Raw genomic sequence first — 57360 nt, forward strand, 5'->3', positions numbered from 1 at the left:
TGTTGGCCGTGCATTCGGCCGGTGCCTATGGCTTCGTCATGAGCTCGAACTACAACACACGCGGCCGTTGCGCCGAGGTGCTGGTCGATGGTGACACTGCGTTTGAAGTGCGTCGCCGCGAGACGGTAGCCGAGTTGTTCGCCGGCGAAAGCCTGCTACCGGAGTAAAACCATGCTGCTGCGTTTTACCAAGATGCACGGCCTGGGCAACGACTTCATGGTCCTCGACCTGGTCAGCCAGCACGCGCACATCCTGCCCAAGCACGCCAAGCAATGGGGCGACCGCCACACCGGCGTGGGCTTCGATCAACTGCTACTGGTCGAAGCACCGAGCAACCCCGAGGTGGATTTCCGCTACCGGATCTTCAACTCCGACGGCTCGGAAGTGGAGCAGTGCGGCAACGGCGCGCGCTGCTTCGCCCGTTTCGTGCTGGACAAGCGCCTGACCACCAAGCGCCAGATCCGCGTCGAAACCAAAAGCGGCATCATCGAGCTCGACATCCGCAGCGACGGCCAGATCAGCGTTGATATGGGCCCGCCGCGCCTGGTGCCGGCCGACATCCCGTTCCAGGCCCCGGAGCAAGCCCTGAGCTACCCGCTGGAAGTAGACGACCAAACGCTGGACATCGCCGCCGTGTCCATGGGCAACCCCCATGCGGTACTGCGGGTCAATGACATCAACAACGCGCCGGTGCATGAACTGGGGCCGAAGATCGAACATCACCCGCGCTTCCCGGCGCGGGTCAATGTCGGCTTCCTCCAGGTTATCGACCGCCAACGCGCGCAACTGCGCGTATGGGAACGCGGCGCCGGGGAAACCCAAGCCTGCGGCACCGGCGCCTGCGCGGCTGCGGTAGCTGCCATCAGCCAGGGGTGGATGGATTCGCCGCTGTTGATCGACTTGCCCGGCGGGCGCCTGTCCATTGCCTGGGCAGGCCCCGGCGAGCCGGTGCTGATGACTGGCCCCGCGGTACGGGTATACGAAGGACAAGTGCGTCTTTGAACGAGCCAAACCCATGACCGACCGACCTCAGGTTCCAGCCCCGCAGCCCGGCCCAACGCCGGGCGACAGCCTCGAAACGGCAGCGATTGCCGCGTATCTGGAAGCCCACCCGGATTTCTTCGTCGAACACGAAGACCTGCTGGCCACCTTGCGCCTGCCCCACCAACGCGGCGACACCGTGTCTCTGGTGGAACGGCAGATGAAGATCCTGCGCGAACGCAACATCGAGATGCGCCATCGCCTCTCGCAGTTGATGGACGTGGCCCGGGACAATGATCGGCTGTTCGAGAAAACCCGGCGCCTGATCCTCGCGCTGATGGACGCTGCCAGCCTGGAAGAGGTGGTCATCAGCGTCGAAGACAGCCTGCGCCAGGATTTCCAGGTGCCCTTCGTCAGCCTGATCCTGTTCAGCGACAACCCTTTACCGGTGGGCCGCTGGGTGCCAACCGCCGACGCCCAGGCAGCCATCGGCGGCCTGTTGGCCGAAGGCAAGACCGTCAGCGGCAGCCTGCGCGAGCATGAGCTGGACTTCCTGTTCGGCGAAGAGCAGCGCAAGCAGATCGGCTCCACCGCCGTGGTCGCCCTCAGCCACTTGGGCCTGCACGGCGTGCTGGCCATCGCCAGCCGCGATCCGCAGCACTATAAAAGCTCAGTGGGCACGTTGTTCCTCAGCTACATCGCCGAAGTCCTGGGCCGCGTCGTGCCCCGTCTGAACAACGCCTTGCGCTCGGTACGCTAAACATGGAACGACAACTGGACGCCTACTGCGCGCACCTGCGCAGTGAGCGCCAGGTGTCACCCCACACGCTTGAGGCCTACCGGCGCGATCTCGATAAAGTCCTGGCCCACTGCCAAAAGCAAGGCATCGGCAGTTGGGCGGCACTGGACATCCAGCGCCTGCGGGGCGTGATCGCCCGCCTGCATGCCCAGGGCCAGTCTTCGCGCAGCCTGGCGCGCCTGCTGTCAGCGGTGCGCGGGCTCTATCGCTACCTCAACCGCGAAGGCCTGTGTGACCACGACCCCGCCACGGGCCTGACGCCGCCCAAGGGCGAACGACGCCTGCCCAAGACCCTCGACACCGACCGCACCCTGCAACTGCTCGAAGGGGCGGTGGAGGATGACTTCCTGGCCCATCGCGACCAGGCCATCCTGGAGCTGTTCTACAGCTCGGGCCTGCGCCTGAGTGAACTGACCGGGCTCAACCTGGCCCAGCTCGACCTCGCCGATGGCCTGGTGCAAGTGCTTGGCAAAGGCAGTAAAACCCGCGTACTGCCGGTAGGGCGCAAGGCCCGGGAAGCCTTGCAACTGTGGCTGGCGCTGCGGGCCCTGAGCAACCCGGTGGACGATGCCGTGTTCGTCAGCCAGAAGGGCCGGCGCCTGGGGCCACGGGCCATTCAGTTGCGGGTCAAAGCCGCGGGCGAGCGGGAGCTGGGGCAGAACCTGCACCCGCACATGCTGCGCCACTCCTTCGCCAGCCACTTGCTGGAGTCGTCCCAAGACCTGCGTGCGGTGCAGGAGCTGCTTGGCCACTCGGACATCAAGACCACGCAGATCTACACCCACCTGGACTTCCAGCACCTGGCGGCGGTCTACGACAGCGCCCACCCCCGGGCCAAACGCAACAAGAGTGAAGAGCCATGACCATTCAACTCATCACGTTCGACCTGGACGACACCCTCTGGGAAACCGCACCCGTGATCGTCAACGCCGAGGCGGTACTGCGTCAGTGGCTGAGCGAGCATGCGCCGCACTTGGGCGGCGTGCCGGTGGAGCATCTGTGGGCAATTCGCGAGCGCGTGCTGAACGCCGAGCCCGGGCTCAAGCACCGCATCAGCGCACTGCGCCGCAAGGTGCTGTTCCACGCGTTGCATGAGGTGGGCTACGCCGAAGCTCAGGCGGCGCAACTGGCCGAGGCGGCGTTCGAGGTGTTCCTCCACGCGCGCCATCAGTTGCAGGTGTTCCCCGAGGTGCAACCGACCCTGGAGCGGCTGTCCAACCACTTCGCCCTGGGTGTGGTCACTAACGGCAACGCCGACGTGCGACGCCTGGGCCTGGCGGACTACTTCAAGTTCGCCCTGTGCGCCGAGGACATCGGCATCGCCAAGCCCGACGTGCGCTTGTTTCACGAAGCCCTGGAGCGTGGCGAAACCCGCGCCGAACACGCCGTGCACATCGGCGATCACCCGGGTGACGACATCGCCGGGGCGCAGCAGGCTGGGTTGCGGGCCATTTGGTACAACCCGGCGGGCAAAGCCTGGGAGGCCGAGCAACTGCCCGATGCCCAAGTGCGCAGCCTGACCGAATTGCCGGCCCTGCTGGCTCGCTGGAACGCCGTGCGCTAAAACCGCCCGCCCCGACGAGCGCCCATGAAAAAGCCCGCAGCGACGGCGGGCTTTTTCAGCAAGTACGCAGCAAACGCTTAGATAGGTCGGCTGCCGTACTTGTTATCAGGCTTCTTGGGTGGGTCTGCCACCACATTGGCCTCTACTTCCTGCACCTTGCCGCCTTTGGCAAGGAACTCCTCCATGGCGCGTGCCAGAGCATCACGCTCTTTGTTCTTGGCTTCGACGCTGGGCAGCTCATCGACGGAAACGGCCGCCTTGGACTTGCCTTTTGCGGTCGGGACCGGAGCATCACCGCCATCGTCCTCGGCAACGTCTTCAGCCGCCGCTTCCAGGCCTTCTTCGGCCTCGTCTTCGTCACCTACTTCGAGGTCGTCGTTTTCCAGATCATCGTCGCTCATGTTCTACCTCATGACTTGCGAAAAGCAGATTAGTTATAGCCCAGCCTGGCCATCTGTCGAAGGCGGCCGGAAAAAAATCAAGACCCACTGGTAGCCAGGGGTTGCGCCTCGTCACCGTGCTTCACGACGAAGGCTTTGCACGCACCACCGTGGCGATGCCGCTCAAGAGAAACACCGTACCAGCCGCCCAGCGCCTGTCGGTCAACCTGCTCTGGCACCACGACCGACCGCCTAGACGTTACCGCTCGCCACCGTTACACACAGGTTCGGCGCGCATTCTAGCGCGCCCACGAAAAAAACAAAGCGCCTAATCTTCCTGCAAAGCTGTAAGCCTTCGGCCGTCTGAAAGCATGCGGTCTGAAAGATATTCGGCCCACCTGGCAATCGACAAACCCCAGACAAAAAAATGCCCGGGCAAGCCGGGCATTTTTTACGCCTTACACAGGCTGCCTATAAGTTGTAGCCACGCTCGTTGTGTTGCGCCAGATCGAGGCCGACAGCCTCTTCCTCTTCGCTCACCCGCAGGCCCATCACCGCATCCAGCACCTTGAGGATCACGTAGGTGACAATACCGGTGTAGACCACGGTAAAGCCCACGCCCTTGCACTGGATCCAGACTTGCGCCGCGATATCCGTCACCGTACCAAAGCCGCCCAGGGCCGGAGCAGCGAATACGCCCGTGAGGATCGCACCGACGATACCGCCGATGCCGTGCACGCCAAAGGCGTCCAGAGAGTCGTCGTAGCCCAGCTTGCGCTTGAGACTGGTGGCGCAGAAGAAGCAGATCACACCGGCCACCAGGCCGATCACCAGGGCGCCCATCGGGCCTACGGTGCCCGCGGCCGGAGTGATGGCCACCAGGCCCGCCACCACACCGGAGGCAATGCCCAGGGCGCTTGGCTTACCGTGGGTGATCCACTCGGCGAACATCCAGCCCAGCGCAGCGGCGGCGGTAGCGATTTGCGTCACCAGCATCGCCATGCCAGCCGTGCCGTTGGCGGCGGCGGCGGAGCCGGCATTGAAGCCGAACCAACCGACCCAGAGCATCGCCGCGCCCATCAGGGTGTAGCCCAGGTTGTGCGGGGCCATGGGTGTGGTCGGGAAGCCTTTGCGCTTGCCCAGTACGATGCACGCCACCAACCCTGCCACACCGGCGTTGATATGCACCACGGTGCCGCCAGCGAAGTCCAGCACGCCCCAGTCCCACATCAAGCCGCCGTTGCCGGACCAGACCATGTGCGCAATCGGCGCGTAGACCAGGGTGAACCAGATGGCCATGAAGATCAGCATCGCAGAGAACTTCATGCGCTCGGCGAAGGCACCGACAATCAGCGCCGGGGTGATGATGGCGAACGTCATTTGGAAGGTGATGAACACCGCTTCCGGGAACAAGGCCGCCGGCCCAGTGATACTGGCTGGCGTAACGCCCGCCAGGAACGCCTTGCCCAGGCCGCCGAAGAAGGAGTTGAAGTTGACGACGCCCGCTTCCATGCCGGTGGTGTCGAAGGCAATGCTGTAGCCGTAGACAACCCACAGGATGCTAATCAGGCCGGTAATGGCGAAGCACTGCATCAGTACGGACAGGATGTTTTTCGAGCGGACCATACCGCCGTAGAACAGCGCCAGGCCGGGAATGGTCATGAACAGCACCAGGGCTGTGGAGGTCAGCATCCAGGCGGTATCGCCGGAGTTGAGGACTGGAGCCGCCACTTCGTCTGCCGCCATAGCCAGGCTGGGCATTACGAGGGACAACAGGGCTCCAAGCCCTGCGAATGTGCGCAGAGTCATAGTGTTTCTCCTGGGGCGTTGGGTTTGGCGGCTTAGATTGCGTCGGTATCGGTTTCGCCGGTACGGATGCGAATAGCCTGTTCCAGATTGACCACGAAGATCTTGCCGTCACCGATCTTGCCGGTGTTGGCTGCCTTGGTTATCGCCTCGATAACCCGATCAAGATCCTTGTCGTCAATGGCGACATCAATCTTCACCTTAGGCAGGAAATCGACCACGTATTCCGCGCCGCGATACAGCTCGGTGTGGCCTTTCTGCCGACCGAAGCCTTTGACCTCAGTAACGGTAATGCCCTGCACGCCGATCTCGGACAGCGACTCGCGTACGTCGTCCAACTTGAACGGCTTGATGATGGCAGTGACTAGCTTCATGAAAACTCTCTCCCGAATTGGTGGACTTGCCCCAGGAAAACAAACCCGGCTCAAGTCTAAGCGCAGTGCCTGGCTTTGTAACGCATCGTCGGCCCGACTCAGCCATCCCGGCGCACTGCGTTCGTCACAGCGACTGCATCAGTGCATGGGTCATCAGGCACTAAGCAGAAACCTTGCCATCTCTAGAAAAACCCACCATATCAATCGCTTGCCAACGGCCATTGGCCTTTTGCCGCCATCGCCCGCCGGGTTACGCACAAAAACGGTGCAGCCGTGGCGCAACCGATGCGCGATAACCGTGCGGCCGCCCCTGCCCTGGCGGGCAGACACCCCGTGATACACTGCCGGCCATCTGTTCCCAGGACTTTTCCCATGCTCGCGCCCAAAGACCTCCTCGACGCCCTGAGCGGCCACGCTTCCCGTTTGTTCAGCGGCGACACCGCGCTGCCGCGCAATGAAATCGAAAGCCAGTTCAAGGCCCTGCTGCAAAGCGGCTTCAGCAAACTGGACCTGGTCAGCCGGGAAGAATTCGACAGCCAAATGGTCGTCCTGGCCCGCACCCGCGCACGCCTGGAAAGCCTTGAGGCGAAAGTCGCGGAGTTGGAAGCCAAGCTCAACCCGCCCCCGCAGTAACCTCGCCACCACGCCCGTCGCCACCGATGGGCGTGGCCGCCCGATACGTCTTGCAACCCTGTCACCCCCGCCTCGCCTTCACACCTCGACTACCCTTCCCGGACCCGCAGGATGCGGTTCTCTGTGCCCATCAAGGAAGGTTCCATGTCGCTGGCCATCGTCCACAGCCGCGCCCAGGTGGGCGTTGAAGCCCCCGCCGTCACCGTCGAAGTACACCTCGCCAACGGCCTGCCCGCGCTCACCCTGGTGGGCCTGCCGGAAGCCGCCGTGAAGGAAAGCAAGGACCGGGTGCGCAGCGCCATCATCAACTCGGGTTTTCAGTTTCCGGCACGGCGCATCACCTTGAACCTCGCCCCTGCGGACCTGCCCAAGGACGGCGGGCGCTTCGACCTGGCCATCGCCCTGGGCCTGCTGGCCGCCAGCGTGCAGGTGCCCATGCTGGCCATCGAAGAAGTCGAGTTCCTCGGTGAACTGGCCTTGTCCGGTGCCGTGCGCCCCGTGCGCGGTGTACTCCCGGCAGCGTTGGCGGCGCGCCAGGCCGGGCGCGTGCTGGTGGTGCCCCGGGCCAATGCCGAAGAGGCCTGCCTGGCCTCGGGCTTGAAGGTGATCGCGGTAGAACACCTGCTCGAAGTGGTCGCCCACTTCAACGGCCACACGCCCCTGGAGCCGTTCACGTCCAACGGCCTGCTGTTGGCCAACAAACCCTACCCCGACTTGAGCGAAGTGCAGGGCCAAGTGGCCGCCAAGCGGGCCCTGCTGATCGCCGCGGCCGGGGCCCACAACCTACTTTTAAGTGGCCCGCCAGGCACCGGTAAAACCCTATTGGCCAGCCGTTTACCCGGCCTGCTGCCGCCATTGAGCGAGGCCGAAGCCCTGGAAGTCGCAGCCATTCAATCGGTGGCCAGCCTGATGCCGCTGCGCCACTGGCCGCAGCGGCCATTCCGCCAGCCCCACCACTCGGCCTCCGGCCCGGCGCTGGTGGGCGGCAGTTCCAAACCCCAGCCCGGGGAAATCACCCTAGCCCACCACGGCGTGTTGTTTCTCGACGAGTTGCCGGAGTTTGACCGCAAGGTCCTGGAGGTTCTACGCGAGCCCCTGGAATCAGGCCATATCGTGATCGCCCGGGCCCGCGACCGGGTGCGTTTCCCGGCGCGGTTCCAACTGGTGGCGGCGATGAACCCTTGCCCTTGCGGCTACCTGGGGGAACCCAGCGGGCGGTGCCGCTGCACGCCGGAGCAGGTCCAGCGTTACCGCAACAAGCTCTCGGGGCCGCTGCTCGACCGTATCGACCTGCACCTGACCGTCGCCCGCGAAGCCACCGCCCTCAACCCCACCGCCCAACCCGGCGGCGACACCGCCAGCGCGGCACGCCTTGTCGCCCAAGCCCGCGAGCGCCAGCAACAGCGCCAGGGTTGCGCCAATGCCTTCCTCGACCTGCCGGGGCTGCGCCAGCATTGCCGCTTGGCCCCGGCCGATGAAGCCTGGCTGGAAACCGCGTGCGAACGCCTGACCCTGTCCCTGCGCGCCGCCCACCGTTTGCTCAAGGTTGCCCGCACCTTGGCCGACCTGGAGCAAGCCCCTGGCATTACCCGCGAACACCTGGCCGAGGCCCTGCAATACCGCCCCAGCAACGCCTGAAGGCGTCAGCTCAAATGCTCGACATCCGGTAGCACCATGGCCTGGGCTTCACCCTGTAGAAAGTCGCTCAAGCGCCGCAAACGCTCACCGCCGGGGCGGGTCTTGGGCCACACTAGGTAATAGCCATCGCCGCTGGCGACTGCAGTGGGCCACGGCAGGCTCAAGCGCCCCTGAGCCACGTCCTCGGCCACCATCAGCAGGTCGCCCATGGACACGCCATAACCGCGGGCGGCGGCAATCATGCCCAGCTCCAGGGTATCGAACACCTGCCCGCCCTTGAGCGACACCTGCCCCGCCAACCCCATGCGTTCCAGCCAGTTGCGCCAGTCGCGGCGGTCGGGCGTGGGGTGAAGCAACTCGGTGTTGGCCAGGCGCTGCACATCCCAGGGCTGGTCGTTGAGCAGGTTCGGCGCGCCCACCGGGATCAGCTCTTCGGGGAACAGAAAACTCACCTCCCAATCCGGGGGGAAGCTACCGCTGCCCAGCAGCACCGCGCAATCGAACGGTTCGTGGTTGAAGTCCACCGCGTCGATGTCCATCCAGGCGCTGGTCAACTGCACTTCATTGCCGGCCTGCAAGTGGCGAAAACGACTCAAACGCGCCAGCAACCAGCGCATGGTCAGTGTGGACGGCGCCTTCATGCGCAGGATGTCGTCCTCGGCGCGCAGCACGTTGCACGCCCGCTCCAGGGCGCTGAAACCTTCGCGCACGCCGGGCAGGAGCAGGCGCGCCGCTTCGGTCAGTTGCAGGTTGCGCCCGTTGCGCAAAAACAATCGGCAGGCGAAGTGCTCTTCGAGGGTGCGCACATGGCGGCTGACCGCACTTTGGGTAATGGACAATTCCTGCGCGGCGCGGGTGAACGAACTGTGCCGCGCGGCCGCTTCAAAGGCGCGCAAGGCATAAAGGGGCGGTAGGCGGCGGGGCATCGGGCGGGCTCCAAGTAATGAACGGCCAACAGTAGCAAACAAACTCTCAGCATGAGTTTTAATCATGCCACCAATCGTTTTTATCCCTTTGTGCAAATGCCCGTAAGCGCCGAGAATCCTTGGTTTTCTGTCATTGCGAGCAAAAGGGCCAGATGACCATGCAGCATCCAGCACGCACCGAACTCTGGGCCATCCTACGGCTGGCCGGGCCGCTGATTGCCTCGCAGTTGGCGCACATGCTGATGGTGCTCACCGACACCCTGATGATGGCCAAGATCAGCCCCGAAGCATTGGCCGGCGGTGGTTTGGGGGCGGCCACCTATTCCTTCGTGTCGATTTTCTGCATCGGTGTGATCGCTGCCGTCGGCACCCTGGTGGCGATCCGCAAAGGCGCGGGGGACATCGAAGGCGCCGCACGCCTGACCCAGGCCGGCCTGTGGCTGGCGTGGCTGATGGCGCTGGTCGCCGGCCTGGCACTATGGAACCTCAAACCGCTGTTGCTGCTGTTCGGCCAGACCGAAACCAACGTGCTGGCCGCCGGCCAATTTCTGCTGATCCTGCCCTTCGCCCTGCCCGGCTACCTGAGCTTCATGGCCCTGCGCGGCTTTACCAGCGCCATCGGCCGCGCCACCCCGGTAATGGTCATCAGCTTGATCGGCACCGTGGCCAACTTCCTGCTCAATTACGCCCTCATCACCGGCATGTTCGGCCTGCCGAAACTGGGCCTGATGGGCATCGGCCTGGTGACTGCGATCGTCGCCAACTGCATGGCCCTGGCGCTGGCCTGGCACATTCGCCGCCACCCAGCGTATGACGCCTACCCGCTGCGCCGGGGCCTGTCGCGACCCAACCGCCAGTACCTGCGCGAACTCTGGCGCCTGGGCCTGCCGATTGGCGGCACCTACGCGGTGGAAGTCGGTTTGTTCGCCTTCGCCGCGCTGTGCATGGGCAGCATGGGCAGTACGCAACTGGGCGCTCACCAGATCGCCATCCAGATCGTCTCCGTGGCGTTCATGGTGCCGGCGGGGCTGTCGTACGCGATCACCATGCGCATCGGCCAGCATTACGGCGCCGGGCAATTGCTGGACGCACGGCTGGCCGGGCGCGTGGGGATCTTGTTCGGCGGCGCGGCGATGCTCGGCTTTGCCATGGTGTTCTGGCTGCTGCCTAACCAACTGGTCGGGTTGTTCCTGGACCACAACGACCCGGCGTTCGCCGAGGTCATTCAACTGGCCGTGAGCCTGCTGGCGGTGGCGGCGTGGTTCGAGCTGTTCGACGGCACGCAAACCATCGCCATGGGCGCCATTCGCGGGCTCAAGGACGCCAAAACCACCTTCCTGGTAGGCCTGGGTTGCTATTGGTTGATTGGCGCACCGGCCGCGTGGTGGATGGCGTTCACCCTCGACTGGGGCCCGACCGGCGTCTGGTGGGGCCTGGCATTGGGGCTGGCGTGCGCGGCGGTGAGCCTGACCCTGGCGTTTGAATGGAAAATGAAACGCATGATCCGCCGCGAGTCGCAGGAAGGGGCGGGGTTGCCAGCGACCTAGTGGAGCGGGCCGGGCGGCGCTCCGCTCGCCCGCGATAGCGGTATTCCTGCCGATAAATATCTAACGACTGTACCGGCCTCATCGCGGGCCTGCTCGCGAGGGCGGCCCTGAGTGGCGGTGACGAATTGGTAGGAGTAAGGCCGTTGCCCCCGCAGAGGTGAATTGTCGGGGGGTTAGCCCCTCAACACCGTTTGCCGGTCATGGCCGAGGGTGAGGTAGTCCACCAATTGCGCCAGCGGTACGGGTTTGCTTATCAGGTAGCCCTGCACCTGGTCGCAGCCGTAACCGCGCAGCAGTGCCAGTTGCTGGGGGGTTTCCACGCCTTCGGCGACCACTTCCAGGTGGAGGTTGTGAGCCAAGTTAATCATCGCGTGCACCAGTTTGCGGTTTTCTTCGCGCTCTTCCATGCCGCCGACAAAGCTCTTGTCGATCTTGAGCAGGGCGATGGGCAGGCTGTTGAGATGTACGAACGAGGAAAACCCGGTACCGAAATCATCCAGCGAAAAGCGCACGCCCAGGCGCCCGAGGGCGTCCATGGTTTGCTTGACCAGGTCGCTGCGGCGCATCACGGCCGTCTCGGTCAGCTCGAACTCCAACCATTGCGCGTCCACGCCCCGCTCGGCGATCAAGCGGCTGAGGGTCGGCAGCAACTGGCTGTCCTGGAACTGGCGGAACGACAGGTTGATCGCCATGTGCAGCGGCGCCAGGCCGCGTTCGCGCAGGTCCTGCATGTCCCGCAGGGCGCGGGAGATCACCCAGTAACCCAGGGGCACGATCAAGCCGCTTTGCTCGGCCAGCGGCACGAACTCGCTGGGCGGCAGCAGCCCGCGTTCACTGTGGCGCCAGCGCACCAGGGCTTCGAGGCCGACGATCTGCCCGTCTGCCAGGTTCATCCGTGGCTGGTAATGCAGCTCCAGCTCATCGCGGCGCAAGGCGCGGCGCAGTTCGCTTTCCAGATCGGCGAGGCTGCGGGCGTTGCGGTTGATGCGCTCGTTGAAGATATGAAAGGTGCAACCCTGGGTGCTCTTGGCCTGCTGCATGGCGATATGGGCGTGCCACATCAGCGGGTCGGCGCCAGCCTGGGCGCGGGCATGGGCCATGCCCAGGCTGCACCCGATCAGCAGGCTTTCGCCATCGACCCAATAGGGCTCGGACATCGCCTCGACAATGCGCTCGGCCATCCATTCGGCCCGTTGCGGCGCGCGACGGGTGTCGATCAGCAGGGCGAATTCGTCGCTGCCCAGGCGCGCCACTTGATCGCCCGCCTCCAGCTGGCTCTTGAGCCGCGCCACCACTTGCAGAATCAAGCGGTCGCCGGCCTGGTGGCCGAGGGCATCGTTGGCGTGGCGGAAGTTGTCCAGGTCCAGGTGCCCGAGGGCCAGGCCGCGGCCTTCGTTTTCCGCCAGGCGCGCGGCCAGCAGGGTGTGGAAGCCCTGGCGGTTGGCAATGCCGGTCAACGGGTCTTGTTCGGCCAGGCGTTGCAGGGTGTTTTCCAGCAGGCCGCGCTCGCGCACGTGGCGCAGGCAGCGGCGCAGGGTCTCGGCGTCCAGCGCTACGCGGGTCAGCCAGTCGCTGACGCCATCGGGGATGGTCAGGGGCTCTTGCTCCAGCAGCAGCACGGTGGGCAGATGGCAACTGCCCGGCGCCGGTTGCAAAGCAGGAACGGTCAGTAAGACCGCGGTGCGATCATCCTCGAACAGGCGGCTGACCGATTCCCAGTCCGGCGCGCTGATAAGCACCGCCGCGTCCCCCAGAGGCACCAGACACTCGCGCAACAACGCCGCCCACGTTGGCTCCGGGGCCAATAGCAGCAAACGCACGGGTTCGACAGGCGTGGACAAGCTGGCTCCCTAGACTCTGCATAAAAATGGTGGCGGGGGGCATTATGACGCGCCGATAAACAATGACCAATGGTATTGATTATCAACCGCTATCTTGTACCGCTCTAACTCGCACGTTGTCGCCGTACATTCAGCGCGCATCCTGCGGCAAAGTAGCAAAAGCGGCAAATTTAGATCGAGTGCTACGTCACAAGTCGCACAGAGGCCGCAGAATCTTTCCAGCCTGTTAAAATGCCCGCCCATTTCGCAAGCGACCCCCCTTTTCGTCATGTCCCGACTCAATCCCCGGCAGCAAGAAGCCGTGAACTACGTCGGCGGCCCTCTTTTGGTGCTCGCCGGCGCAGGCTCCGGCAAAACCAGCGTTATCACGCGCAAAATCGCCCACCTGATCCAGAACTGCGGCATCCGTGCCCAGTACATCGTCGCCATGACCTTCACCAACAAGGCCGCGCGGGAGATGAAAGAGCGGGTCGGCACCCTGCTCAAGGGCGGCGAGGGCCGTGGCCTGACCGTGTGCACCTTCCACAACCTGGGCCTGAACATCATCCGCAAGGAACACGCGCGGCTGGGCTACAAACCCGGTTTCTCGATTTTCGACGAAACCGACGTCAAGTCCCTGATGACCGACATCATGCAAAAGGAATACTCGGGCGACGACGGCGTCGACGAGATCAAGAACATGATCGGCTCCTGGAAAAACGACTTGATCCTGCCCCCCGAGGCCCTGGAAAACGCGCGCAACCCCAAGGAACAGACCGCCGCCATCGTCTACACCCACTACCAGCGCACGCTCAAGGCGTTCAACGCGGTGGACTTCGACGACTTGATCCTGCTGCCGGTCAAGCTGTTCCAGGAACACGCCGACATCCTCGAAAAGTGGCAGAACAAGGTGCGCTACCTGCTGGTGGACGAGTACCAGGACACCAACGCCAGCCAATACCTGCTGGTGAAACTGCTGATCGGCAAGCGCAACCAGTTCACCGTGGTCGGCGACGACGACCAGTCGATCTACGCCTGGCGCGGCGCCCGCCCGGAAAACCTGATGTTGCTCAAGGACGACTACCCGTCCCTGAAAGTGGTGATGCTGGAGCAGAACTACCGCTCCACTAGCCGCATCCTGCGCTGCGCCAACGTGCTGATCTCGAACAACCCCCACGAGTTTGAAAAACAACTGTGGAGCGACATGGGCCACGGCGACGAAATCCGCGTGATCCGCTGCCGCAACGAAGACGCCGAAGCCGAGCGCGTGGCCGTCGAGCTGCTGACCCTGCACCTGCGCACCGACCGCCCCTACAGCGATTTCGCCATCCTGTACCGCGGCAACTACCAGGCCAAGCTGATCGAGCTGAAGTTGCAGCACCACCAGATCCCGTACCGTCTGTCGGGGGGCAACAGCTTTTTCGGACGCCAGGAAGTGAAAGACCTGATGGCGTACTTCCGCCTATTGGTCAATCCGGACGACGACAACGCCTTTTTGCGGGTGATTAACGTGCCGCGCCGGGAAATCGGCTCGACCACCCTGGAAAAACTCGGCAACTACGCCACCGAACGCAAAATCTCGATGTACGCCGCCACCGACGAAATCGGCCTGGGCGAGCACCTGGACTCGCGCTTCACCGATCGCCTGGGACGCTTCAAGCGTTTTATGGACAAGGTGCGCGAGCAGTGCGCTGGCGAAGACCCCATCTCGGCCCTGCGCAGCATGGTCATGGACATCGACTACGAGAACTGGCTACGCACCAACAGCTCCAGCGACAAAGCCGCGGACTACCGCATGAGCAACGTCTGGTTCCTGATCGAAGCCCTGAAGAACACCCTGGAAAAACACGAAGATGGCGAAATGACCATCGAAGAAGCCATCGGCAAACTGGTGTTGCGCGATATGCTCGAACGTCAGCAGGAAGAAGAAGAAAACGCCGAAGGCGTGCAGATGATGACCTTGCATGCCTCCAAAGGCCTGGAGTTTCCCTACGTCTTCATCATGGGCATGGAGGAGGAAATCCTCCCCCACCGCTCCAGCATCGAAGCCGACACCATCGAAGAGGAACGCCGCCTGGCCTACGTGGGCATTACCCGCGCGCGCCAGACCCTGGCATTCACCTTCGCCGCCAAGCGTAAGCAGTACGGCGAGATCATCGATTGCGCGCCCAGCCGCTTCCTCGATGAACTGCCGCCGGACGACCTGGCCTGGGAAGGCAACGACGACACCCCCACCGAAGTCAAAGCCGTTCGCGGCAATACCGCATTGGCGGATATACGCGCGATGTTAAAGCGCTAGAATCGCCCACTTTTTCACCAGCCCTGGACGCACACGGCGTCATTAGAGGAAAGCTTCATGGAAGCACTGCACAAGAAAATCCGCGAAGAAGGCATCGTGCTTTCCGATCAGGTCCTGAAGGTGGATGCCTTTTTGAACCACCAGATCGACCCGGCGCTGATGAAGTTGATCGGCGACGAATTCGCCGCGTTGTTCAAGGATTCAGGCATCACCAAGATCGTCACCATCGAAGCCTCGGGCATCGCACCGGCGATCATGACCGGCCTGAACCTGGGCGTGCCGGTGATTTTCGCCCGCAAGCACCAGTCCCTGACCCTAACCGAAAACCTGCTGTCGGCGACCGTGTACTCGTTCACCAAGCAAGTGGAAAGCACCGTGGCGATCTCCCCGCGCCACCTGACCAGCAGCGACCGCGTGCTGGTCATCGATGACTTCCTGGCCAACGGCAAGGCGTCCCAGGCGCTGATTTCCATCATCAAACAGGCCGGCGCCACCGTGGCCGGCCTGGGCATCGTGATCGAAAAATCGTTCCAGGGCGGCCGCGCCGAACTGGACGCCCAAGGCTACCGCGTGGAATCCCTGGCCCGGGTCAAATCCCTGGCCGGTGGTGTGGTGACCTTTCTCTAAGCAGCGGTAGCAACAACGTCGCTGCGGTGTACAAGACGCCTGTGGGGCTCGCCCGCGATTGCGGTGTATCAGCCACCCGATGTGCCGGCTGACAAACCGCTTCGCGGGCAAGCCTGCTCCCACAGGCTTGAGGTCAGGGCTGCGCGGTGCCCCGCGCCGTCGCCTGCAACCCCGCCAGCAGCAAGCGCTGGTACAGCTCTTCCTTGAAGCCCTGGGGCTTGAGCAGTTCCATGCGTTCCAAGTGGCGCGGGAAACGCTCCGGCTCCGGTGCATCCAGGGCAGCCTTGCCCAACTCCAGCATCTCGCTGAGCTTGAACTTGCTCTTGAGCCAGTTCAGCGCCCGCAGCAAATCCTGCTCCTCGCCAGTGAAATCCGTCCCCAAGGGGTACTCGGGAAACAGCCGTGCGTGGCGTGCGCCGATCGCTTCCAGGCGTTGCGGGCTGTTGTCGGTGAACCTGGGGTTGAGGCGAAAACCCTTCTGCAGCTTGCCAGCCTGTTGCGCCTGCTCGATCAAATCCTGCTGGAACCGCGAATCGGTGATGTTGAGCAGCGCTTCGATCACCTGGGCGTCGGTTTTGCCGCGCAGGTCGGCGATGCCGTACTCGGTCACCACCACGTCGCGCAAGTGCCGTGGAATGGTGCAATGGCCGTACTCCCAGAGGATGTTGGAACTGACCTCGCCGCCCGCCTCGCGCCAACTGCGCAGGATCAAGATTGAGCGCGCGCCTTCCAGCGCATGGCCCTGGGCCACGAAGTTGTATTGCCCGCCTACGCCGCTGAGCACCCGGCCGTCCTCCAACTGATCGGCCACCCCGGCGCCCAGCAGGGTCACGGTGAACGCGCTGTTGATAAACCGCGCATCCAGGCGCTGCAAGCGCTTAAGTGGCTCCTGGCCATACAACTCGTTGATGTAGCTGATGGCGGTCATGTTGAATTCGCCGCGCTTGGCCTGGGGCAACTCGCGCACGCGCTCGTAGAAAGTGCGCGGGCCGAGGAAGAACCCGCCGTGCACCGAGACGCCATCGGCCTGCGCCGCTTCGTCCAGGGTGCCGGCGTTGGCCTGGGCTTGGCGGGCCTCGTCCGGGTAGACCTTGCGCCGCACGATGCCGGCGTCCACCAGCACCAGCAAGCCGTTGACGAACATTTCGCTGCAACCGTAAAGGCCCTTGGCGAAGGGTTCGACGCCGCCTTCGCGGTCGATCAGCGCCTGCCACGGCGCCAGGTCCATCTCTGCCAACAAGGCGCGATAACCCGCGCTGTCGGCCTGGCGCGCCAACAACGCGGCGGTCAGCGCATCGCCCATGGAGCCGATGCCGATCTGCAAGGTGCCGCCGTCGCGCACCAGGGTGCTGGCATGCAGGCCAATGAAGTGATCCTGCAAAACCACTGGCATGTTCGGCGTGGAAAACAGCGTGGTGCGGTCATCGCTGTCGATCAGGAAATCGAACGCCTGGGCGTCGATTTCCGAGTCCCCTGGCATGAACGGCAGGTCAGCGTGAACCTGGCCGAGCATGAGGATGGTTTCCCCCGCGGCACGGCGCTTGGCGATCATCGGCAGCAAGTCGAGGGTGATGTCCGGGTTGCAGCTCAAACTCAAGCGCTCCGGCTGCCCCGGGTCGCGGGCCACCATTTGGGCCACCAGGTTGAGCCCGGCCGCGTTGATGTCCCGCGCGGCGTGGCTGTAGTTGCTGCTGACGTAGTCGCGCTGGGCCGGGGCGCTGTGGAGCAGGCTGCCGGGCTGCATGAAAAATTGCTGCACGCGGATATTGGCGGGCAGGCTGTCGCGGCGCAGGTCGGCAAGGTAGTCCAGTTCCGGATAGTCGCCGAACACCCGCTCCACAAACGGCTCCAGAAAGCGCCGTTGCAAGCCATCGCCCAGGGCCGGGCGGCCGAGGCTCAGGGCGGTGTAGATCGTCAAGCGGCGCTCAGGCAACTGGGCGATGCGCCGGTACAGGGCGTTGACGAACCCGTTGGGCTTGCCCAACCCGAGGGGTAAGCCCAGGTGGATATGCGCGGGCAAACGGGCGAGTACATCGTCGACCCCGCGCTCGATTGAACAGGACTGCACCATCTACTCCTCCCGACCATTCCATGAATTGAGGTGAGCCCGAGCTTGCCGGGTCTTGGCGCCGATGACCAGCCTCCTGGCCAAATCGCAGGCACAAAAAAGCCGCTCGTAAGCGGCTTTTTCGCGGTAGATGGCTGCCTGTTAGAGGCCAGACATCTTCTTGATGGCGCCCTTGAGCTCGTCATCGGAGCAATCGGAGCAGGTGCCTTTAGGTGGCATCGCGTTGATCCCGGTGATGGCCTTGGCCAGGATGCCGTCGAGGCCGCCCTGGTGATCGGCACGTTCTTTCCAGGCTGCGGTGTCACCCACTTTCGGTGCGCCCAACAGGCCCGTGCCGTGGCACGCGTTGCAGTGCTTGGCAACGATGTCATCGGCTGTTCTTGCACCACCGCCGCCAGCCGAGGCTGCGACTTCCATCCCTTTGCACTCTTTGCCCTGGACGCAGACCTGGCCAACCGGCTCAAGGCGCTTGGCAATATCGTCATTGGTCGCAGCTTGAGCGCTGACTGCCCAAAGGGCCAATACGGTTGCTGGTACAGCCAGCATTTTCATAATTAGGTTCACACGTACACCCTCAATGGTGGCTAGTCACGCCCACGGCCACGGTTTCGCGGGCGGGCGAAAGTATAACGGTTGTCCCGCCACACTGAAACAACCCTAAAGTCGAAGGGGAGATTAAGCGCAGCGATGTACAGCTTCGGGCACCTCTGCAAGCCTTGCAGGACGCCTCTTTTCTTAGAAGTTCGCGGGCGTGGCTGCGCTGATTAGTCGCGCCGGCGCATCGAACGGGTTGCGAAAACGATGGGGTTTGGTGCTTTCAAAGTAGTAGCTGTCGCCGGCTTCGAGGATAAAAGTCTCAAGCCCCACCACCAGTTCAAGCCGTCCTTCGAGCAGAATCCCGGTTTCCTCGCCTTCGTGGACGAGCATTTCTTCACCCGTATCGGCACCCGGGGGGTAAATCTCACTGAGAAACGCGATGGCACGGCTCGGATGGGCCTTGCCCACCAGCTTCATGGTCACGGCGCCATCGGAAATATCGATCAGTTCGTTGGCTTTATAAACAACCTGGGTCGGTTTCTCCTGCAGGATTTCTTCGGAGAAGAACTCGACCATGGACATGGGAATGCCGCCCAGCACCTTGCGCAAGGAGCTGATGGAGGGGCTGACACTGTTTTTCTCGATCATCGAAATGGTGCTATTGGTGACGCCCGCCCGTTTGGCGAGCTCACGCTGCGAAAGACCTTTCAGTTTACGGATGGATTGCAGTCGTTCACCGACGTCCAATGCATTAGCCTCCCAGGATTCAGGTTGTATGAATAATGAGCGGTATCATGGCGACAGCGTTCAGTATTTACAACACTTGGGGCGCAATCCACCCGGGCCGTTCGGCAGTGCCGCGGCCCACTCACCGCTAGCTACCGCTATAGAGCCTTGGCACGCGGCGCAGGTTGCAGAAGATCTGGTAGGGAATGGTGCCGGCAGCGGCCGCGACGTCGCTGGCGAGGATGTGCTTGCCCCACAGCTCCACCGGTGAGCCGAGGCCCGCCTGGGGTACATCGGTCAGGTCGATGCACAGCATGTCCATCGACACCCGGCCCAGCAATTGGCTGCGCTGGCCGGCCACCAGCACCGGGGTACCGGTCGGCGCCTGGCGCGGGTAACCATCGGCATAGCCCATGGCGACCACGCCGATGCGCATCGGCCGCGGCGCGATGAACTGCGCGCCATAACCCACCGGCTCACCGGCCGGCAGTTCGCGCACGCAAATCACCTTCGATTCCAGGCTCATCACCGGTTGCAGGCGCGCGGCCAATGCCTGCTGCTGCTCGAAAGGCGTGGCGCCGTACAGCATGATGCCCGGGCGCACCCAGTCGCTGGGGATGTTCGGCCAGCCCAGCACCGCCGGCGAGTTGCGCAGGCTGATCTGCGCCGACAGGCCCTGGCGGGCCGCCTCGAACACTTCGACTTGCCGGGCACTGGCGGCGCTGTCCAGTTCATCAGCGCGGGCGAAATGGCTCATCAGCACGATTTTCGCCACTTTGCCGCTAGCTAGCAGCCGTTGGTAAGCGTTCTGGTAGTCGTCGGGGTGCAAGCCCACGCGGTGCATGCCGGAATCGAGCTTGAGCCAGATATTCAGCGGCTTGGCCACCGACGCCTGCTCAATCGCCTCCAGTTGCCACAGTGAATGCACCACGCACCAAAAGTCGTGTTCGACGATCAGTGCCAACTCGTCAGCCTCGAAAAAACCTTCCAGCAGCAGCACCGGCGCACGGATGCCCGCGGCCCGCAGTTCCAGGGCTTCCTCGATGCAGGCCACGGCGAAACCGTCCGCCTCGCCCACCAAGGCTTGGGCGCAGCGCACCGCACCATGGCCATAGGCGTCAGCCTTGATGACGGCCAGTGCCTTGGCGCCCGTCACTTCGCGGGCCAGTTGGTAGTTGTGACGCAGGGCTTGGAGGTCGATCAGGGCACGGGCAGGGCGCATGGCGGCAGGCTTCTAGGCAGACATGGGAAATAAAAAGCGGTGCGAGCCGCAGGCCTGGGCCTGCGACAGCACCGCAAGAGGGATCGTTGTTACGGCAAAGCGGCCACGACCGACAACTCGATCAGGATGCGCGGCTCGCACAGGTTGGCTTCCACCGTGGCCCGGGCAGGTGCCACGCCTTTAGGCAGCCACTTGTCCCACACCGCGTTCATGCCGGCGAAATCGGCGACGTGCTTCAGGTAGATGGTCACCGACAACAGGCGGTTCTTGTCGGTCCCGGCCAGGTCCAGCAAACGCTCGAGGTTGCCCAGCACTTCACGGGTCTGTTGCTCGATCCCGCTATCCAGGTCGTCGGCCACTTGCCCGGCCAGGTACACCGTGCCGTTGTGAACGACGATCTGGCTCATGCGCTCATTGGTGAGCTGGCGCTGGATTGACATGGGGTGTCGCCTCCTGGTGATTGCCGTAACGGGAAATATCGAGGCCTTCGGCGCTGATCTGCGGGGTTTTCTTCGCCATCAGATCGGCCAACAGGCGACCAGAGCCACAGGCCATGGTCCAGCCGAGTGTACCGTGTCCGGTGTTCAGGAACAGGTTGCGAAACGGTGTGGCGCCCACAATCGGCGTGCCGTCCGGGGTGGTGGGGCGCAGGCCGGTCCAGAAACTGGCTTGGGCCAGGTCGCCGCCCTGGGGGTAGAGGTCGTTGACGATCATCTCCAGGGTTTCGCGCCGGCGCGGGTTGAGCGACAGGTCGAAACCGGCGATCTCGGCCATGCCGCCCACGCGGATGCGGTTGTCGAAACGGGTGATGGCGACCTTGTAGGTTTCGTCGAGGATGGTCGAGGTCGGTGCCATCGCCGGGTTGGTGATCGGCACGGTCAGGGAGTAACCCTTGAGTGGGTACACCGGGGCCTTGATGCCCAGGGGCTTGAGCAGTTGCGGCGAATAGCTGCCCAGGGCCAGCACGTAGCGGTCGGCGGTTTCCAGCTTGCCGTCGATCCACACGCCGTTGATGCGGTCGCCCGCGTGGTCCAGGCTCTGGATGTCCTGGCCAAAGCGGAATTCCACCCCCAGCTTCACAGCCATTTCCGCTAGGCGCGTGGTGAAGATCTGGCAGTCGCCGGTCTGATCGTTGGGCAGGCGCAGGGCGCCGGCGAGGATATCGGTAACGCTGGCCAGGGCCGGCTCCACGCGGGCGATGCCTTCACGGTCGAGCAGCTCGAACGGCACGCCGGACTCTTGCAGCACGGCAATATCCTTGGCCGCGCCGTCGAGCTGGGCCTGGGTGCGGAACAACTGGGTCGTGCCCAGGCTGCGGCCTTCATAAGCAATGCCGGTTTCGGCGCGTAATTCGTCGAGGCAATCGCGGCTGTACTCGGACAGGCGCACCATGCGCTCTTTGTTCACCGCATAGCGGTTGGCCGTGCAGTTGCGCAGCATCTGCGCCATCCACAGGTATTGGCCGATATCGGCGGTGGCCTTGATGGCCAGCGGCGCGTGGCGTTGCAGCAGCCACTTGATGGCCTTGAGCGGCACGCCCGGCGCGGCCCAGGGCGAGGCATAGCCCGGCGAGACCTGGCCGGCGTTGGCGAAGCTGGTTTCCATGGCAGCGGCGGGCTGGCGATCGACGACCACCACTTCAAAACCGGCCCGCGCCAAATAGTAGGCACTGGCCGTACCGATGACGCCGCTACCCAAGACCAGAACGCGCATTTTCGTATCCCTCATCGCGGCGAGCCGCTGACGTTTGTTATTCGAGCAAAGTTGCGGGCAGTGTAAGAAAGATCCGCCAGTGCTTTTCACTATATAAGCGCCTATATTTGGCGAGAATTCTCGGCAAAAACCCTTTTCACGGAGGCGCATCGCCTATGCGTACCAACACCCAGACCAAGCGCGAGCTGGACAAGATCGACCGCAACATCCTGCGCATCCTGCAAGCGGACGGGCGCATCTCGTTCACCGAGTTGGGAGAGAAGGTCGGTTTGTCGACAACGCCCTGCACCGAGCGGGTCCGGCGCCTGGAGCGCGAAGGCATCATCATGGGCTACAACGCCCGGCTCAACCCGCAGCACCTGAAGGGCAGCCTGCTGGTGTTTGTCGAGATCAGCCTCGACTACAAATCCGGCGATACCTTCGACGAATTCCGACGCGCCGTGCTGAAGTTGCCCCATGTACTGGAGTGCCACCTGGTGTCGGGGGATTTCGACTATCTGGTCAAGGCGCGGATTTCCGAGATGGCCTCGTACCGCAAGCTGCTGGGCGACATCCTCCTCAAGCTGCCCCACGTGCGCGAATCCAAGAGCTACATCGTGATGGAAGAAGTCAAAGAGAGCCTGAGCCTACCGATTGCCGATTGAGCCGAGCTCGCCCGCGACCACAGAGGAAAAGTGAAAATCCCACCCCACACCACAGCTCAACTGTAGGAGCGGGCCCTGCCCGCGATGGCGCCGGTACAGCCGATAGATGGATACCGTCAACCCACCAACACCGCGCTAAACCAACACCTGCCGCGTACTGGCCATGTACTCGTGGATCTGCTTTTCAACCCGCGGGTGGATCAGTTCCACCGGGCGGCGGCCGTTGGGGCATGGCAGGGTGGCGGTGGTGCCAAACAAGCGGCAGATCAGCGGGCGTTCGTCGTACACCGTGCAACCGTGGGGGCCCAGGTGTACGCAGTTGAGCTCGTCCATGGCCGCGTCCTGCTCGGCGGCGGTCTTGCGCGGCAGGCGCGCCATTTCCTCCGGCGAGGTGGTCACCGGCCCACAGCAGTCGTGGCAACCGGGGACGCACTCGAACGAGGGAATCTGCTGGCGCAGGTGGCGGACTTTCTGACTGTTGCAGCTCATGCAAGCGCGACCTGAAAAACGAGAAGGCCCGGATTTTGCCTTAAAACCCCCGGCGCAGACAGCGCGGGCCGACCAGTGTTGCCGCCCGCGAAAGGTCCGGCTTATGCTCCGTAAAATTTTTTAAACACAATAATCAGGATTACGCACATGAATGCCCGTGCACACTCACCTGTTCCCGCCCAACACACCGCTTCTTATTACGCCGCCAGCAGCCTGCCCCAGCCCGACCACCCGGCGCTCGCGGGCGAGCAGGTGGCGGACGTGTGCGTGGTTGGCGGTGGGTTCTCCGGGCTCAACACCGCCATCGAGCTGGCGCAGCGCGGGTTCAGCGTGGTGCTGCTGGAGGCGCGCAAGATCGGCTGGGGCGCCAGCGGGCGCAATGGCGGGCAGTTGATCCGCGGCGTGGGGCATGGCCTCGACCAGTTCGCCAACGTGATCGGCAACGACGGCGTGCGCCAAATGAAACTCATGGGCCTGGAGGCCGTGGAAATCGTGCGCCAGCGGGTGGAGCGCTTCCAGATCGACTGCGACCTGACCTGGGGCTACTGCGACCTGGCCAACAAACCCGGCGACCTGGAAGGCTTCGCCGAAGACGCCGCCGAACTGCGCAGCCTGGGCTATCGCCACGAAACGCGGCTGTTGCAGGCCAACGAGATGCACAGCGTGGTGGGCTCCGAACGCTACGTCGGCGGCTTGATCGACATGGGTTCGGGGCACTTGCACCCGCTCAACCTGGCGCTGGGCGAAGCAATGGTGGCGCAACAACTGGGGGTGCGGCTGTTCGAGCAATCGGCGGTCACCCGCATCGATTACGGCCCGCAGGTGCGCGTGCACACTGCCCAAGGCACGGTGCGCGCCAACACCCTGGTGCTGGGCTGCAACGCCTACCTCAACGACCTCAACCCGCACCTAAGCGGCAAAGTGCTAGCAGCCGGCAGCTACATCATCGCCACCGAGCCCTTGAGCGCGGAACAGGCCCACGCCTTGCTGCCGCAAAACATGGCGGTGTGCGATCAACGGGTGGCGCTGGACTACTACCGCCTCTCGGCCGACCGGCGCCTGCTGTTCGGCGGTGCCTGCCACTATTCGGGCCGCGACCCGCAGGACATCGGCGCCTACATGCGGCCGAAAATGCTTGAAGTGTTCCCCCACCTGGCCGGGGTGAAGATCGACTACCAGTGGGGCGGCATGATCGGCATCGGCGCCAATCGCCTGCCGCAGATCGGCCGCCTCGCCGAGCAACCCAATGTGTATTACGCCCAGGCCTATTCCGGCCACGGCCTCAACGCCACACACCTGGCCGGCAAGCTCCTGGGCGAAGCCATCAGCGGCCAGCAGGGCGGCGGTTTCGACCTGTTCGCCAAGGTGCCCCACATGACCTTCCCCGGCGGCAAACACTTGCGCTCGCCGCTGCTGGCGCTGGGCATGTTGTGGCACCGGCTTAAAGAGCGGTTTTGATGGACGGCTGAGCCTGTGGGGTGGCGATCCCACGCTCGGGGGCTCAGGCACCTCGGCGGCGCCATCGCGGGCAAGGCCCGCTCCCACAGGGTTCAGGATTGAAATCACACCCGCCAAAACGGTTTCAACCCTTCCTCACGCGCCTGTTCGCGGCTCAGGCCGACGTCGCGCAGTTGTTCGGCGCTCAGTTCCAGCAGGGCCTTGCGGGTGTTCAGGCGATGCCACAACAGCCCCCAGCGGCTGAGGCCGAGCGGCGCGTTGCGCAGTGCGCCGGCACGCGCGCCGGTGTTCCGTGCTGCCGCCAGCTCCTGACTGTGTAGCGCCAGCCGCACATCGCTTAAACCATTCATGGTGATTGCTCCTGTTTACTTGGGTAGCGAGAGCTTTCATGATGCGCGGGCGGCGAAAATCGATACAGATTCAACCGCCGCCTATTATCTCCATACAGTTTTCCCGCTTTGCCCACTGAATCCCCCGTTTTCGGCCGATCTGTACGGGTCGCCGAAGCAGACACACCGGAGCCGCCATGACCCTCTATGTGAATCTCGCCGAACTGCTGGGCACCCGCATCGAGCAGGGCTTCTACCGCCCCGGCGACCGCTTGCCCTCGGTGCGGGCCCTGAGCGCGGAACACGGGGTCAGCCTGAGCACGGTGCAGCAGGCCTATCGCATGCTCGAAGACAGCGGCCTGGCCACGCCCAAGCCCAAGTCCGGCTATTTCGTGCCGGTGGGCCGCGAGCTACCGGAGCTGCCCGCCGTGGGCCGCCCGGCGCAGCGGCCGGTGGATATTTCGCAGTGGGACCAGGTGCTGGAACTGGTGCGCGCCGTGCCGCGCAAGGACGTCATACAGATGGGCCGGGGCATGCCGGACGTGATGACACCCACCCTGCAACCCCTGCTGCGGGGCCTGGCGCGCATCAGCCGGCGCCAGGACATGCCCGGCCTGTATTACGACAACATCTGCGGCACCCTGGAGCTGCGCGAGCAGATTGCGCGCCTGATGCTCGACTCCGGCTGCCAGCTCGGCGCCCAGGACCTGGTCATCACCACCGGGTGCCATGAGGCGCTGTCCACCAGCATTCGCGCCATCTGCGAGCCGGGGGATATCGTCGCCGTCGACTCGCCGAGCTTTCACGGCGCCATGCAAACCCTCAAGGGCTTGGGCATGAAGGCCCTGGAGATCCCCACCGACCCGCTCACCGGTATCAGCCTCGAAGCCTTGGAGCTGGCCCTGGAGCAGTGGCCGGTCAAGGCCATACAGTTGACCCCCAACTGCAATAACCCGCTGGGCTACATCATGCCCGAGTCGCGCAAACGCGCCCTGCTGACCCTGGCGCAACGCTTTGACGTGGCGATCATCGAAGACGATGTGTATGGCGAATTGGCCTACACCTACCCGCGCCCGCGCACCATCAAATCCTTCGACGAAGACGGCCGCGTGTTGCTGTGCAGTTCGTTTTCCAAGACCCTCGCCCCCGGGTTGCGCATTGGCTGGGTAGCACCCGGGCGTTACCTGGAGCGGGTGCTGCACATGAAATACATCAGCACCGGCTCCACCGCGCCGCAGCCGCAGATCGCCATTGCCGAATTCCTCAAGGGCGGGCATTTCGAGCCCCATTTGCGGCGCATGCGCACGCAGTACCAGCGCAACCGCGACCAGATGCTCGACTGGGTCAGCCGCTATTTCCCCGCTGGCACCCGCGCCAGCCGCCCTCAGGGCAGCTTCATGCTGTGGGTTGAGCTGCCGGACAACTTCGACGCCCTCAAGCTCAACCGCGTGCTACTGGAGCAAGGCGTGCAGATCGCCGTGGGCAGCATTTTTTCGGCCTCGGGCAAGTACCGCAATTGTCTGCGGATGAACTACGCTGCCAAGCCGACGGCAGAGATTGAAGAAGCGGTGCGCAAAGTCGGCGCGGCGGCGGCCCGGTTGTTGGCCGAAACCCAAGGCACCACGGACTTTTAACCGCTGGCTGGCGTCGAAAAACAACATTCCACGCCGCGCTCAGAGGCCACTCCTTGAAACTCACCCAGGCCCTGCCCTTTTTCCTGCTGTTGGCCACCAGCGGTTGCGCCAGCCTCGACGTGCCGCGCGAACCGAGCCAGGCCCTGCCCGCCCAGGGCTCGGCGTTCGGCCGCTCGATCCAGGCCCAGGCCGCGCCGCACCAGGGCCGCTCGGGGTTTCGCTTGCTGTCCAACAGCAGCGAGGCGTTCATGGCCCGCGCCGAGCTGATCCGCAACGCCCAAAGCAGCCTGGATTTGCAGTACTACATCGTGCACGACGGCATCAGTACGCGGATGCTCGTCGAAGAGTTGCTCAAGGCCGCCGACCGTGGCGTGCGCGTGCGCATCCTGCTGGACGACACCACCAGCGATGGCCTGGACCAGATCATCGCCACCCTCGCCGCCCACCCACAGATCCAGATCCGCCTCTTCAACCCGCTGCACCTGGGGCGCAGCACCGGCGTCACGCGGGCCATGGGGCGGCTGTTCAACCTGTCGCTGCAACACCGGCGCATGCACAACAAGCTGTGGCTGGCCGACAACGCGGCGGCGATTGTCGGCGGGCGCAACCTGGGCGACGAATACTTCGACGCCGAACCCAACCTGAACTTCACCGACATCGACATGCTCAGCGTCGGGCCGGTGGCCGAGCAGTTGGGCCACAGCTTCGACCAGTACTGGAACAGCGCCCTGAGCAAACCCATCGATGAGTTCCTCTCGCAGCCTTCGGCCAAGGACCTGGCCAAGACCCGCGCGCAGCTCGAAGCCTCCCTGGAGCAGAACCGGCGCGAGAACCACGCGCTGTTCCAGCAACTGATGAGCTATCGCACCGAGCCGCGCCTGGACCTCTGGCGCAAGGAATTGATTTGGGCCTGGAACCAGGCGCTGTGGGATGCGCCGAGCAAAGTCCTGGCCCGAGGCGAGCCCGACCCGCAGCTGCTGCTGACCACGCAGATGGCGCCGCAGCTGCAAGGGGTGAGCCAGGAGTTGATCCTGATTTCCGCCTACTTCGTGCCAGGCCAACCGGGGCTGTTGTACCTCACCGGGCGCGCCGATGCGGGGGTCGCGGTGAGCCTATTGACCAACTCCCTGGAAGCCACCGACGTGCCGGCGGTGCACGGCGGCTACACGCCCTACCGCAAGGCCCTGCTGGAGCACGGCGTGCGCCTGTTCGAGCTGCGCCGCCAACCCGGCGCCACCGGCGGCAGCGGCCCGCGCCTGTTCAGCGGCGCGTCGCGCCAGGGCTCGGATTCGAGCCTGCACAGCAAGGCGATGATCTTCGACCGCCGCTACGCCTTTATCGGCTCGTTCAACTTCGACCCGCGCTCGGTGCTGTGGAACACCGAAGTGGGGGTCATGGTGGACAGCCCGGAACTGGCCGAACACGTGCGCACCCTGGCCCTGCAAGGCATGGCCCCGGCCCTGAGCTACGAAGCGAAAATCGACAACGGCGACGTGGTGTGGGTCACCGAAGACCACGGCCAGCGCCACACCCTGACCCGCGAACCGGGCAGTTGGTGGCGCCGCTTCAACGCCTGGTTCAGCACCCGCGTGGGGCTGGAGCGGATGCTGTAAGCCGTACCCAGCCTTCTCCCTGTAGGAGCGGGCTTGCCCGCGACGACGGCGGCACCTCCAATTACTTACACGTGTTGTCGATTTTTCCTGAGCCAGATCACGCCAGCCAACACTGTGCGTTGGCGCGAGCCTGTGATCGTGGCACGATGGCGAAGTTTTCGACCGAGACCCCCTACCCATGCCGCAATCCAAAGCCAAGCATCTGTCCCTGATCGCCGCTATCGACCTGGGCTCCAACAGCTTTCATATGGTCGTGGCCAAGGCCCAGAACGGTGAAATCCGCATCCTGGAGCGACTCGGCGAGAAGGTCCAACTGGCCGCCGGCATCGACGACGAACGTCGCCTCAACGAAGAATCCATGCAGCGCGGGCTCGACTGCCTCAAGCGCTTTGCCCAATTGATAAACGGCATGCCCCTGGGCGCGGTGCGCATCGTGGGCACCAACGCCCTGCGCGAGGCGCGCAACCGTGGCGAATTCATCCGCCGCGCCGAAGAGATCCTCGGCCACCCGGTGGAAGTCATCTCCGGCCGTGAAGAAGCGCGCCTGATCTACCTCGGGGTCTCCCATACCCTGGCCGACACCCCGGGCAAACGCCTGGTGGCGGACATCGGCGGCGGCAGCACCGAGTTCATCATCGGCCAACGCTTCGAGCCGCTGCTGCGCGAGAGCCTGCAAATGGGCTGCGTCAGCTACACCCAGCGCTATTTCAAGGACGGCAAGATCACCCCGGCGCGCTACGCCCAGGCCTACACCGCCGCGCGCCTGGAAATCATGAGCATCGAGCATGCCTTGCATCGCCTGACCTGGGATGAAGCCATCGGCTCCTCGGGCACCATTCGCGCCATTGGCCTGGCGCTCAAGGCCGGCGGCCACGGCACCGGCGAAGTCAACGCCGAAGGCCTGGCGTGGCTCAAGCGCAAGCTGTTCAAACTGGGCGACGCGGAAAAAATCGACTTCGAAGGCATCAAGCCCGACCGGCGCACCATTTTCCCGGCGGGCCTGGCGATTCTCGAAGCGATCTTCGATGCCCTCGAGCTGCAACGCATGGACCACTGCGATGGCGCGCTGCGCGAAGGCGTGCTGTACGACCTGCTGGGCCGCCACCACCACGAAGACGTGCGCGAACGCACCCTCGGCTCATTGATGGAGCGCTACCACGTCGATCTGGAACAAGCGGCGCGGGTCGAGCGCAAGGCCCTGCATGCCTTCGACCAAGTGGCGGCGGACTGGGACCTGGCGGACGGTATCTGGCGCGAACTCCTGGGCTGGGCGGCGAAAGTGCATGAAGTGGGGCTAGATATCGCCCACTACCACTACCACAAGCACGGCGCCTACCTGATCGAGCACTCGGACCTGGCCGGCTTCTCCCGCGAAGACCAGCAAATGCTCGCCCTGCTGGCGCGCGGCCACCGCCGCAACATCCCCAAGGACAAATTCGCCGAGTTCGGCGACGAAGGCATCAAGCTGATCCGCCTGTGCGTGCTGCTGCGCTTTGCGATTCTGTTCCATCACATCCGCGGCACCCAGGCCATGCCCCAGGTGGCGCTGCATGCCCAGGGCGATAGCCTGGAAGTGTCCTTCCCCGCAGGCTGGCTGGACGAAAACCAATTGACCCAAGCCGACTTCGCCCTTGAGGCCGAATGGCTGACCCGCGTCGGGATTGTGCTCAACGTGCATTGAGCCCCGGGTGCAGCAACGAAGAAGGGGCCTTTTCAGGCCCCTTTTTTGTTCAGCGAACGCTCAACACCGGGTTGCTCAGGCGCTCCAGCAAGGTCGCCTGGGCGCTGCGCGGGTTCTGGTTGCCGGTGGGCGTGTTGCGGATGTAGCGCCCGTCCGATTGCAGGCTCCAGCTGTGGGTGTTGTCGGTGAGGTAGCTTTCCAGCTCCTTCTTGACCCGCAGGATCAGCTTCTTGCCTTCCACCGGGAAGCAAGTCTCCACGCGCTTATCGAGGTTGCGCTCCATCCAGTCGGCGCTGGAGAGGAACATCTGCTCTTCGCCGCCGTTGAGGAAGTAGAACACTCGCGTGTGCTCCAGGAAGCGGCCGATGATCGAGCGTACGTGGATGTTATGCGAGACCCCGGCAATCCCTGGGCGCAGGCAGCACATGCCGCGTACCACCAGGTCGATGCGCACGCCCGACTGGCTGGCCTTGTACAGCGCACGGATGATCTTCGGATCGGTCAGCGAGTTGAACTTGGCGATGATGTGGGCCGGTTTGCCGTCGAGGGCGAACTGGGTTTCGCGGGCAATCATGTCGAGCATGCCCTTCTTGAGGGTGAACGGCGCATGCAACAGCTTTTTCATGCGCAGGGTTTTGCCCATGCCGATCAACTGGCTGAACAGTTTGCCCACGTCTTCGCACAAGGCGTCGTCGGAGGTCAGCAGGCTGTAGTCGGTGTAGAGCTTGGCGTTACCGGCGTGGTAGTTGCCGGTGCCCAAGTGGGCGTAGCGCACGATCTCGCCCGCTTCACGGCGTAGGATCAGCATCATCTTGGCGTGGGTCTTGAAGCCGACCACGCCGTAGATCACCACCGCGCCGGCCGCTTGCAGGCGGCTGGCCAGTTGCAGGTTGGACTCTTCGTCGAAACGCGCACGCAATTCGATCACCGCGGTGACTTCCTTGCCGTTACGCGCGGCGTCCACCAGGGCATCGACGATTTCCGAGTTGGCACCGCTGCGGTACAGGGTCTGGCGCACGGCCAGCACATGCGGGTCCTTGGCGGCCTGGCGCAGCAGGTCGACCACCGGGGTGAAGGACTCGAACGGGTGCAGCAGCAAAATGTCTTGCTTGCTGACGACGCTGAAGATGTTCTCGCTGTTTTGCAAAAGCTTGGGGATTTGCGGGGTGAACGGCATGTATTGCAGTTCGCGCTGGCTCTCCAGGCCCGTGATGCTGAACAGGCGCGTCAGGTTCACCGGGCCGTTGACCTGGTACAGCTCGGTCTCGTGCAGGTTGAACTGCTTGAGCAGGTAGTCGGACAGGTGTTTAGGGCAGGTGTCGGCCACTTCCAGGCGCACCGCGTCGCCGTAGCGGCGCGAGAACAGTTCACCGCGCAGGGCGCGGGCCAGGTCTTCGACATCTTCGGTATCGACCGCCAGGTCGGCGTTACGGGTCAGGCGGAACTGGTAGCAACCCTTGACCTTCATGCCCTGGAACAGGTCATCGGCGTGGGCGTGGATCATCGACGACAGGAACACGTAGTTGTCGCCCGCGCCGCCAACCTCTTCCGGCACCTTGATAAGGCGCGGCAACAGGCGCGGCGCCGGGATGATCGCCAGGCCCGAATCGCGGCCAAAGGCGTCGATGCCTTCAAGCTCGACGATGAAGTTCAGGCTCTTGTTGACCAGCAGCGGGAACGGGTGCGTCGGGTCCAGGCCGATGGGGGTGATGATCGGCGCGATCTCGTCGCGAAAGTAGCGGCGCACCCAGGTTTTGATCTTGGTAGTCCAGTGGCGGCGGCGGATGAAGCGCACTTGGTGCTTTTCCAGCTCCGGCAGCAGGATGTCGTTGAGGATCGCGTATTGGCGGTCAACGTGGCCGTGCACCAACTCGCTGATGCGCGCCAGGGCCTGGTGCGGCTGCAAGCCGTCGGCGCCGGCCTGTTCGCGGGCGAAGGTGATCTGCTTCTTCAGGCCCGCCACGCGGATCTCAAAGAACTCATCCAGGTTGCTGGAGAAAATCAGCAGGAACTTGAGCCGCTCCAGCAACGGGTAGGACTCATCCAGCGCCTGTTCCAGCACGCGGATGTTGAATTGCAGTTGCGACAGCTCGCGGTGGATGTACAGGCTGCTGTCATCCAGGCTCGGGATCGCAATCGCCGGCGGCGCCGGTTGTGGCTCGCTGGCTACGGCCGGCGCGGGTAGCTCCTGCTCCAGTTCCGGCGGGGTTTCGACGATCTGTTCGACCACCGGTTGAGCGTCTTTTACTGCCACTTCAGTCAGTCCTTCGGTATTCATGACGTGTTCCTGGGAGGGCTATTTTGGCTCTCGTAACAATTGAGCAGCACGAACGGCAAAGTAAGTCAGGATGCCATCAGCGCCTGCCCGTTTAAAAGCGGTCAGGGATTCGAGAATAACCCCCTCGCTCAACCAGCCATTCTGGATGGCCGCCATGTGCATGGCGTATTCACCGCTGACCTGATAGACAAAGGTCGGCACTTTAAATTCTTCTTTGACCCGGTAAAGGATGTCGAGGTAGGGCATGCCAGGCTTGACCATGACCATATCCGCGCCTTCTGACAAGTCCGCAGCCACCTCGTGCAGGGCTTCATTACCGTTGGCCGGGTCCATCTGGTAGGAGGCCTTGTTCGCCTGGCCCAGGTTCAGCGCCGAGCCCACCGCATCGCGGAACGGCCCGTAGTAGGCACTGGCGTACTTGGCCGAGTAGGCCATGATCCGCACGTTGACGTAGCCGGCCAGCTCAAGGGCTTCGCGAATACCTTGCACGCGACCGTCCATCATGTCCGACGGGGCCACCACCTGGGCGCCCGCCTCGGCATGGGACAACGCCTGGCGCACCAGCGCGGCCACCGTGGTGTCGTTCTGCACGTAGCCGCTGTCGTCGAGGATGCCGTCCTGGCCGTGGGTGGTGAACGGGTCCAGCGCCACATCGGTAATCACCCCCAACTGCGGAAAGCGTGCGCGCAAGGCGCGGGTAGCGCGTTGGGCGATGCCGTCGGGGTTCCAGGCTTCAGCGGCGTCCAGAGACTTGAGCGCGCTGGGCGTGACCGGGAACAGCGCCAGCGCCGGTATGCCCAGTTCCACCCACTGGGCGGCTTCTTCGAGCAGCAGGTCGATGCTCAAGCGCTCCACACCCGGCATCGAGGCCACGGTTTCGCGGCGATTGTGCCCGTCGAGGACAAACACCGGCAGGATCAGGTCGTCCACCGTCAGTAGGTTTTCGCGCACCAGGCGGCGGGAAAAGTCGTCGCGACGGTTGCGCCGCAGGCGGGTGGCGGGGAACACACGAGTGGCGGGGGTGAAGCTCACGGCAGACTCCTGAGCCCGCGCTGGCGGGCGAGCGTGACAGTTATAAGCGGCCATTATGACGAACAGATGACAGTCGCGCTCAGCCGTGCGACCGGTCGCCGCAGTCATTGTCTTTGTAGGAAATGTTCACGTCGAGACACATTTCGATACTTTCCTCACACTGCCCGAAGGCGTAGGCTGCGCGTTCATTTCGCCAGCATCCAGACAATGCTCCAACAATTTCTTCAGGATTTCGGCTACTTCGCCCTTTTTCTCGGCACGTTCTTTGAAGGTGAAACCATTCTGGTGCTCGCCGGCTTCCTTGCGTTCCGCGGATACATGGATATCAACCTGGTGGTGGTGGTGGCGTTCTGCGGCAGCTATGCCGGCGATCAGCTGTGGTACTTCCTGGGCCGCAAGCACGGGCGCAAATTGCTTGCGCGCAAACCGCGCTGGCAACTGATGGGCGATCGCGCGCTGGAGCACATCCGCAAACACCCGGATATCTGGGTGCTGAGTTTTCGCTTCGTCTATGGCCTGCGCACGGTGATGCCCGTGGCCATTGGCCTGTCCGGCTATCCACCGGGGCGCTACCTGATCCTCAACGGCATCGGCGCCGCGATCTGGGCCACGGCCCTGGCGGCGGCGGCCTACCACTTTGGCGCGGTGCTCGAAGGCATGCTGGGCAGCATCAAGAAGTACGAATTGTGGGTGCTCGGTGCCCTGCTCCTGCTGGGCCTGTTGCTGTGGCTGCGCCGCCGCGTCAAGAACGCGCGCCTGGCCAAGGAAATCTGCCGGGCCGAACAGGCCGAAAAAGCCGCCAACGGCGAGTCCTCGCCGCCGCTGTAACCGCGCGCCCTATCCAATCGATCGAATCCACACACCCGGTGTCTGAGCTATGGCACCGGGCGGCAAATTAGTGGACATTTGGACGCCATGAACCTGGAGAAAAACCCATGAGCAAAAAAGTTGCAGTGATCCTTTCCGGTTGTGGCGTATACGACGGCGCCGAGATCCACGAAAGCGTGATTACCCTGCTGCGCCTCGACCAACGCGGCGCGCAGGTGCAGTGCTTCGCCCCTGACATTGCGCAGTTGCACGTCATCAACCACCTGACCGGCCAGGAAATGCCGGAGTCGCGCAATGTGCTGGTGGAATCGGCGCGCATCGCCCGCGGCCAGGTCAAGGACGTGCGCGAGGCGCGGGTCGAGGACTTCGATGCGTTGATCGTGCCCGGCGGTTTTGGCTCGGCGAAAAACCTGTCCAACTTCGCTACCCAAGGCGCCGGTTGCACGGTGCAGCCCGATGTCCTGGCCCTGGCCGAAGCCTTTGCCGAAGCGGGCAAACCGGTGGGGCTGATCTGCATCTCCCCGGCCATCGCCGCCAAGATCTACGGCCCGGGCGTGGTCTGCACCATCGGCAACGACAGCGACACCGCCGCCGCCATCACCGCCATGGGCGCCGAACATGAAGAATGCGCGGTCAGCGAAATCGTCGAAGACAAGGCCCGCAAACTGGTCAGCACCCCGGCCTACATGCTCGCCCAATCCATCGGCGAAGCGGCGGCAGGAATCAACAAACTGGTTGACCGCGTGCTTGAGCTGACTCACGAAAACGACTGAGCCCAGCCAACATCACGTTGCCTGACCCGGCGCCATCGTCGGATCGCCGCCCGGACCCAGCCCGCTGCCACAGGGATGTGGTCCGGGTCATTCCCCCCGCATCAACCGTGTCAGCAGCCGATCCAGGCTATTGGCGAAGGCCTGTTTGTCCCGTTCGCCATAGGGCCCTTGCCCGCCGCTGGCCTGGCCTTGTTCGCGCAGGTCGGTGAACAGGTTGCGCACGGCCAGGCGTTCGCCCATGTTTTGCGCGTCGAAGGGTTTGCCCCGTGGGTCGAGGGCGTCCACGCCTTTTTTCACCAAGCGGTCAGCCAGCGGTACGTCGCTGCAAATCACCAGGTCGCCGGGCACGGCATGTTCCACCAGGTAATCGTCCGCCGCATCCGGCCCGGCCGGCACCACGATCAGCCGCACACAGGCGAACGGCGGTTTGATCTGGCTCTGGCCCGCCACCAGCAACACCTCGAACTGGCGCTTGAGGGCAAATTTCACCACTTGATCCTTCGCGGCCTTGGGGCAAGCGTCGGCATCGATCCACACGCGCATGGTTTCTCCTCGCTGGGTCCAGCAATAAACATTGGTTTAAACGCCCGCCTTCGTGCGCCGGGCTTTTACCACGCCCATCTGCAGCCCGAATGGCTTGAACACTGCGTTAAGCGACTTCAGGGTCTGGTTGCCTTCGCCGTGTTCGATATGCACCAGGGTGCGCACCGAGATTTTGCACATGCGCGCAAATTGGCTCTGGTGCAGCCCTGTCACTTCGACCCGCAAGCGCCGCACGGCTTCGCCGATCTGCAACGTGCCTTCGCCCAGGCCTAGCTGGATGGCGTCGATGAACCGGGCGCGTTCTTGTAGGGTCATGTTCATTGCAGCCCCCAGTCTTTCAAGCGTTGCCCAAGGTTTTTCAGGGCTATGCTCGGGTGCTTGAACGTCACGGCGGGCAAGCCGCTGTCGGCGAGGATATCGGGCAGTGCCAGCAGGTGCGCGGCGTCTTCGCGCAGGCGTTCAAAGCTGTCCTGCGGATCGGCGATATCGGCCAAGGCCTCGCACGCGGCGCGCCAATCGACCTCCCCGGCCCGCTCGATTTCCCGGGGCCATTTGGTGGTGCGAGTGATGCCTTCGTCGTCCATCACCATCGGTGCCAGGTCGTAGATGGGTGCCAGGCGCACCGAGTCGGCCTCGCGGATGATTGCCGTGTTGCGCCCGTGGTTATCAGAGTTGCCCAATATCTTGTTCAGCAGGTCACGGCGCAGGTAGTCGGCGACCAGATCCGGGATTTGCTCGTCCTGCTCCACCCGCCACCACAGTTGCGCCAGCATCTGCATCACCTGCACGTGGTTCATCGCACTGCCAGGGGTGGTGACGCCGGCCAGGGAGTAGACCGACTCCACGGCCAAGCGCTCGACGCCGTGGGCCGTCACGCCCCGGTCAAAGCGCTGCATCCACAGGCTCGGCTTGCTCGCCTCTTCCAGCGCCAGGCCCTCGGCGGCCACGGTCTCGATGCCCAGGGTTTGCAGGGCTTTGTAGTAGTGGAACTCGCTACGCAGGATGTCCTGGTCCAGTTGCAGCCCCTTGTTGCGGGCGAATTTGACGAACCAGTGCTGCCGGGCCTCGGCGTCATCGAGCACAGCGTCCGGGTACAGCAGGCCGTCGACGCTTTCGGTGAGCAGCAGCTTCGGCGCCTCCCCCCCCGCCCCGGTTGCACCGCCAATCGCCGCGCCCTGCTCGTAGGCGTATTCCAGGAAACGCTGGTCGCGGGCGATCACCTCGTCACGGGCAAACCCCATGGGCAGCCGCTTATCAACGTCCTGCAACGACTCCTTGATGCGTAAATGGCCGATGGGCGCCGGGGTGCTGCGGCCTAGCAGGAACAAATCGGGGCTGATGCCTTCGGGCTTTTGCTGGCCCAGGCGCGCCAGCAGGAAGCGCCGGGCTGCGCCGGCCGGAGCGATGTCGTGTAAAAAGGCCGGCGCACTGGCCTGGTCTTCGCTGTTCCAGTCCAACGGCAGGTTGGCACTGACAGCACTGGCGAAGGGGTCGCCGATATCGCCCAGGTGCGCCACTAGGTAGTCCTGCAGGTAGCCGAAGCTACAACGGCTTTGCAGGCGCTCTTGCGGTTCGTGGAAGGTCAGGAGCATGGCGTCTTGCCATTCGCCTGCCGACCAAAGTTGGAGTGTCAAAGTGAACATGGCTGTTACCTGCAATTTGATGCCTTTGAGGGAGCGTCCAAAGTCGTTGCCTGCAATATAGTGCAGATGGTTGCACTATGTGTGCCTTATATGTGCATTAAAATGCATTTATACGCCGTTAACAGGGTGCTCACACGCAATAAAATGCAGATGCCTGCGACTGCGACCCCCGCACTGCCAGTGCGCCATGGCACAGGCGCCAATCAACCCGGCGAAGGGAGCAACGGAGGGCGGGCCGGGTGGGGGCGCCCTACAGGTGTTTCCGCAGTCACGGTGAGGCAAAGCTGCCACTCAAGCAGGCCACCGGCCAACTTTGCTCCGCCGCCCCACAATGCCGACACGTAATGCCGCCATAGCGCGCAAAAACCACGGAAAACCCCGGCATTAATAGCCCGCCATGGCCCCGTAGAGTTCCGCCTCCCGAACCACGAGGCTCCTCCTTCATGCCGACCTTGCTCCCACCTAGCCCCCATGCACTCGCCCTGGCCATCGCCCTGACCCTGCCCACGGTGAAAATGGCCCACGCCCAACAAAGCCAGGCGCCACTCCCGCCAAAGACAGTGGCCGAGGTGTTAGGCCTACTGGAAGACTTCGCCAATGACCCCACAATCAAGACGACCCTGATTGCCACCAACAGCAAAGACAACATCCTCAACTCTGCCCTGGGCATGGACGATGACCTGCTGACCCTCCAGCTCGATGGCATCCAGGAACACGCTTTCGATGGCGGCGAAGGGTTCAATGTGTTGAGGCTGGAGGCCAACCACGGCGCCACCTTGACTGAGACACGCAACTTCCAGGGGCTGGACGTTCCGCAAGGCAACTGGACAGTGCAAGGCACCGGCGACTTCCAGTTCGGTGCACTGGTGCGCAATAGCGCCACCCTCATCAACCAGGGCACCATCGTCGGCGATGCGTTCGTGGCGCAGGGCGCCACTTATGGCGGCAACGGCAAGGTCCGCAACCTGATCGTGGAAGGAACCCTGCACGTGAATCCTACGCAGGGCGCCGCATGGGTCGGCGAGGACCTGACCCTTGCCGAGGGCTCGACGCTGGTTTACGACATCGCTCAAAACGGCGACGGCGCCAAGGTCCAGGTCGAGGGCACCGCTAAAATCGACAACGCCGCATTAACGGTCAAGGCTGCCGACACCGCCTACCCTGACCCCCTGTACTTCACCGTCATCCAGGCCGGCAAGATCGAGGGTGAATTTGGGGAGGTGAACAGCGACCTGCTCTACTTGACGCCCGCCCTGCACTACAGCGAAACGACCGTAGACCTGGCTTACACCCGCAACGAACGGCGCCTTGAAGACGGTGCCGGCAGCGATAACGGCCGCGAAGCCGCCAACGGCCTGGAACAACTGGCCGGTGGCGCCAACGCGAACCTGGCCAACATTACCCAGAACAGCGCCCGGCCCGTGGTCGGCAGCCTGCTGGCCACCCTGCGCCAGGGCAGCGATGCCCCGGCGCAGTTCGACAGCGGCAACGGTCGCGTGTGGGTGCAGGCCCTGGGCAACTCGACCACCACCGACCGCGCCCACGCCAGCCGTGCGCTGCAACAACGCACCCATGGCGTGGTGGTGGGCGCCGACTGGTCCGTGAACGAGACCTGGAGCCTGGGCCTGCTGGGCGCCAAATCGCAGACCCAGGTCGACGGCCGACGGTTCGATGCCGACCTCGACAACTGGTACCTGGGCGCCTACGCCATAGGCCAACGCGGCCCGCTCGCGCTGCGCCTGGGCGCAACCTATGGCAGCCACTCCGGTGACACGCAGCGCAACCTGGCATTCAAGGGCTATCGCGACACCCTCAAGGGCTCCTTCGATTCCAGCACCCAGCAAGCCTTCGCCGAATTGGGCTACCAAATGGGCAGCGCCAACCTGAGCGCCGAGCCTTTTGTCAGCCTGGGCTATGAGCGCTATCAACGCGCCAGCTACCAGGAAAAGGGCGGCGATGCGGCCCTGCGGGTCGAGCGCCAGAGCCGGCAAAACCTGAACAACACCTTCGGCCTGCGCCTCGCCCAGTTCACCCTGCTGGACAACGGCATGGCCCTGATGCCGAGCCTGAGCGCCGGTTGGAAACACACCTACGGCGACTTGCAAAGCAAGACCCGCCAAAGCTTCGTCAGCACTGGCAAGGGTTTCACCATCGAAGGTGCGGCCCAGGACCGTGACAGCCTGGTACTGGCCGCTGGTCTGGACCTGAGACTGTCCGAGCACCACACCTTGGGCGTCGGCTATCAGGGCGAGCTGAGCAGCAACAACCGCAGCAATGGCCTGACAGGGCAGTGGCGGATGAGCTTCTAAAAGCACTGTACGGCTCAACACCTGTCACTTCTGACAGTAGACGGGTATCAGGACCACGCTTAGCCTGATCCCGTCGCCCCCTCGCCCACGAGGTGCACCATGGCCAGCTCAAAAAACCCCGCCGCACTCCCCAGCATTGTTCGGGTGGGAGAAGTCATATTTCTGGAAAACCCCAAGACCCATTCCCTGACTGGCCTCTACGCCGTCCAATTCAAGAAAGACAATATGGCCACCCAGGTCGAAATCAGCAGAAATAGCGCCGACGCAGTCAACTTCAAGGCGCCGCCACTGCAAAACGGGCCCAACGAAGTCACCGGGCTCTACCCTGAGGGCAGCGTGATCGCTGAGCCTCACTTGGGCCGCACTGAAATTATTGCCAGCCGGGAGAAATTCAGAATCCGGCCTTGAATCGAGTTTTTTACGCAAAAAAAAGGGGAGCACATGCCCCCCCGAGGTTTAAAGCGTTGTAGCCGAAGGCTGTTAAATCAGCCTTCGATCTCGATCAGTATCTCGCCCGGGTTGACCCGGTCGCCCTTGGCCACATGGATGGCCACGACCTTGCCCGCGATGGCCGATTGCACTTCGGTTTCCATCTTCATGGCTTCGGTAATCAGCACGGCTTGCCCGGCCTTGACCACGTCGCCTTCCTTGACTAGCACATCGACGATGTTGCCCGGCATGGTGGTGCTGACATGGCCTGGCGTACTGGCCTGCTTGCGCTGGCTGGTGCCACCGCCGACAAATTCGTTGAGCGGCTCGAACACCACTTCTTCGGGCATGCCGTCGATGGACAGGTAGAAGTGGCGCTTGCCTTCGGCCTTGACGCCGACACCGGTGATGTCCACGCGGTAGGTTTCACCGTGCACGTCGATGACGAACTCGGTCGGCACGCCTTCACCGCCCGCCGAGCGCACGCCACCCGCTTCGGGGATCGGCAGCAAGGCTTCCGGGGTCAGGGTGCCTGCGTCGCGTTCTTCGAGGAACTTGCGGCCAATGTCCGGGAACATGGCGTAAGTCAGCACGTCCTCCTCGGATTTGGCCAACGCGCCAATCTCACCGCGCAGCTTGGTCATTTCCGGCTTGAGCAAGTCGGCGGGGCGCACGTCGATCACGTCTTCGCTACCGATGGCCTGGCGGCGCAGTTTCTCGTCAACAGTGCCCGGCGCCTTGCCGTAGCCGCCTTGCAGGTACAGCTTCACTTCGTTGGTGATGGTTTTGTAGCGCTCGCCAGCCAGCACGTTGAAGAACGCCTGGGTGCCGACGATCTGCGAGGTTGGCGTGACCAGGGGCGGGAAACCCAGGTCTTCGCGTACCCGTGGAATCTCGGCCAACACTTCGCTCATGCGGTTGAGTGCACCCTGCTCTTTCAACTGGTTGGCCAGGTTGGAAATCATCCCGCCCGGCACTTGGTTGACTTGCACGCGGGTATCGACCGCGGTGAATTCACTCTCGAACTGGTGGTATTTCTTACGCACCGCGTAGAAGTACAGGCCAATCTCTTGCAGCAGTTCCAAGTCCAGGCCGGTGTCGAATTCACTGCCCTTGAGGGCCGCAACCATCGACTCGGTGCCCGGATGGCTGGTGCCCCAAGCGAAGCTGGAAATCGCCGTGTCGATATGGTCGGCACCGTTCTCGATGGCCTTGAGTTGGCACATCGCCGCCAGGCCCGCAGTGTCGTGGGAGTGGATGAAGATCGGCAGCGACTGCTCGGCTTTGAGCGCCTTGACCAATTCGCCCGTGGCGTAAGGCGTGAGCAGGCCGGCCATGTCCTTGATCGCCACCGAGTCGCACCCCATGGCTTCCATTTGCTTGGCCTGGGCCACGAACGCGTCGATGGTATGCACCGGGCTGGTGGTGTAGGCGATGGTGCCCTGGGCGTGCTTGCCGGCGGCTTTCACCGCTTCGATGGCCACGCGCAGGTTACGCACGTCGTTCATCGCGTCGAAGATACGGAACACGTCGATGCCGTTGACCGCAGCCTTGGCCACGAACGCCTTGACCACGTCATCGCTGTAGTGGCGATAGCCCAGCAGGTTCTGCCCGCGCAGGAGCATTTGCAGCCGTGTGTTGGGCAAAGCCGCGCGCAGCTTGCGCAGGCGCTCCCACGGGTCTTCCTTGAGAAAGCGCACACAGGCGTCGAACGTGGCCCCACCCCAGACTTCCAGCGACCAGTAGCCGACTTTGTCGAGCTTGTCGCAGATGGGCAGCATGTCATCGGTGCGCATGCGGGTCGCCAACAGCGATTGGTGGGCGTCGCGCAGAATCGTGTCGGTTACGAAGATCTTCTTGCTCATTGTTATCTCCTCTTAGCGGCAAGCTTCCAGCCACAAGCGACAAGTAAAAGCCGATCCGCTCTTAACTTGCCGCTTACCACTGAAAACTTGCAGCTGCTTCATTCATAGGCCTGCGTGGGCGGCGATGGCGGCGGCGATGGCCAGGGCCAGCTCTTCGGGTTTGCGCTTGATCGAGTAGTTGGTCAGCTCAGGGTGGCTTTCCACAAAACTGGTGTTGAACTGGCCGCTGCGAAATTCCGGGTTGCGCAGGATTTCCTGGTAATAGGCCGCGGTGGTCTTCACGCCTTGCAGGCGCATGTCGTCGAGGGCGCGCAAGCCACGGTCCATGGCCTCTTCCCAGGTCAAGGCCCAGACCACCAGTTTCAGGCACATGGAGTCATAGAACGGCGGAATGGTGTAGCCGGTGTAGATCGCCGTGTCGGTGCGCACGCCGGGGCCGCCGGGGGCGTAGTAGCGGGTGATCTTGCCGAAGCTGGGCAGGAAGTTGTTCTTCGGGTCTTCGGCGTTGATGCGAAACTGCAACGCAAAGCCACGGTGCTGGATGTCTTCCTGCTTGACCGACAGCGGCAGGCCCGAGGCGATGCGGATCTGCTCGCGGACGATGTCGATACCGGTGATTTCTTCGGTGATGGTGTGTTCCACCTGCACCCGGGTGTTCATCTCCATGAAGTACACCTCGCCCTCGGCGAGCAGGAACTCCACGGTGCCGGCGTTCTCGTAGCCCACCGCTTTGGCCGCACGCACCGACAGGTCGCCGATGTAGGCGCGCTGTTCCGGGGTCAGTTGGGGGCTGGGGGCGATTTCGATGAGCTTCTGGTTGCGGCGCTGGATCGAGCAGTCGCGCTCGAACAGGTGCACCACGTTGCCAAAGCTGTCACCGAGTATCTGCGCTTCGATGTGCTTGGGATTGACGATGCACTTTTCCAGAAACACTTCGGCCGAGCCGAAGGCCTTGGTGGCCTCGGAGATCACCCGGGGAAAGGCTTGCTCCAGTTCTTCGCGGCTGTTGCAACGGCGAATGCCGCGGCCGCCACCACCGGAGGTGGCCTTGAGCATCACCGGGTAGCCGATGCGGTCGCCTTCGGTCAGCGCTTCGGCGATGTCCGCAACGTTGCCTTCGGTGCCCGGAGTGACCGGTACACCGGCCTTAATCATGCTGCGGCGCGCTTCAGTCTTATCGCCCATGCGGCGGATGACTTCGGCCGACGGGCCAATGAACTTGATCCCACGTTCGGCGCAGATGTCCGCCAATTCGGCGTTTTCCGACAGGAAACCGTAGCCGGGGTGCAGGGCGTCGCAACCGGTCTCGACTGCCAGGTTCACCAGTTTGCGCGGGTTCAGGTAGCCGGCCAGGGGCTCGGCACCGATGCTGTGAGCCTCGTCGGCGCGCTTGACGTGCAAGGCGTGACGGTCGGCATCGGAATAGATCGCCACCGAGCGGATGCCCATCTCGGCGCACGCCCGCACGATGCGTACGGCAATCTCACCACGGTTGGCGATCAGGATCTTTGTTATCACTTGGAATTTCCCTTGAGCCGATTGCTATTGCCACCCGCTAGACCGGGTCGACGAGTGACCAAATGTTTCTGGCCAGCCGCGTAGCCACACTAGTCCTCTCAAGGGATTAACAAAAATCAATAATTATTGGGTCGTGCATAAGCAAAAGCTTATAGTTGAGCTTCCCGCCCGTGACGAGAGTTTTCAGTAAATGCGTAAGTCATTGATGCGTATGACATTGCGTCAACTTCAGATCTTCAATGAGGTCTGTGATTTGCGCTCTTACAGTCGCGCGGCCGAGGAAATGTCCCTCACACAACCTGCCGTTAGCCTACAGATTCGTCAACTTGAAGAGCTGATCGGCCAGCCACTCTTCGATTACGTGGGCAAAAAACTCTACATGACTGAAGCAGCTGAAGCGTTACAGCGCGCTAGCCGGGATATTTTCGGGCGCCTGGAAAACCTCGACATGCAGCTCTCGGACATGCAGGGCTCGCTCCAGGGGCAACTAAAACTGGCGGTGGAATCGAGCGCCAAATACTTCGTGCCGCACCTGTTCGCCGCATTCCGGCGCCAGCATCCGGAGGTCAATCTGCACCTGACGGTCATCAACCGCGCGCAGGCCATACGTCGCCTGTCGGACAACCGCGACGACCTGGTGATAATGTCGATGGTGCCCCAGGACATGGGCCTGGAGTTCCTGCCCTTCCTCAATAACCCCATCGTCGCCGTCGCCCCGCCCGACCACCCGCTGTGCCATCAGGGGCCGCTGCGCCTGCAAGACCTCGAACCCCACACCCTGTTGATCCGCGAACCCGGCTCGGGTACGCGGTTGGCGTGTGAGGAATACTTCAAGGAAAAACGCGTGCACTTTACCCAGACCCAGGAAGTGGCGTCCGCCGAAGCGCAACGCGAATGCGTGGTGGCGGGCCTGGGCGTGGCTTTGCTGACGCGCCACGCCCTGAACCTGGAACTGGCCACCGGCAGACTGGTGGAGTTGCCGGTGGAGGAGCTGCCGCTGTACCGCAGTTGGTGCGTGGTGCAGGCCAAGGCCAAGCGCCTGTCACCGGTGGCCCATGCGTTCCTGGGCTTTATCCGCAGCGAGCGGGCGCAGATCAGTGAGCTGGTTGAGCGTTTCGACGGCCGGCGCTTGGCGCTGCCTGCCAGAAATTGAGTTCTGCCGCGTCAGGCAAATCGCCAATTTGTGCGAGCAACTGCCGCTGCTGGCAACGGTCCTCGATCGCACGGCGAAACGCCATGCGGCGCTGGTCTTCCTGCTGACGACGGGTTTTGACGGCGCTGTTGCGTTCTTCGTAGGGCTGGGCCATTTCGAGTCTCCCAAGGCGAGTACGGGAGTTTCACGATAGGCGCCTAGGGTGACGGTTTGGCGGCGCGGGGGTTACAGGTAGATGACGGTGGCGCCGGCTCAGTCGTCCAGCGCCTTCACCGACTTGGGCGACAACCGCAGGCTACGAAGGCTGCGCTTGACGCTCTTGAGGTGGTTGACCAGGCTCGGGCCACGCGCCATGGCCACGCCCATGGCCAGCACGTCGATCACCACCAGGTGGGCGATGCGCGAGGTCAGCGGTGTGTAGATTTCGGTGTCTTCGTGCACATCGATGGCCAGGTTGACGGTGGCCAGCTCGGCCAGCGGCGTCTGGCTCGGGCACAGGGTAATCAGCGAGGCGCCGCTTTCGCGCACCAGGTTGGCGGTAATCAGCAAATCCTTGGAGCGCCCGGACTGGGAAATACAGATCGCCACGTCCGACGGCTTGAGGGTGACCGCCGACATCGCCTGCATGTGCGGGTCGGAATAGGCCGCCGCAGTGAGCAATAAGCGGAAGAACTTGTGCTGGGCATCCGCCGCCACCGCGCCCGAGGCGCCAAAGCCATAGAACTCCACGCGTTGGGCCTGGGACATGGCGGTCACCGCCCGTTGCAGCGCCACCGGGTCGAGCTTCTCGCGCACTTCCATCAGGGTGTGCAGGGTGGTGTCGAAAATCTTCAGGCTGTAGTCGGCGACCGAGTCGTCTTCGTGGATGGCGAACTGGCCGAAACTGGCCCCCGCCGCCAGGCTTTGCGCCAGTTTCAGCTTCAAGTCCTGGAAGCCGGAGCAACCGATGGCACGGCAAAAGCGCACGATGGTCGGCTCACTGATGCCCACGCTGTGGGCCAGGTCGGCCATGGAACTGTGCATCACCGCCGCGGGGTCAAGCAGCACGTGATCGGCAACCTTGAGTTCCGATTTGCGTAACAGGTGGCGAGACTGGGCGATATGTTGCAACAGGTTCAAAGGATCGGACTCTTGTTATTGGCAGGCGCCAGGGATGTAGCGAGCTTGTAGTTATACTACAAGAATCGTCTTTTTGCCTGCCCGAAACATCACAAAAACGTCCCGCCGCCCACTGTTCTTGAGGCCAGAGCCTTTGTAGCCCTACGGGCGCGATGGCCTGACGCGGCTCAATCCGGCGACCTATCGGCCCAGCAACGCACCCAACTCGCTGGCCTCCACGGGGCGGCTGATGAGGTAACCCTGCACTTCGTCGCAGCCCTCGGCTTTGAGAAAGTCCAGTTGCCGCTGATCTTCCACGCCTTCGGCCACGACCTTGAGGGACAGGCCATGGGCCATGGCGATGATCGCCCGGGTGATCGCCGCGTCCTCGCCGCCCTCGCCCACCCCGCGAATGAACGCCTGGTCGATCTTCACGTAGTCCACCGGGATGCGCTTGAGGTAGCTCAGGGAGGAATAGCCGGTGCCAAAATCGTCGATCGCCAGTTTCACCCCCAGGTCACGCAACTGCTGGAAGGTGGCGATGATGTGCTCGACGCTGTCGAGCAACTGGCTCTCGGTCAGCTCCAACTCCAAGTAGTGCGGCGCCAACCCGGTCTCTTCCAGCACCTGGCGCACCAGGCTGACCAGTTTGCCCTGGCGCAACTGGTGCACCGACAGGTTGACCGACACCCGGATCGGCTCCAGCCCCTGGCGCTGCCATTCGCACGCCTGCCAGCAGGCCTGGCGCAGCACGAATTCACCGATCGGGCCGATCAATCCGGTTTCTTCCGCCAACCCGATAAAGTCCCCCGGCGGCACGCGGCCCATGGTCGGGTGGTCCCAACGCACCAACGCCTCGGCGGCATTCAGGCGCCCGGTGGCCAGGCACAGTTTGGGTTGGTAGAACACCTTGAGCTGGTGCTCATCGATGGCCTTGCGCAGTTGGTTTTCCAGCTGCAAGCGCTCAAGGGTGCTGGCTTGCAGGCTGTCGGTATAGAACTGGAAGTTATTACCGCCCAAGTGCTTGGCGTGCTGCATGGCCATGTTCGACTGGCTGACCAGGGCGGGGATGTCCCGTGCGTTGTCCGGCAGCATGCTGATGCCCATCGAGGCACTGACCACCAATTCGTGCCCCTCGATGTTCAGCGGCAAACGCAGTTTGGCCGACAAGCGTGTGGCCACCCGCGCCAGGCTGGACAAGTTGCCGTAGGCATCGAATAGCACCGCGAACTCGTCCCCGGACAGCCGCGCGATGGTGTCGGCTTCGGGTAGCGCGTTGACCAGGCGCCGGGCCATTTTCTGTAACAGTTGATCGGCCACCTCATGGCCGAGGCTGTCGTTGAGCAGCTTGAAGCGGTCCAGGTTGATGTGTAGCAACGCCAGGCTGCGGCCGCCCTGGCGGATACGTTGGTAGGCATCATGCAGGCGTTCGCGAAACAGCGCGCGGTTGGCCAGCCCGGTCAGTTCGTCGTAATGGCTCAGGTAGCGCATGCGTTCTTCGGAGGCGCGGCGGGCCGACAGATCGGTGAAGAAGCCGACAATATGGCTGACGTTACCCCGCACATCGCGCACCGCCGTAAGTTGCAGCCATTGCGGATACAACTCGCCGTTCTTGCGCGCCTCCACCAGTTCGCCTTGCCAACTGCCGTGCTGCTCCAGCGCCTGGTGGATCACCGGGTAGTGCCGGCGCGCATCGCGGCTGCACGGCAATTCGACGACGTTGCGCCCCAGCATGTCTTCGATCTGATAGCCGGTGACATGGCTGAATGCCTGATTGATGGCGATCAGCGCGTAGTCCGGGTCAAGAATGACGATGCCTTCGCTGGCCGCCTCGAACACCGTCGCCGCCAGGCGCCGCTGCTCTTCCAATTCTTTGCGGGTGCTGATATCGCGCCGGGTGCCGACCATGCGGATCACCCGGCCATTGCTGGTCCGCTCCACCGCGCGGCCACGGTCTTCGATCCACACCCAGTGGCCGTCCTCGTGGCGCACGCGGTACTCGATCTGGTAGTCCTCGGTGCGCCCCTTCAAGTGCTCCACCAACGCCCGCTTGAGCAACGGCACGTCTTGCGGGTGCAGCCGCGGCTTGAGGTGGCCGAGCATGGCCGTGACGTATTCCGGCTCCAGGCCGAACAGCTCCTTGAGCTGGGTGTGGTGCACTTCATCGGTTTGCAGATTCCAATCCCACAGGCCCAACTCGCTGGCCTTCAAGGCCAGGCCCAGGCGCGCCTCACTCTTTTTCAGCGCCTGGTTGGCGGCGTCCAGCTCCAGGCTGCGCTGGGCTACACGTTGCTCCAGGCCGACCTGGGCCTGGCGCAACTGCTCTTCGGCGCTGCGGCGCTGCTCTATCTCACGGGCCAAGTCCTCGTTGAGCTGCTCGCTGCGGTGCTGGGATTGCTGCAAATGCTCGATCAGTGCCTGGTTCTGGAAGCCGCGCAGCAAACCGCGCTGGATCAACCGGTTGACCTGCCACGCCACCACGCTCAGCAAGCCCAACAGGATCAGCCCCAGCCAACCCCAACCCTGCTGCTCGCCGGAACCCCAAAACAGGTAGCCGATGGCAGGCAACAGGCAAGGCAAAGCAAAGGACAGGAACGCCGGCAGGCTCACCGCGTAGGCAACGCTGGCCGACAGCGTCGCCGCGCCGATCAGGCCGAACACCCAGGCTTGCTGAAGGAAACTGTCGGTGGGCACCACGGCGATACCGGCGATACCGAGCGTCAGGCCGCTGGCGGCCGAACCCAGCAGGAACATGCGCTGCCACACCGGTTGGGCCTGACGGGCAGGCAACGCTGAATCGAACGCCGCCACTTGGATCACCCGCAACGCCACCAGCGTCAGCAACCACACCAGCCAGACACTCACCAGCCCATAACGCTGCGGGCTCCACAGCAACGCGGCGCAGACCAAACCGTTGAGCAACATGAAAACCGTCGGCAGCAGGGAGCCTTGATAGAGCAGACGGGTTCGCTCAACCGCCATCTGCGTGGCGTATTGCTGGCGGATAACCTGGGGCGCAACAGAAGGGCCCGACAGGCTAGTGCTGAGTGTCATAGGCGGCGTGTTCTTATAATGGTGAGCCCGAAACGTCGAGCGAGCATACACAAGCCAATGCCCGCACCAAACTGCTCCACGTCATAAAAATCCGAAAACAAAACGCCTCCGCCATCCGCCAAAAACCCTTCAGGCGAGCCCCGCCGTCGTCTGTAGGCAATGACTGACCGGTCGTCCCCGGCCGTTCTTTTTTATCGGTTTACCCAACGCACGGTTTGCCGGGGGTGGCGTGGCACCCTAGAATGCGCCGATGCGCGATGATCTCTCCCTTTTGCTGAACTCTCTCAACGATGCCCAACGCCAGGCCGTAGCCGCCCGCGTGGGTCGTCAGTTGGTCCTGGCCGGTGCCGGCTCCGGTAAAACCCGAGTGCTGGTGCACCGTATCGCCTGGTTGATCCAGGTAGAAAACGCATCGCCCCACTCGATTTTATCGGTGACCTTCACCAACAAGGCCGCCGCCGAGATGCGCCACCGCATCGAGCAATTGATGGGCCTGAGCCCGGCCGGCATGTGGGTCGGCACCTTCCACGGCCTCGCGCACCGACTGCTGCGGGCGCACTGGCAGGAAGCGGGGTTGAGCCAGTCCTTCCAGATCCTCGACAGCGACGACCAGCAACGCCTGGTCAAGCGGGTGATCCGCGAACTGGGCCTCGACGAACAACGCTGGCCGGCCCGCCAGGCCCAGTGGTTCATCAACGGCCAGAAAGACGAAGGCCTGCGCCCCAAGCACATCCAGGCCAGCGGCGACCTGTTCCTGGGCACCATGCGCAGCATCTATGAAGCCTACGAGGCCGCCTGCGCCCGCGCCGGCGTCATCGACTTCTCCGAGCTGCTGCTGCGTGCCCTGGACCTGTGGCGCGACAACCCGGGTTTGCTGGCCCACTACCAAAAGCGTTTCCGGCACATCCTGGTCGACGAATTCCAGGACACCAACGCCGTGCAGTACGCCTGGTTGCGCCTGCTGGCCAAGGGCGGCGACAGCCTGATGGTGGTCGGCGACGACGACCAGTCGATCTACGGCTGGCGCGGCGCGAAAATCGAGAACATCTACCAATACTCCGAAGACTTCCCGGACGCTGAAACCATCCGTCTGGAGCAAAACTACCGCTCCACCGCCGGCATCCTCAAAGCGGCCAACGCCCTGATCGCCAACAACACCGGGCGCCTGGGCAAAGAACTGTGGACCGACGGCGGCGAAGGCGAAGCGATCAACCTGTACGCCGCGTTCAACGAACACGATGAAGCGCGCTACGTGGTGGAAACCATCGAAAGCGCCCTGAAAACCGGCCTGGCACGCAGCGATATAGCCATTTTGTACCGCTCCAACGCCCAGTCACGGGTGCTTGAAGAAGCCCTGCTGCGCGAGCGCATCCCGTACCGCATCTACGGGGGCCAGCGCTTCTTCGAGCGCGCCGAAATCAAGAACGCCATGGCCTACCTGCGCTTGCTGGAAGGCCGGGGCAACGATGCCGCCCTGGAGCGGGTCATCAATGTACCCGCCCGGGGCATTGGCGAAAAAACCGTCGAGGCCATCCGCGAACACGCGCGTCACAGCGATGTGTCGATGTGGGAAGCCATGCGCCTGCTGGTCGTCAACAAAGGCCTCACCGGCCGCGCCGCCGGGGCGTTGGGCGGGTTTGTCGAGCTGATCGAGAACCTCGCTGCCAAAACCCTCGACATGCCGCTGCACCTGATGACCCAAACCGTCATCGAGCAGTCCGGCCTGATCGCCTACCACGAAGCGGAAAAAGGCGAAAAAGGCCAAGCCCGGGTGGAAAACCTTGAGGAACTGGTCAGCGCCGCGCGCAACTTCGAGAACACCGAAGAAGACGCCGACCTCTCGCCCCTGGCGGCATTCCTCGGCCACGCCTCGCTGGAGGCCGGCGACACCCAGGCCGACGAGCACGAAGACAGCATTCAACTGATGACGCTGCACAGCGCCAAAGGGCTGGAATTCCCCTACGTGTTCCTGGTGGGCATGGAAGAAGGCCTGTTCCCACACAAGATGAGCCTGGAAGAACCCGGCCGCCTCGAAGAGGAGCGACGCCTGGCGTATGTCGGCATCACCCGCGCCATGCAAAACCTGGTGATGACCTATGCCGAGACGCGCCGGCTCTACGGCAGCGAAACCTACAACAAGGTTTCGCGTTTCGTACGCGAAGTGCCCAAGGGGCTGATCCAGGAAGTGCGCCTGTCCAACAGTGTCAGCCGTCCCTTTGGCGGCGGCCAAAAGCAGAACTCCTCCAGCATGTTCAGCGGCGCGCAAATCCCCGAAACCGCGTTCAGCCTCGGCCAGCAAGTGCGCCACTCGGTGTTCGGCGACGGCGTAATCCTCAACTTCGAAGGCGCTGGCGCCCAGGCCCGGGTGCAGGTGAACTTCAGCGAGGGCAGCAAGTGGCTGATGCTGGGGTACGCCAAGCTGGAAACTGTCTGACAAGTTCGCGCTCACTCCCGCACGTCACACGGGGGTGAGGCTTACAGAACTTATGGTCATGGCCTACAGACTAAACCTACACAACCTCTTGTGCTGACCGAACCTGAACCCAGCCTGTCAGGCAAAAGCCCGAAACACTCTGCCGCTAGCCAGTAACACTTCACATGTGCACCATGGCGCGCGTGCCATCCACAAATGGGAATTCCCTTTATGAAACGTTTTCTTAGCATCGCCATGGCGTTGTGCATCGGCCTGACGATGAGTCTGGACGCCAATGCCAAGCGCTTCGGTGGCGGCAAAAGCTCCGGCGCTGCACCGTCCCACCAGACCAGCCAAATGGCTCCTTCTTCTCCTGGCATGGGTGGCGCTGCTGCCACTGCGGGCGCGGCCGGTGCCGCTGGCGCCGCTGCCAAGGCCGGCGGTGCTTCACGCTGGCTCGGCCCTCTGGCCGGCATCGCGGCTGGTGGCTTGCTGGCGTCCATGTTCATGGGCGGCGGCTTCCAGGGCATGCAGATCTTCGACATCCTTATCATGGCGGTCATCGCGTTCGTGATCTTCCGCTTCATCGCCGCTCGCCGCCGCAAGCAGCAGGAGCACCTGGCCCCGGCCGGCGCGCCCATGCAGCGTGAAGTGTTTGAAAACAAGCCGTCCATGGGCTCGATCTTCGGCGGTTCGGCTGCTCCAGCTGCTGCGCGCCCGGTCATCAATGCGCCAGCCTGGTTCAACGAAGAGCGCTTCATCGAAGCGGCACGCAGCCACTTCCAGTCCCTGCAACAGCACTGGGACGCCAATGAAATGGACAAGATCGCCGAGTTCGTGACCCCGCAACTGCTCGAGTTCCTCAAGCGCGAACGCGCCGAGCTGGGTGACGGCTTCCAGTCCACCTACATCGACAACCTCACCGTCCAGTTGGACGGCGTGGATGATCGCGCCGACAAGACCATCGCCACCCTGACCTTCAGCGGCGTGTCGAAGACTTCGCGCTTCGACCAGGGCGAAGTGTTCAGCGAAAGCTGGAACATGGAACGCCCGCAAGGCGACAACCAGCCTTGGCTGGTAGCCGGTATCCGCCAGAACGGCTGATAGCGCAACTCGCTAAGCATGTAGTCACAGAAACCCCGGTCTTGGCCGGGGTTTTCTATTTCGCGGTTGCACTTATAGCGAGCTACTGTATAAACCGCCCCATATAAACCGCGCCATCGAGCAAGAGGATTCCGGCCGTGGAAGAAGTCATCGAACAACTGTGTGAAGCCAACGAACCCGTTCCGGTACCGCTGGAGCTGCCCGACGAAGATCAACTGGTGGAAGTCGAAGAACAGCTGTTCATCAATATCCCCTTTGTTTTCAAGGAGTTCCTGCTGACCGTCAGCGACGTGGTCTACGGCAGACTGGAACCGGTCACGGTCACCGACCCACAATCCCACACCTACCTGCCTGAAGTAGCGGCCAACGCCTGGGATACTGGCGTGCCACGGGAGCTGATCCCGATTTGCCAGGACGGCGAGAATTATTACTGCGTCGAAGAAGACGGCACCGTGGTGCTGTGGTCCGGCAAGGAAGAGCTGGTCACCGAAGAGTCCTGGGAATCGGTATGGCACTGGGCGCGGGACGTCTGGCTGGAGAGCTGAGCCACGCCGTTTGAACCCGCATCCAGCACAGCCCTGGGGCGGGTATCAATGTTCGGCGGGGTCCTTGTGGTTATCCAGGGTTTCCAGCAACGCCACCTGCATGCGCGTATGCACACGGATAAACCAGCGCCACAACACCGCCGCCACAGCCGCCGCAACGACGGCTATCAAGATCAACAGCTCATTGGTCGGCAAGATGCTCGACGACAAGGCCGACAGCAACAAGAAAATCACCAGTAACGACAAGATCGGTATCACCTCGGCAATCACCCGCCGCACCCGCTGCGTATGGCGCCCGGCCATATCCGCCTTGACGCCCATCTCCGCCAGCAGCATCGACAGCGCCTTGAGCTTGCGATAAGCCGCAATCAAAAACGGCAGCGACAACAGCAGCGCGCCGCCCCAGATCAAAGCCTTCTGCCAACTCGGCTCCGCCACCCACCCCTGCAAATAGTCCCCAATGCGCTGGGCGAAGAAGCCACCGGAAAAGAAGATCGCCATCACCAGCGCCAGGTTGACCCCCACTTGCAGCAGGATCTTGCGGATCATCTTCGCCAGCAATGCACCTTCGCCCTGGGGCTGGATGCTGCGCAACCATTCGCCATACATGCCCAGCACCCGCGCCAGCCGCTTGGGCATCACTGCCGCAAGCTTCATCGACAAGGGGTCCGCACCGCGAATCAGGTACGGCGTCAGCAGCGTGGTGATCGCGGATACAGCCACCGCGACCGGGTAGAGGAAATCACTGGTGACCTGGAGCGTCATGCCCAGCGCCGCGATGATGAATGAAAATTCGCCAATCTGTGAAAGCCCCATCCCAACCCGCAGTGAGGTGCGCCCGTCATTGCCGGCGATAAAGGCACCCAAGCCGCAGGACAACATCTTGCCCAACACCACCGCCACGGTAATCACGGCAATCGGCCAGGCGTACTGCAAGAGAATCTGCGGGTCGATCATCAAGCCAATGGCCACGAAGAAGATGGCACTGAACATGTCGCGAACCGGCTCGATCAGCCGCTCAATTTTCAGCAACTGCCGGGATTCAGCCATGATCGCGCCAATCAGGAACGCCCCCAGCACCATGCTGTATTCGAGTTTGACCACCAGCAGGCAAAAACCAAAACACAGGCCCAGCACAGTAATCAGCAGCATTTCATTGCTTTCAAACTTCGCCACGTACGCCAGCAACCGTGGCACCAGCAGGATGCCGATCACCAGCGCAACGATCATGAACAACGACAGCTTGCCCACCGTGGAGAACACCTCGCCCGAACTGACGGTGCCGCTGACCGCGATGCTCGACAGCAAGGCGATGATGCCGATGCCCAGGATGTCTTCCACGATCAGAACGCCGAAGATCAACTGCGCAAAGCGCTGGTCCTTCATTTTCAGGTCGTTGAGGGCCTTGACGATGATGGTGGTCGAGGAAATGGCCAAGATCGCGCCGAGGAAGAGTGAATCCATGGTGTTCCAGTCGAACCAGCGGCCGATTTCGTAGCCGATCCAGATCATCAGCACGATTTCCAGGAACGCTGCGATGAAGGCTGTCGCGCCAACCTTGAACAACTTGCGCAGGCTGAATTCCAACCCCAGGCAGAACATCAGAAAGATCACCCCCAGCTCGGCCAGGGTCTTGATGGTGTCTTCGTCGTGGATCAAGCCGAACGGCGGGGTGTGCGGGCCGATGATGAAGCCGGCGACTATGTAACCCAGCACCACCGGTTGCTTGAGCCGGTGAAAGAGGATGGTCACCACACCTGCGACCAGCATTATCACGGCCAAATCCTGGATAAAGCTGATGGCATGCATGGCGAGAGGCTCCTTGAGTTGGACTGATCTTGCTGCTCAAGCCCCAGAACGGAAGAAACGTCTGAGCACGCCGAACAAAAATCTTTATTTAAGGTAGGAAATGCCCTTGGGCCGGGCTTTTGAAGGGTAACACCGCGACTTCTGGCAGAAAGCCGGTGCAATATATGGAAACAGATCACTTCGGGCGTGACGGCCGCCCGCCGCGCGGCGTCCCGATAACGCTGGTTTGAAAAACAACCCAGGTGCCCGCAGAGGCGCCCTCGCTATTGCAGCCTTAACCCGTGAGTGAGCTATGGAACCCGGAAACGCCCAGCTGTCGATGACTGTCTTGATGACCCCCGACATGGCCAACTTCTCTGGCAATGTCCACGGCGGGACCCTGCTCAAATACCTCGATGAAGTGGCCTACGCCTGCGCCAGCCGTTATGCCGGGCGCTATGTGGTGACCCTGTCGGTGGACCAGGTGATTTTCCGCGAGCCGATCCACGTGGGTGAACTGGTGACATTCCTCGCGTCGGTCAACTACACCGGCAATACCTCGATGGAGGTGGGCATCAAGGTGGTGACGGAAAACATCCGCGAGCGCTCGGTGCGGCACACCAACAGTTGCTTTTTCACCATGGTGGCGGTGGACGAGGACCGCAAACCCGCCCCGGCTCCCCAACTGCAACCACACAACAGCGAAGACCAGCGCCGCTTCACCCAGGCCCGCCAGCGCCGCCAGATCCGCCAGGAGCTGGAGCAGCGCTACCGCGAAATCAAGGCCGAAGCCCCTTAATCGGCTTTCGGGCCCCAGGGTGCAGGTTCGCCGAACAACTGGCCCTGCACGCCGTAAAGGCCCATTTCGCGGATCACTTGCAACTCGCCCTCAGTCTCGACCCGCTCGGCAATCAGCGGCAGGTCGATGCTGTGGGCGGCGCGCTGGATGGCTTCGATAAACAGGCGTTTGTCTCCTTCCTGGTCGATGGCACGGATGTAGCTGCCGTCGATTTTCAGGTAGGCCAGGCCCAGGCGCGCCAGGTTGCCGATCATGCTGAAGCGCCCGCCGAAGCGTTGCAGGCTGAGGGAGAAGCCCAGCTCACGCAGGCGCCGGGTCAGTTGTTCCAGCACCGCTTGTTCGGGCAATTGCTCTTCGCCGATTTCCAGGGTCAGCCGCGGCCCCAGGTTGGCGTGTTGGCGCAACAGATCGAAAATCTTGTTCAGTGCCTGAGGGTCGGCCAGGGTCGCGGATGACAGGTTCAGCGCCAGAGATTGGTCGTGCCCGGCCATTTGCTCCAATACCAGTTTGAGCATCAGGCGATCCAGGCGCGCGGTCCAGCCGAAGCGCTCCAACCACGGCAGGAAGCGCCCGGCGGCGATGGTCTGGCCCTGTTCGTCACGCAGGCGCGACAGCACTTTGTAGTGCAGGACCAATTGGGTGTCTTGGCTGGCGACTACCGGTTGGAAAAATAGCTCCAGACGCTGTTGGTCCAGTGCGCGGTCGAGCAGGGTATGCCAAGCGTGGTGGTCGTCGCCCACGCTGGCCGCCGCGCCATGGTCCAGGCAGGTCCAACTGGCCTCGCCCTGGGTCTCGGCCTGGGCCAATGCCTGGTCGGCGAGGCTGAGCAGGGTCTGTGGCGAATCGCCATGGGAGAACGGCGCCAGGCCAATGTAGGCCACCGGCGATACGTCCGAGGCGCCGGTCGCCTGCAAGCTCGCCAGGGTGCCTTCCAGGCTCTGGGCCAGTTGCAGCGCTTCTTCGCGCACCAGGCCCGGCGCCAGCACGGCGAATTCGCCACCCCGGATGCGGGTAATCAGGTTCTGGGTTTCCGGGTACTTGGCGCACTCGCGTTGCAGTTGCTCGCCCACGGCTTGCAGCAACTGGTCGGTGCGCTGCCCGCCCAGGCGCTGGTTCAGGCCCGCCAGGTCCTTGACCCGCAGCAGCATCAGGTAACCGGAACTGGCCTGCTCCGGGTTGCTGACCCGTGCGTTGAGCTGCATTTCAAAATAGCGGCGGTTAGCCAGCCCCGTCAGGTTGTCCTGATAGGATTCCACCCGCAGTTTTTCGCTGCGTTCGGCCTGCTCCTGGAACAGGGCCTTGAGCTTCTCGACCATCTGATTCATCGCCTGCACCACCCGGCGCAGTTCCGGAGTGCGCGGTAGTTCGGGCAAGCTGAGGAATTCACGCCGGGCGATGGCGTGGGACTGCTGCACCATGTAATCGAGCGGCTTCAACTGGCGGCGCAACAGCAGCGCGCCCAGCACTGCGCTCACCGCGCCGCAGATCAGCAACCAACCCAGGCTGCCCAGGGCGCTCTGCCAGAGTTTGGCCAGGGCAAACATCGGGTGGCTGACCACCTCGACTCGCGCGGCCTGCTCCCAGCCACGGCTGACGATGGCATCGCCGCCGGCCGGCTCCAGGCCGATCAGGTTAACGAACCACGCCGGCACACTGACCTCAGGGCTGCCGCTGCGCTCGACCAGGACTTGGTCAGTCGCCAGGTCCACCACGCGGATGCTGGCGTAATAGCCGCTGTCGAAAATCGAACTGACCATCAGCTCGACCATCGCCGGGTCGTCGATATTGGGCGTCAACGACAGCGCCAGCGCCGTGGCCGCGTCCTGGGCATGGGAGCGCAACTGGTTGACGTACTGGGTGCGCGAGCTTTCCAGGCTGACCATGAAGCTGCCGCTGAAGGCGACCACCAGGAACAGACAGATTGCGATCAACAGTTGTTTGAACAGGGACATCTGAGCGCGTGCTCCTAATTAGTCGTCTCGACCGGAAAACCTTCGGCCTTCATTTTTTTCAACACGTCCTGCCAGCGCGACAGACGTTTGGTGTCGCCGACTTTCTTGTTGCCCTTGGCGCCCGGCAGCCACAGCCCCTCGGCGTTGAAAGAGTAGACCGGCAACAGGTCGGTTCGTTGGCTGGCCGGTTGGATCGCGTCGATCAGGCTGTCGAGAACCAGCGGCATGGCCTCGGGGGTTGAATAGTAGGTCAGCACCATGTGGGCGCGATTCTGGCGCAAAGCCTTGACGTACGTAATGCGCAATTTGTCGCTGGAGACCCCGAGGCGGCGCAGGCTGAAGTATTTGGCGATGGCGTAGTCCTCGCAGTCGCCGGCGCCTTTCCAGAGGCCTTCGATGGGGGTTTCCCAGTAATCGACCTGGCCCCACAGGTCGACGTCTTCCATGTAGCGCATCTGTTTGTTGAAGAACAGGTTGACCACCTTGAGCTGCTCTTGCTCGCTGGTCTGCTTTTGCGTAGCCAACAGGTGCTGCCAGGCATCGATACGCTGCTGGCCCTGGCCCAAGGGCCCGTACAGCGCCTCGGCCCGGCGGCTTATCAGGGAAAAATCCCAATCGGCATGCAGGCCGCCCAGCATCAGGCTGGCCAGGAGCACCGCTGAAACCATCCAGCGCAAGGTTCGAGGCAAAGCTAAACGTATCGCCAATGCGATGAAGTCCGGGTGGTC

General features: G+C 63.1%; 50 protein-coding genes (1 of these 50 cut by a window edge). 24 read left to right on the top strand and 26 right to left on the bottom strand.

Features of this window, described 5'->3' with window-relative positions; genetic code table 11:
- The 5 genes in view from lysA to AC19YT_RS10480 are tightly spaced (at most 13 nt apart) and all read left to right on the top strand, a layout consistent with a single transcriptional unit that may run on beyond the window.
- Positions 1-167, top strand: the end of a protein-coding gene (gene lysA / locus AC19YT_RS10460; RefSeq protein ID WP_095109232.1) for a diaminopimelate decarboxylase. Its footprint begins 1081 nt before the window's first position; only the last 167 of its 1248 coding nucleotides appear in the window; the start codon falls outside the window, past its left edge; its stop codon occupies positions 165-167.
- A gap of 4 nt (positions 168-171) precedes the next feature.
- Positions 172-1002, top strand: a complete 831-nt coding sequence (dapF, locus tag AC19YT_RS10465; RefSeq protein WP_500610196.1) for a diaminopimelate epimerase — start codon at positions 172-174, stop codon at positions 1000-1002.
- A 13-nt stretch (positions 1003-1015) separates the two neighbouring features.
- On the top strand, positions 1016-1741 hold the full coding sequence (locus tag AC19YT_RS10470) for a DUF484 family protein (protein ID WP_500610197.1): 726 nt from the start codon (positions 1016-1018) through the stop codon (positions 1739-1741).
- A 2-nt stretch (positions 1742-1743) separates the two neighbouring features.
- Complete coding sequence (gene xerC / locus AC19YT_RS10475) at positions 1744-2643, top strand: tyrosine recombinase XerC (protein WP_500610198.1); 900 nt, start codon at positions 1744-1746, stop codon at positions 2641-2643.
- Entirely contained in the window at positions 2640-3344 is a 705-nt protein-coding gene (locus AC19YT_RS10480; RefSeq protein WP_500610199.1) for an HAD family hydrolase, read from the top strand. Before xerC ends, AC19YT_RS10480 begins: the two co-directional genes overlap by 4 nt.
- 77 nt (positions 3345-3421) lie before the next feature.
- On the opposite strand, the gene sutA is transcribed toward AC19YT_RS10480, so the two are convergent.
- The 3 genes from sutA to glnK form a co-directional block, all read right to left on the bottom strand.
- Entirely contained in the window at positions 3422-3745 is a 324-nt protein-coding gene (sutA, locus tag AC19YT_RS10485; protein ID WP_095109237.1) for a dormancy-specific transcriptional regulator SutA, read from the bottom strand.
- Between the two features lie 450 nt (positions 3746-4195).
- Positions 4196-5533, bottom strand: coding sequence for an ammonium transporter (locus tag AC19YT_RS10490; protein ID WP_095109238.1), 1338 nt, complete (start codon positions 5531-5533; stop codon positions 4196-4198).
- 32 nt (positions 5534-5565) lie between these two features.
- Entirely contained in the window at positions 5566-5904 is a 339-nt protein-coding gene (gene glnK, locus AC19YT_RS10495) for a P-II family nitrogen regulator (RefSeq protein ID WP_002555808.1), read from the bottom strand.
- 372 nt (positions 5905-6276) lie between these two features.
- On the opposite strand from glnK, the gene AC19YT_RS10500 reads away from it, so the two are divergent.
- Both AC19YT_RS10500 and AC19YT_RS10505 read left to right on the top strand, forming a co-directional pair.
- Positions 6277-6537, top strand: coding sequence for an accessory factor UbiK family protein (locus tag AC19YT_RS10500; protein ID WP_095109239.1), 261 nt, complete (start codon positions 6277-6279; stop codon positions 6535-6537).
- Between the two features lie 144 nt (positions 6538-6681).
- Positions 6682-8175, top strand: a complete 1494-nt coding sequence (locus AC19YT_RS10505; RefSeq protein WP_500610200.1) for a YifB family Mg chelatase-like AAA ATPase — start codon at positions 6682-6684, stop codon at positions 8173-8175.
- A gap of 5 nt (positions 8176-8180) precedes the next feature.
- Here AC19YT_RS10505 and AC19YT_RS10510 read toward each other — a convergent pair whose 3' ends face one another.
- On the bottom strand, positions 8181-9101 hold the full coding sequence (locus AC19YT_RS10510; RefSeq protein ID WP_095109241.1) for a LysR substrate-binding domain-containing protein: 921 nt from the start codon (positions 9099-9101) through the stop codon (positions 8181-8183).
- Positions 9102-9259: 158 nt separating this feature from the next.
- On the opposite strand from AC19YT_RS10510, the gene AC19YT_RS10515 reads away from it, so the two are divergent.
- Positions 9260-10648: a NorM family multidrug efflux MATE transporter gene (locus AC19YT_RS10515; protein ID WP_176465103.1), complete on the top strand. Its 1389-nt coding sequence runs from the start codon at positions 9260-9262 to the stop codon at positions 10646-10648.
- Positions 10649-10821: 173 nt separating this feature from the next.
- Here the strand turns inward: AC19YT_RS10515 and AC19YT_RS10520 are convergent, their stop codons facing one another.
- Positions 10822-12489 carry a putative bifunctional diguanylate cyclase/phosphodiesterase gene (locus AC19YT_RS10520; protein WP_500610201.1) on the bottom strand — a complete coding sequence of 556 codons (1668 nt, stop codon included), beginning with the start codon at positions 12487-12489 and terminating at the stop codon, positions 10822-10824.
- Between the two features lie 268 nt (positions 12490-12757).
- Between AC19YT_RS10520 and rep the strand changes: the two genes are divergently transcribed.
- Both rep and AC19YT_RS10530 read left to right on the top strand, forming a co-directional pair.
- A complete protein-coding gene (rep, locus tag AC19YT_RS10525; RefSeq protein ID WP_500610202.1) occupies positions 12758-14767 on the top strand; it encodes a DNA helicase Rep in 2010 nt (669 codons plus the stop codon).
- Positions 14768-14824: 57 nt separating this feature from the next.
- Positions 14825-15394, top strand: coding sequence for a xanthine phosphoribosyltransferase (locus AC19YT_RS10530; RefSeq protein WP_500599822.1), 570 nt, complete (start codon positions 14825-14827; stop codon positions 15392-15394).
- 133 nt (positions 15395-15527) lie between these two features.
- Here AC19YT_RS10530 and AC19YT_RS10535 read toward each other — a convergent pair whose 3' ends face one another.
- From AC19YT_RS10535 to dadA, 6 genes are all read right to left on the bottom strand, one after another.
- A complete protein-coding gene (locus AC19YT_RS10535) occupies positions 15528-17465 on the bottom strand; it encodes an acetyl-CoA hydrolase/transferase C-terminal domain-containing protein (protein ID WP_500610203.1) in 1938 nt (645 codons plus the stop codon).
- A 138-nt stretch (positions 17466-17603) separates the two neighbouring features.
- Positions 17604-18014 carry a c-type cytochrome gene (locus tag AC19YT_RS10540; protein ID WP_095109247.1) on the bottom strand — a complete coding sequence of 137 codons (411 nt, stop codon included), beginning with the start codon at positions 18012-18014 and terminating at the stop codon, positions 17604-17606.
- A 183-nt stretch (positions 18015-18197) separates the two neighbouring features.
- Positions 18198-18746: a cupin domain-containing protein gene (locus AC19YT_RS10545; protein WP_095109248.1), complete on the bottom strand. Its 549-nt coding sequence runs from the start codon at positions 18744-18746 to the stop codon at positions 18198-18200.
- A gap of 127 nt (positions 18747-18873) precedes the next feature.
- Complete coding sequence (gene alr / locus AC19YT_RS10550) at positions 18874-19947, bottom strand: alanine racemase (protein WP_500610204.1); 1074 nt, start codon at positions 19945-19947, stop codon at positions 18874-18876.
- 89 nt (positions 19948-20036) lie between these two features.
- Positions 20037-20387: a RidA family protein gene (locus tag AC19YT_RS10555; RefSeq protein ID WP_095109250.1), complete on the bottom strand. Its 351-nt coding sequence runs from the start codon at positions 20385-20387 to the stop codon at positions 20037-20039.
- The gene (gene dadA, locus AC19YT_RS10560) at positions 20359-21660 is read right to left on the bottom strand and encodes a D-amino acid dehydrogenase (RefSeq protein ID WP_095109251.1); all 1302 of its coding nucleotides are present in this window, start codon (positions 21658-21660) and stop codon (positions 20359-20361) included. Before dadA ends, AC19YT_RS10555 begins: the two co-directional genes overlap by 29 nt.
- Positions 21661-21815: 155 nt before the next feature.
- On the opposite strand from dadA, the gene AC19YT_RS10565 reads away from it, so the two are divergent.
- Positions 21816-22304, top strand: coding sequence for an Lrp/AsnC ligand binding domain-containing protein (locus tag AC19YT_RS10565; protein ID WP_095109252.1), 489 nt, complete (start codon positions 21816-21818; stop codon positions 22302-22304).
- A gap of 135 nt (positions 22305-22439) precedes the next feature.
- Here the strand turns inward: AC19YT_RS10565 and AC19YT_RS10570 are convergent, their stop codons facing one another.
- A complete protein-coding gene (locus tag AC19YT_RS10570) occupies positions 22440-22793 on the bottom strand; it encodes a YkgJ family cysteine cluster protein (protein ID WP_500610205.1) in 354 nt (117 codons plus the stop codon).
- 147 nt (positions 22794-22940) lie between these two features.
- Here AC19YT_RS10570 and AC19YT_RS10575 point away from each other — a divergent pair, with 147 nt between their 5' ends.
- Complete coding sequence (locus AC19YT_RS10575; RefSeq protein WP_500610206.1) at positions 22941-24251, top strand: NAD(P)/FAD-dependent oxidoreductase; 1311 nt, start codon at positions 22941-22943, stop codon at positions 24249-24251.
- Positions 24252-24355: 104 nt separating this feature from the next.
- On the opposite strand, the gene AC19YT_RS10580 is transcribed toward AC19YT_RS10575, so the two are convergent.
- Positions 24356-24601 carry a DUF1127 domain-containing protein gene (locus AC19YT_RS10580; protein WP_500610207.1) on the bottom strand — a complete coding sequence of 82 codons (246 nt, stop codon included), beginning with the start codon at positions 24599-24601 and terminating at the stop codon, positions 24356-24358.
- Positions 24602-24777: 176 nt separating this feature from the next.
- On the opposite strand from AC19YT_RS10580, the gene AC19YT_RS10585 reads away from it, so the two are divergent.
- From AC19YT_RS10585 to ppx, 3 genes are all read left to right on the top strand, one after another.
- Positions 24778-26214 (top strand): aminotransferase-like domain-containing protein, encoded by a 1437-nt coding sequence (locus AC19YT_RS10585; protein ID WP_095109256.1) that lies wholly within the window; start codon positions 24778-24780, stop codon positions 26212-26214.
- Between the two features lie 53 nt (positions 26215-26267).
- Complete coding sequence (locus AC19YT_RS10590; RefSeq protein ID WP_095109257.1) at positions 26268-27827, top strand: phospholipase D family protein; 1560 nt, start codon at positions 26268-26270, stop codon at positions 27825-27827.
- A 178-nt stretch (positions 27828-28005) separates the two neighbouring features.
- Complete coding sequence (gene ppx, locus AC19YT_RS10595) at positions 28006-29508, top strand: exopolyphosphatase (RefSeq protein WP_500610208.1); 1503 nt, start codon at positions 28006-28008, stop codon at positions 29506-29508.
- A gap of 49 nt (positions 29509-29557) precedes the next feature.
- Here ppx and ppk1 read toward each other — a convergent pair whose 3' ends face one another.
- On the bottom strand, positions 29558-31786 hold the full coding sequence (gene ppk1 / locus AC19YT_RS10600) for a polyphosphate kinase 1 (RefSeq protein ID WP_095109259.1): 2229 nt from the start codon (positions 31784-31786) through the stop codon (positions 29558-29560).
- Positions 31787-31804: 18 nt separating this feature from the next.
- Positions 31805-32818, bottom strand: a complete 1014-nt coding sequence (gene hemB, locus AC19YT_RS10605; protein ID WP_095109260.1) for a porphobilinogen synthase — start codon at positions 32816-32818, stop codon at positions 31805-31807.
- A gap of 207 nt (positions 32819-33025) precedes the next feature.
- Here hemB and AC19YT_RS10610 point away from each other — a divergent pair, with 207 nt between their 5' ends.
- Together AC19YT_RS10610 and elbB are read left to right on the top strand one after the other, a co-directional pair.
- Positions 33026-33646, top strand: coding sequence for a DedA family protein (locus AC19YT_RS10610; RefSeq protein WP_095109261.1), 621 nt, complete (start codon positions 33026-33028; stop codon positions 33644-33646).
- Positions 33647-33753: 107 nt separating this feature from the next.
- On the top strand, positions 33754-34419 hold the full coding sequence (gene elbB, locus AC19YT_RS10615; protein ID WP_095109262.1) for an isoprenoid biosynthesis glyoxalase ElbB: 666 nt from the start codon (positions 33754-33756) through the stop codon (positions 34417-34419).
- Positions 34420-34506: 87 nt separating this feature from the next.
- Here the strand turns inward: elbB and AC19YT_RS10620 are convergent, their stop codons facing one another.
- The 3 genes from AC19YT_RS10620 to AC19YT_RS10630 are packed head-to-tail and all read right to left on the bottom strand — an operon-like array spanning position 34507 to position 36605.
- Entirely contained in the window at positions 34507-34962 is a 456-nt protein-coding gene (locus tag AC19YT_RS10620; protein WP_095109263.1) for a YaiI/YqxD family protein, read from the bottom strand.
- A gap of 36 nt (positions 34963-34998) precedes the next feature.
- Positions 34999-35283: a helix-turn-helix domain-containing protein gene (locus AC19YT_RS10625; RefSeq protein ID WP_095109264.1), complete on the bottom strand. Its 285-nt coding sequence runs from the start codon at positions 35281-35283 to the stop codon at positions 34999-35001.
- Positions 35280-36605, bottom strand: a complete 1326-nt coding sequence (locus AC19YT_RS10630) for a type II toxin-antitoxin system HipA family toxin (RefSeq protein WP_500610209.1) — start codon at positions 36603-36605, stop codon at positions 35280-35282. The genes AC19YT_RS10625 and AC19YT_RS10630 overlap by 4 nt, the downstream gene beginning before the upstream one ends.
- Before the next feature lie 443 nt (positions 36606-37048).
- Between AC19YT_RS10630 and AC19YT_RS10635 the strand changes: the two genes are divergently transcribed.
- Positions 37049-38914: an autotransporter outer membrane beta-barrel domain-containing protein gene (locus tag AC19YT_RS10635; protein ID WP_500610210.1), complete on the top strand. Its 1866-nt coding sequence runs from the start codon at positions 37049-37051 to the stop codon at positions 38912-38914.
- A gap of 99 nt (positions 38915-39013) precedes the next feature.
- Positions 39014-39322: a hypothetical protein gene (locus AC19YT_RS10640; RefSeq protein WP_500610211.1), complete on the top strand. Its 309-nt coding sequence runs from the start codon at positions 39014-39016 to the stop codon at positions 39320-39322.
- A gap of 77 nt (positions 39323-39399) precedes the next feature.
- Here the strand turns inward: AC19YT_RS10640 and oadA are convergent, their stop codons facing one another.
- Both oadA and AC19YT_RS10650 read right to left on the bottom strand, forming a co-directional pair.
- Positions 39400-41208: a sodium-extruding oxaloacetate decarboxylase subunit alpha gene (gene oadA / locus AC19YT_RS10645; RefSeq protein ID WP_500599837.1), complete on the bottom strand. Its 1809-nt coding sequence runs from the start codon at positions 41206-41208 to the stop codon at positions 39400-39402.
- 102 nt (positions 41209-41310) lie between these two features.
- Positions 41311-42726, bottom strand: a complete 1416-nt coding sequence (locus tag AC19YT_RS10650) for an acetyl-CoA carboxylase biotin carboxylase subunit (protein WP_095109269.1) — start codon at positions 42724-42726, stop codon at positions 41311-41313.
- A 190-nt stretch (positions 42727-42916) separates the two neighbouring features.
- Between AC19YT_RS10650 and AC19YT_RS10655 the strand changes: the two genes are divergently transcribed.
- Positions 42917-43879, top strand: a complete 963-nt coding sequence (locus AC19YT_RS10655; RefSeq protein WP_095109270.1) for a LysR family transcriptional regulator — start codon at positions 42917-42919, stop codon at positions 43877-43879.
- Here the strand turns inward: AC19YT_RS10655 and AC19YT_RS10660 are convergent.
- The 3 genes from AC19YT_RS10660 to AC19YT_RS10670 form a co-directional block, all read right to left on the bottom strand.
- Positions 43821-44033, bottom strand: coding sequence for a PA3496 family putative envelope integrity protein (locus AC19YT_RS10660; protein ID WP_095109271.1), 213 nt, complete (start codon positions 44031-44033; stop codon positions 43821-43823). The genes AC19YT_RS10655 and AC19YT_RS10660 overlap by 59 nt on opposite strands.
- Positions 44034-44131: 98 nt before the next feature.
- A complete protein-coding gene (gene hexR, locus AC19YT_RS10665) occupies positions 44132-44998 on the bottom strand; it encodes a transcriptional regulator HexR (RefSeq protein WP_095109272.1) in 867 nt (288 codons plus the stop codon).
- A gap of 180 nt (positions 44999-45178) precedes the next feature.
- Positions 45179-48031 (bottom strand): putative bifunctional diguanylate cyclase/phosphodiesterase, encoded by a 2853-nt coding sequence (locus AC19YT_RS10670; RefSeq protein WP_500610212.1) that lies wholly within the window; start codon positions 48029-48031, stop codon positions 45179-45181.
- 250 nt (positions 48032-48281) lie between these two features.
- Between AC19YT_RS10670 and uvrD the strand changes: the two genes are divergently transcribed.
- The 3 genes from uvrD (at position 48282) to AC19YT_RS10685 (ending at position 52093) form a co-directional block, all read left to right on the top strand.
- Complete coding sequence (gene uvrD, locus AC19YT_RS10675) at positions 48282-50465, top strand: DNA helicase II (RefSeq protein WP_095109274.1); 2184 nt, start codon at positions 48282-48284, stop codon at positions 50463-50465.
- A 210-nt stretch (positions 50466-50675) separates the two neighbouring features.
- On the top strand, positions 50676-51548 hold the full coding sequence (locus AC19YT_RS10680) for a Tim44 domain-containing protein (RefSeq protein WP_500610213.1): 873 nt from the start codon (positions 50676-50678) through the stop codon (positions 51546-51548).
- Between the two features lie 137 nt (positions 51549-51685).
- Positions 51686-52093: an SMI1/KNR4 family protein gene (locus tag AC19YT_RS10685; RefSeq protein WP_500610214.1), complete on the top strand. Its 408-nt coding sequence runs from the start codon at positions 51686-51688 to the stop codon at positions 52091-52093.
- A 45-nt stretch (positions 52094-52138) separates the two neighbouring features.
- Here the strand turns inward: AC19YT_RS10685 and AC19YT_RS10690 are convergent, their stop codons facing one another.
- On the bottom strand, positions 52139-53902 hold the full coding sequence (locus AC19YT_RS10690; RefSeq protein WP_095109277.1) for a cation:proton antiporter: 1764 nt from the start codon (positions 53900-53902) through the stop codon (positions 52139-52141).
- A 292-nt stretch (positions 53903-54194) separates the two neighbouring features.
- On the opposite strand from AC19YT_RS10690, the gene AC19YT_RS10695 reads away from it, so the two are divergent.
- Positions 54195-54680 carry an acyl-CoA thioesterase gene (locus AC19YT_RS10695; protein ID WP_500610215.1) on the top strand — a complete coding sequence of 162 codons (486 nt, stop codon included), beginning with the start codon at positions 54195-54197 and terminating at the stop codon, positions 54678-54680.
- Here AC19YT_RS10695 and lapD read toward each other — a convergent pair.
- Both lapD and lapG read right to left on the bottom strand, forming a co-directional pair.
- A complete protein-coding gene (gene lapD / locus AC19YT_RS10700) occupies positions 54677-56632 on the bottom strand; it encodes a cyclic di-GMP receptor LapD (protein WP_095109279.1) in 1956 nt (651 codons plus the stop codon). The genes AC19YT_RS10695 and lapD overlap by 4 nt on opposite strands.
- A 14-nt stretch (positions 56633-56646) precedes the next feature.
- Positions 56647-57339: a cysteine protease LapG gene (gene lapG, locus AC19YT_RS10705; protein ID WP_095109290.1), complete on the bottom strand. Its 693-nt coding sequence runs from the start codon at positions 57337-57339 to the stop codon at positions 56647-56649.
- Positions 57340-57360 lie beyond the last annotated feature (21 nt).

The organism is Pseudomonas sp. MF08875 (assembly GCF_059862525.1).

Coding starts and splice junctions, on each gene's coding strand:
- dapF (WP_500610196.1), top strand. CDS start 172: ATGCTGCTGCGTTTTACCAAGATGCACGGCCTGGGCAACGACTTCATG.
- AC19YT_RS10470 (WP_500610197.1), top strand. CDS start 1,016: ATGACCGACCGACCTCAGGTTCCAGCCCCGCAGCCCGGCCCAACGCCG.
- xerC (WP_500610198.1), top strand. CDS start 1,744: ATGGAACGACAACTGGACGCCTACTGCGCGCACCTGCGCAGTGAGCGC.
- AC19YT_RS10480 (WP_500610199.1), top strand. CDS start 2,640: ATGACCATTCAACTCATCACGTTCGACCTGGACGACACCCTCTGGGAA.
- sutA (WP_095109237.1), bottom strand. CDS start 3,745: ATGAGCGACGATGATCTGGAAAACGACGACCTCGAAGTAGGTGACGAA.
- AC19YT_RS10490 (WP_095109238.1), bottom strand. CDS start 5,533: ATGACTCTGCGCACATTCGCAGGGCTTGGAGCCCTGTTGTCCCTCGTA.
- glnK (WP_002555808.1), bottom strand. CDS start 5,904: ATGAAGCTAGTCACTGCCATCATCAAGCCGTTCAAGTTGGACGACGTA.
- AC19YT_RS10500 (WP_095109239.1), top strand. CDS start 6,277: ATGCTCGCGCCCAAAGACCTCCTCGACGCCCTGAGCGGCCACGCTTCC.
- AC19YT_RS10505 (WP_500610200.1), top strand. CDS start 6,682: ATGTCGCTGGCCATCGTCCACAGCCGCGCCCAGGTGGGCGTTGAAGCC.
- AC19YT_RS10510 (WP_095109241.1), bottom strand. CDS start 9,101: ATGCCCCGCCGCCTACCGCCCCTTTATGCCTTGCGCGCCTTTGAAGCG.
- AC19YT_RS10515 (WP_176465103.1), top strand. CDS start 9,260: ATGCAGCATCCAGCACGCACCGAACTCTGGGCCATCCTACGGCTGGCC.
- rep (WP_500610202.1), top strand. CDS start 12,758: ATGTCCCGACTCAATCCCCGGCAGCAAGAAGCCGTGAACTACGTCGGC.
- AC19YT_RS10530 (WP_500599822.1), top strand. CDS start 14,825: ATGGAAGCACTGCACAAGAAAATCCGCGAAGAAGGCATCGTGCTTTCC.
- AC19YT_RS10535 (WP_500610203.1), bottom strand. CDS start 17,465: ATGGTGCAGTCCTGTTCAATCGAGCGCGGGGTCGACGATGTACTCGCC.
- AC19YT_RS10540 (WP_095109247.1), bottom strand. CDS start 18,014: ATGAAAATGCTGGCTGTACCAGCAACCGTATTGGCCCTTTGGGCAGTC.
- alr (WP_500610204.1), bottom strand. CDS start 19,947: ATGCGCCCTGCCCGTGCCCTGATCGACCTCCAAGCCCTGCGTCACAAC.
- AC19YT_RS10555 (WP_095109250.1), bottom strand. CDS start 20,387: ATGTCAATCCAGCGCCAGCTCACCAATGAGCGCATGAGCCAGATCGTC.
- dadA (WP_095109251.1), bottom strand. CDS start 21,660: ATGCGCGTTCTGGTCTTGGGTAGCGGCGTCATCGGTACGGCCAGTGCC.
- AC19YT_RS10565 (WP_095109252.1), top strand. CDS start 21,816: ATGCGTACCAACACCCAGACCAAGCGCGAGCTGGACAAGATCGACCGC.
- AC19YT_RS10570 (WP_500610205.1), bottom strand. CDS start 22,793: ATGAGCTGCAACAGTCAGAAAGTCCGCCACCTGCGCCAGCAGATTCCC.
- AC19YT_RS10575 (WP_500610206.1), top strand. CDS start 22,941: ATGAATGCCCGTGCACACTCACCTGTTCCCGCCCAACACACCGCTTCT.
- AC19YT_RS10580 (WP_500610207.1), bottom strand. CDS start 24,601: ATGAATGGTTTAAGCGATGTGCGGCTGGCGCTACACAGTCAGGAGCTG.
- AC19YT_RS10585 (WP_095109256.1), top strand. CDS start 24,778: ATGACCCTCTATGTGAATCTCGCCGAACTGCTGGGCACCCGCATCGAG.
- ppx (WP_500610208.1), top strand. CDS start 28,006: ATGCCGCAATCCAAAGCCAAGCATCTGTCCCTGATCGCCGCTATCGAC.
- ppk1 (WP_095109259.1), bottom strand. CDS start 31,786: ATGAATACCGAAGGACTGACTGAAGTGGCAGTAAAAGACGCTCAACCG.
- AC19YT_RS10610 (WP_095109261.1), top strand. CDS start 33,026: ATGCTCCAACAATTTCTTCAGGATTTCGGCTACTTCGCCCTTTTTCTC.
- elbB (WP_095109262.1), top strand. CDS start 33,754: ATGAGCAAAAAAGTTGCAGTGATCCTTTCCGGTTGTGGCGTATACGAC.
- AC19YT_RS10620 (WP_095109263.1), bottom strand. CDS start 34,962: ATGCGCGTGTGGATCGATGCCGACGCTTGCCCCAAGGCCGCGAAGGAT.
- AC19YT_RS10625 (WP_095109264.1), bottom strand. CDS start 35,283: ATGAACATGACCCTACAAGAACGCGCCCGGTTCATCGACGCCATCCAG.
- AC19YT_RS10630 (WP_500610209.1), bottom strand. CDS start 36,605: ATGTTCACTTTGACACTCCAACTTTGGTCGGCAGGCGAATGGCAAGAC.
- AC19YT_RS10635 (WP_500610210.1), top strand. CDS start 37,049: ATGCCGACCTTGCTCCCACCTAGCCCCCATGCACTCGCCCTGGCCATC.
- AC19YT_RS10640 (WP_500610211.1), top strand. CDS start 39,014: ATGGCCAGCTCAAAAAACCCCGCCGCACTCCCCAGCATTGTTCGGGTG.
- oadA (WP_500599837.1), bottom strand. CDS start 41,208: ATGAGCAAGAAGATCTTCGTAACCGACACGATTCTGCGCGACGCCCAC.
- AC19YT_RS10655 (WP_095109270.1), top strand. CDS start 42,917: ATGCGTAAGTCATTGATGCGTATGACATTGCGTCAACTTCAGATCTTC.
- AC19YT_RS10660 (WP_095109271.1), bottom strand. CDS start 44,033: ATGGCCCAGCCCTACGAAGAACGCAACAGCGCCGTCAAAACCCGTCGT.
- AC19YT_RS10670 (WP_500610212.1), bottom strand. CDS start 48,031: ATGACACTCAGCACTAGCCTGTCGGGCCCTTCTGTTGCGCCCCAGGTT.
- uvrD (WP_095109274.1), top strand. CDS start 48,282: ATGCGCGATGATCTCTCCCTTTTGCTGAACTCTCTCAACGATGCCCAA.
- AC19YT_RS10680 (WP_500610213.1), top strand. CDS start 50,676: ATGAAACGTTTTCTTAGCATCGCCATGGCGTTGTGCATCGGCCTGACG.
- AC19YT_RS10690 (WP_095109277.1), bottom strand. CDS start 53,902: ATGCATGCCATCAGCTTTATCCAGGATTTGGCCGTGATAATGCTGGTC.
- AC19YT_RS10695 (WP_500610215.1), top strand. CDS start 54,195: ATGGAACCCGGAAACGCCCAGCTGTCGATGACTGTCTTGATGACCCCC.
- lapD (WP_095109279.1), bottom strand. CDS start 56,632: ATGTCCCTGTTCAAACAACTGTTGATCGCAATCTGTCTGTTCCTGGTG.